The sequence below is a fragment of the Streptomyces sp. NPDC048462 genome, from assembly GCF_043200175.1.
Lineage (GTDB): Bacteria > Actinomycetota > Actinomycetes > Streptomycetales > Streptomycetaceae > Streptomyces.
Map to the genome: position 1 here is coordinate 577,929 of NZ_JBICXG010000002.1, position 57,179 is coordinate 635,107.

General features: G+C 71.8%; 48 protein-coding genes and 1 pseudogene (2 of these 49 cut by a window edge). 15 read left to right on the forward strand and 34 right to left on the reverse strand.

Features of this window, described 5'->3' with window-relative positions; translation table 11 throughout:
* Positions 1 to 1,368, forward strand: partial view of a peptidoglycan-binding protein gene (locus ACGFU6_RS05730; RefSeq protein WP_393608245.1) — the 3' portion only. 186 nt of this gene lie to the left of the window's left edge; only the last 1,368 of its 1,554 coding nucleotides appear in the window; its start codon lies off the left edge, out of view; it ends in the stop codon at positions 1,366 to 1,368.
* Between the two features lie 55 nt (positions 1,369 to 1,423).
* On the opposite strand, the gene ACGFU6_RS05735 is transcribed toward ACGFU6_RS05730, so the two are convergent.
* Positions 1,424 to 1,654: a hypothetical protein gene (locus ACGFU6_RS05735; protein ID WP_393608246.1), complete on the reverse strand. Its 231-nt coding sequence runs from the start codon at positions 1,652 to 1,654 to the stop codon at positions 1,424 to 1,426.
* Between the two features lie 85 nt (positions 1,655 to 1,739).
* Positions 1,740 to 2,318: a dihydrofolate reductase family protein gene (locus ACGFU6_RS05740; protein ID WP_393608247.1), complete on the reverse strand. Its 579-nt coding sequence runs from the start codon at positions 2,316 to 2,318 to the stop codon at positions 1,740 to 1,742.
* A gap of 191 nt (positions 2,319 to 2,509) precedes the next feature.
* On the opposite strand from ACGFU6_RS05740, the gene ACGFU6_RS05745 reads away from it, so the two are divergent.
* Together ACGFU6_RS05745 and ACGFU6_RS05750 are read left to right on the forward strand one after the other, a co-directional pair.
* The gene (locus tag ACGFU6_RS05745; protein WP_393608249.1) at positions 2,510 to 3,586 is read left to right on the forward strand and encodes a hypothetical protein; all 1,077 of its coding nucleotides are present in this window, start codon (positions 2,510 to 2,512) and stop codon (positions 3,584 to 3,586) included.
* A 135-nt stretch (positions 3,587 to 3,721) separates the two neighbouring features.
* On the forward strand, positions 3,722 to 4,954 hold the full coding sequence (locus ACGFU6_RS05750; RefSeq protein WP_393608251.1) for an MFS transporter: 1,233 nt from the start codon (positions 3,722 to 3,724) through the stop codon (positions 4,952 to 4,954).
* Between the two features lie 16 nt (positions 4,955 to 4,970).
* Here the strand turns inward: ACGFU6_RS05750 and ACGFU6_RS05755 are convergent.
* The 12 genes and pseudogenes from ACGFU6_RS05755 to ACGFU6_RS05810 form a co-directional block, all read right to left on the reverse strand.
* A pseudogene (locus ACGFU6_RS05755) lies at positions 4,971 to 5,675 on the reverse strand (urease accessory protein UreD); the annotation flags it as partial.
* Positions 5,676 to 5,683: 8 nt separating this feature from the next.
* A complete protein-coding gene (gene ureG / locus ACGFU6_RS05760; RefSeq protein ID WP_393608390.1) occupies positions 5,684 to 6,352 on the reverse strand; it encodes an urease accessory protein UreG in 669 nt (222 codons plus the stop codon).
* A 49-nt stretch (positions 6,353 to 6,401) separates the two neighbouring features.
* On the reverse strand, positions 6,402 to 7,067 hold the full coding sequence (locus tag ACGFU6_RS05765) for an urease accessory protein UreF (protein WP_393608252.1): 666 nt from the start codon (positions 7,065 to 7,067) through the stop codon (positions 6,402 to 6,404).
* Positions 7,067 to 8,770 carry an urease subunit alpha gene (locus ACGFU6_RS05770; protein ID WP_393608253.1) on the reverse strand — a complete coding sequence of 568 codons (1,704 nt, stop codon included), beginning with the start codon at positions 8,768 to 8,770 and terminating at the stop codon, positions 7,067 to 7,069. The genes ACGFU6_RS05765 and ACGFU6_RS05770 overlap by 1 nt, the downstream gene beginning before the upstream one ends.
* A gap of 1 nt (position 8,771) precedes the next feature.
* Complete coding sequence (gene ureB / locus ACGFU6_RS05775; protein ID WP_393608255.1) at positions 8,772 to 9,110, reverse strand: urease subunit beta; 339 nt, start codon at positions 9,108 to 9,110, stop codon at positions 8,772 to 8,774.
* Positions 9,107 to 9,409, reverse strand: coding sequence for an urease subunit gamma (locus tag ACGFU6_RS05780; RefSeq protein ID WP_393608257.1), 303 nt, complete (start codon positions 9,407 to 9,409; stop codon positions 9,107 to 9,109). Before ACGFU6_RS05780 ends, ureB begins: the two co-directional genes overlap by 4 nt.
* 240 nt (positions 9,410 to 9,649) lie before the next feature.
* Entirely contained in the window at positions 9,650 to 13,402 is a 3,753-nt protein-coding gene (locus ACGFU6_RS05785; RefSeq protein ID WP_393608258.1) for a S8 family serine peptidase, read from the reverse strand.
* Positions 13,403 to 13,509: 107 nt separating this feature from the next.
* Positions 13,510 to 14,661, reverse strand: coding sequence for an XdhC family protein (locus ACGFU6_RS05790; RefSeq protein ID WP_393608260.1), 1,152 nt, complete (start codon positions 14,659 to 14,661; stop codon positions 13,510 to 13,512).
* A gap of 35 nt (positions 14,662 to 14,696) precedes the next feature.
* A complete protein-coding gene (locus tag ACGFU6_RS05795) occupies positions 14,697 to 16,154 on the reverse strand; it encodes an NCS2 family permease (RefSeq protein ID WP_393608261.1) in 1,458 nt (485 codons plus the stop codon).
* A gap of 269 nt (positions 16,155 to 16,423) precedes the next feature.
* The gene (locus tag ACGFU6_RS05800) at positions 16,424 to 18,808 is read right to left on the reverse strand and encodes a xanthine dehydrogenase family protein molybdopterin-binding subunit (RefSeq protein WP_393608263.1); all 2,385 of its coding nucleotides are present in this window, start codon (positions 18,806 to 18,808) and stop codon (positions 16,424 to 16,426) included.
* A gap of 3 nt (positions 18,809 to 18,811) precedes the next feature.
* Positions 18,812 to 19,405: a (2Fe-2S)-binding protein gene (locus ACGFU6_RS05805; RefSeq protein WP_123527422.1), complete on the reverse strand. Its 594-nt coding sequence runs from the start codon at positions 19,403 to 19,405 to the stop codon at positions 18,812 to 18,814.
* Positions 19,406 to 19,407: 2 nt separating this feature from the next.
* Complete coding sequence (locus tag ACGFU6_RS05810) at positions 19,408 to 20,298, reverse strand: xanthine dehydrogenase family protein subunit M (RefSeq protein WP_123527421.1); 891 nt, start codon at positions 20,296 to 20,298, stop codon at positions 19,408 to 19,410.
* 256 nt (positions 20,299 to 20,554) lie between these two features.
* On the opposite strand from ACGFU6_RS05810, the gene ACGFU6_RS05815 reads away from it, so the two are divergent.
* Positions 20,555 to 22,288, forward strand: coding sequence for a PucR family transcriptional regulator (locus ACGFU6_RS05815; protein ID WP_393608265.1), 1,734 nt, complete (start codon positions 20,555 to 20,557; stop codon positions 22,286 to 22,288).
* 221 nt (positions 22,289 to 22,509) lie between these two features.
* The gene (locus ACGFU6_RS05820) at positions 22,510 to 23,295 is read left to right on the forward strand and encodes a hypothetical protein (RefSeq protein WP_393608266.1); all 786 of its coding nucleotides are present in this window, start codon (positions 22,510 to 22,512) and stop codon (positions 23,293 to 23,295) included.
* A 35-nt stretch (positions 23,296 to 23,330) separates the two neighbouring features.
* Here ACGFU6_RS05820 and ACGFU6_RS05825 read toward each other — a convergent pair whose 3' ends face one another.
* Positions 23,331 to 24,083: a GntR family transcriptional regulator gene (locus ACGFU6_RS05825; RefSeq protein ID WP_393608267.1), complete on the reverse strand. Its 753-nt coding sequence runs from the start codon at positions 24,081 to 24,083 to the stop codon at positions 23,331 to 23,333.
* 145 nt (positions 24,084 to 24,228) lie between these two features.
* Between ACGFU6_RS05825 and ACGFU6_RS05830 the strand changes: the two genes are divergently transcribed.
* Both ACGFU6_RS05830 and ACGFU6_RS05835 read left to right on the forward strand, forming a co-directional pair.
* Positions 24,229 to 25,089, forward strand: coding sequence for a (2Fe-2S)-binding protein (locus ACGFU6_RS05830; protein ID WP_393608269.1), 861 nt, complete (start codon positions 24,229 to 24,231; stop codon positions 25,087 to 25,089).
* 191 nt (positions 25,090 to 25,280) lie between these two features.
* Positions 25,281 to 26,366 (forward strand): DUF2637 domain-containing protein, encoded by a 1,086-nt coding sequence (locus ACGFU6_RS05835; RefSeq protein ID WP_393608271.1) that lies wholly within the window; start codon positions 25,281 to 25,283, stop codon positions 26,364 to 26,366.
* 121 nt (positions 26,367 to 26,487) lie between these two features.
* Here the strand turns inward: ACGFU6_RS05835 and ACGFU6_RS05840 are convergent, their stop codons facing one another.
* Positions 26,488 to 26,850 (reverse strand): ATP-binding protein, encoded by a 363-nt coding sequence (locus ACGFU6_RS05840; protein WP_393608391.1) that lies wholly within the window; start codon positions 26,848 to 26,850, stop codon positions 26,488 to 26,490.
* A 269-nt stretch (positions 26,851 to 27,119) separates the two neighbouring features.
* Here ACGFU6_RS05840 and ACGFU6_RS05845 point away from each other — a divergent pair, with 269 nt between their 5' ends.
* Positions 27,120 to 27,512, forward strand: a complete 393-nt coding sequence (locus ACGFU6_RS05845) for a ribonuclease domain-containing protein (protein WP_393608272.1) — start codon at positions 27,120 to 27,122, stop codon at positions 27,510 to 27,512.
* 80 nt (positions 27,513 to 27,592) lie between these two features.
* Complete coding sequence (locus tag ACGFU6_RS05850) at positions 27,593 to 27,982, forward strand: barstar family protein (RefSeq protein WP_393608274.1); 390 nt, start codon at positions 27,593 to 27,595, stop codon at positions 27,980 to 27,982.
* Positions 27,983 to 28,027: 45 nt separating this feature from the next.
* Here the strand turns inward: ACGFU6_RS05850 and ACGFU6_RS05855 are convergent, their stop codons facing one another.
* The 7 genes from ACGFU6_RS05855 to ACGFU6_RS05885 all read right to left on the reverse strand — a co-directional run bounded on the left by ACGFU6_RS05855 (position 28,028) and on the right by ACGFU6_RS05885 (position 36,737).
* Positions 28,028 to 30,415 carry a M9 family metallopeptidase gene (locus ACGFU6_RS05855; RefSeq protein ID WP_393608276.1) on the reverse strand — a complete coding sequence of 796 codons (2,388 nt, stop codon included), beginning with the start codon at positions 30,413 to 30,415 and terminating at the stop codon, positions 28,028 to 28,030.
* Positions 30,416 to 30,731: 316 nt separating this feature from the next.
* Entirely contained in the window at positions 30,732 to 31,403 is a 672-nt protein-coding gene (locus tag ACGFU6_RS05860) for a GntR family transcriptional regulator (protein WP_393608277.1), read from the reverse strand.
* 115 nt (positions 31,404 to 31,518) lie between these two features.
* The gene (locus ACGFU6_RS05865) at positions 31,519 to 32,520 is read right to left on the reverse strand and encodes a proline racemase family protein (protein ID WP_393608279.1); all 1,002 of its coding nucleotides are present in this window, start codon (positions 32,518 to 32,520) and stop codon (positions 31,519 to 31,521) included.
* Between the two features lie 213 nt (positions 32,521 to 32,733).
* Positions 32,734 to 33,636, reverse strand: coding sequence for a dihydrodipicolinate synthase family protein (locus tag ACGFU6_RS05870; protein WP_393608280.1), 903 nt, complete (start codon positions 33,634 to 33,636; stop codon positions 32,734 to 32,736).
* A gap of 107 nt (positions 33,637 to 33,743) precedes the next feature.
* Positions 33,744 to 35,222 carry an FAD-dependent oxidoreductase gene (locus tag ACGFU6_RS05875; RefSeq protein WP_393608282.1) on the reverse strand — a complete coding sequence of 493 codons (1,479 nt, stop codon included), beginning with the start codon at positions 35,220 to 35,222 and terminating at the stop codon, positions 33,744 to 33,746.
* Positions 35,203 to 35,541 (reverse strand): (2Fe-2S)-binding protein, encoded by a 339-nt coding sequence (locus ACGFU6_RS05880; protein WP_393608284.1) that lies wholly within the window; start codon positions 35,539 to 35,541, stop codon positions 35,203 to 35,205. Before ACGFU6_RS05880 ends, ACGFU6_RS05875 begins: the two co-directional genes overlap by 20 nt.
* On the reverse strand, positions 35,538 to 36,737 hold the full coding sequence (locus tag ACGFU6_RS05885; RefSeq protein ID WP_393608285.1) for an NAD(P)/FAD-dependent oxidoreductase: 1,200 nt from the start codon (positions 36,735 to 36,737) through the stop codon (positions 35,538 to 35,540). Before ACGFU6_RS05885 ends, ACGFU6_RS05880 begins: the two co-directional genes overlap by 4 nt.
* Before the next feature lie 318 nt (positions 36,738 to 37,055).
* Between ACGFU6_RS05885 and ACGFU6_RS05890 the strand changes: the two genes are divergently transcribed.
* On the forward strand, positions 37,056 to 37,811 hold the full coding sequence (locus ACGFU6_RS05890) for an ALF repeat-containing protein (protein WP_393608287.1): 756 nt from the start codon (positions 37,056 to 37,058) through the stop codon (positions 37,809 to 37,811).
* Between the two features lie 54 nt (positions 37,812 to 37,865).
* Here ACGFU6_RS05890 and ACGFU6_RS05895 read toward each other — a convergent pair whose 3' ends face one another.
* From ACGFU6_RS05895 to ACGFU6_RS05905, 3 genes are all read right to left on the reverse strand, one after another.
* Positions 37,866 to 39,608, reverse strand: coding sequence for a pyruvate dehydrogenase (locus ACGFU6_RS05895; protein WP_393608289.1), 1,743 nt, complete (start codon positions 39,606 to 39,608; stop codon positions 37,866 to 37,868).
* Between the two features lie 114 nt (positions 39,609 to 39,722).
* Positions 39,723 to 41,345, reverse strand: a complete 1,623-nt coding sequence (locus tag ACGFU6_RS05900; RefSeq protein ID WP_393608290.1) for a protein phosphatase 2C domain-containing protein — start codon at positions 41,343 to 41,345, stop codon at positions 39,723 to 39,725.
* A 140-nt stretch (positions 41,346 to 41,485) separates the two neighbouring features.
* Positions 41,486 to 45,256, reverse strand: a complete 3,771-nt coding sequence (locus ACGFU6_RS05905) for a S8 family serine peptidase (RefSeq protein ID WP_393608292.1) — start codon at positions 45,254 to 45,256, stop codon at positions 41,486 to 41,488.
* A gap of 211 nt (positions 45,257 to 45,467) precedes the next feature.
* Between ACGFU6_RS05905 and ACGFU6_RS05910 the strand changes: the two genes are divergently transcribed.
* The 3 genes from ACGFU6_RS05910 to ACGFU6_RS05920 all read left to right on the forward strand — a co-directional run bounded on the left by ACGFU6_RS05910 (position 45,468) and on the right by ACGFU6_RS05920 (position 49,615).
* Positions 45,468 to 46,457, forward strand: coding sequence for a helix-turn-helix domain-containing protein (locus ACGFU6_RS05910; RefSeq protein WP_393608293.1), 990 nt, complete (start codon positions 45,468 to 45,470; stop codon positions 46,455 to 46,457).
* Between the two features lie 111 nt (positions 46,458 to 46,568).
* Positions 46,569 to 47,051 (forward strand): DUF456 domain-containing protein, encoded by a 483-nt coding sequence (locus tag ACGFU6_RS05915; protein ID WP_393608294.1) that lies wholly within the window; start codon positions 46,569 to 46,571, stop codon positions 47,049 to 47,051.
* 182 nt (positions 47,052 to 47,233) lie between these two features.
* A complete protein-coding gene (locus ACGFU6_RS05920; RefSeq protein ID WP_393608296.1) occupies positions 47,234 to 49,615 on the forward strand; it encodes a glycoside hydrolase family 95-like protein in 2,382 nt (793 codons plus the stop codon).
* 3 nt (positions 49,616 to 49,618) lie between these two features.
* On the opposite strand, the gene ACGFU6_RS05925 is transcribed toward ACGFU6_RS05920, so the two are convergent.
* The gene (locus ACGFU6_RS05925; RefSeq protein ID WP_393608392.1) at positions 49,619 to 50,986 is read right to left on the reverse strand and encodes a DNA-3-methyladenine glycosylase 2 family protein; all 1,368 of its coding nucleotides are present in this window, start codon (positions 50,984 to 50,986) and stop codon (positions 49,619 to 49,621) included.
* 72 nt (positions 50,987 to 51,058) lie between these two features.
* Positions 51,059 to 52,246: a ribosome small subunit-dependent GTPase A gene (gene rsgA, locus ACGFU6_RS05930; protein WP_393608297.1), complete on the reverse strand. Its 1,188-nt coding sequence runs from the start codon at positions 52,244 to 52,246 to the stop codon at positions 51,059 to 51,061.
* Between the two features lie 391 nt (positions 52,247 to 52,637).
* Here rsgA and ACGFU6_RS05935 point away from each other — a divergent pair, with 391 nt between their 5' ends.
* Positions 52,638 to 53,138, forward strand: a complete 501-nt coding sequence (locus ACGFU6_RS05935) for a DUF5949 family protein (protein WP_393608298.1) — start codon at positions 52,638 to 52,640, stop codon at positions 53,136 to 53,138.
* 129 nt (positions 53,139 to 53,267) lie between these two features.
* Here the strand turns inward: ACGFU6_RS05935 and ACGFU6_RS05940 are convergent, their stop codons facing one another.
* From ACGFU6_RS05940 to ACGFU6_RS05965, 6 genes are all read right to left on the reverse strand, one after another.
* Positions 53,268 to 53,675, reverse strand: coding sequence for a rodlin (locus ACGFU6_RS05940; RefSeq protein ID WP_123527395.1), 408 nt, complete (start codon positions 53,673 to 53,675; stop codon positions 53,268 to 53,270).
* Between the two features lie 119 nt (positions 53,676 to 53,794).
* Entirely contained in the window at positions 53,795 to 53,986 is a 192-nt protein-coding gene (locus ACGFU6_RS05945; protein ID WP_123527394.1) for a hypothetical protein, read from the reverse strand.
* A gap of 189 nt (positions 53,987 to 54,175) precedes the next feature.
* Complete coding sequence (locus tag ACGFU6_RS05950) at positions 54,176 to 54,586, reverse strand: rodlin (RefSeq protein ID WP_123527393.1); 411 nt, start codon at positions 54,584 to 54,586, stop codon at positions 54,176 to 54,178.
* 181 nt (positions 54,587 to 54,767) lie between these two features.
* Positions 54,768 to 55,058, reverse strand: a complete 291-nt coding sequence (locus tag ACGFU6_RS05955; RefSeq protein ID WP_123527392.1) for a hypothetical protein — start codon at positions 55,056 to 55,058, stop codon at positions 54,768 to 54,770.
* 447 nt (positions 55,059 to 55,505) lie between these two features.
* Entirely contained in the window at positions 55,506 to 55,739 is a 234-nt protein-coding gene (locus ACGFU6_RS05960) for a chaplin (protein ID WP_123527391.1), read from the reverse strand.
* A 291-nt stretch (positions 55,740 to 56,030) separates the two neighbouring features.
* Positions 56,031 to 56,432 carry a rodlin gene (locus tag ACGFU6_RS05965; RefSeq protein ID WP_123527390.1) on the reverse strand — a complete coding sequence of 134 codons (402 nt, stop codon included), beginning with the start codon at positions 56,430 to 56,432 and terminating at the stop codon, positions 56,031 to 56,033.
* A gap of 437 nt (positions 56,433 to 56,869) precedes the next feature.
* On the opposite strand from ACGFU6_RS05965, the gene ACGFU6_RS05970 reads away from it, so the two are divergent.
* Positions 56,870 to 57,179, forward strand: the 5' portion of a protein-coding gene (locus ACGFU6_RS05970) for a chaplin family protein (RefSeq protein WP_393608301.1). The gene runs 539 nt beyond the window's last position; 310 of the gene's 849 nt are visible here — the first part of the coding sequence; it begins with the start codon at positions 56,870 to 56,872; its stop codon lies beyond the right edge, outside the window.

A 57,179-nucleotide genomic window follows, 5' to 3' on the forward strand; every position in this document is an offset into this window, starting at 1 on the left:
GGATACGGCGAGACCCGGCTCGACGGCCACGCCGGGCTCCCCAGCCAGGCGAACGGCTACGGCGTGATGCACCTCGTCAGCAACCCGGCGAACCGGAGCCTGGAGCGGGCCGCCGCCCTCACCGGCGAGCGCCCGGCCGACCTCCGCGCCGATACCGGGTCCAACATCCTGGGCGGCGCCGCGGTGCTGCGCGGTTACGCGGACAAGCTGGGCCTGGACGCCCGGGACCGGGCGGACATCGATGCCTGGTACCCGGCCGTCGCCCGGTACAGCGGGACCTCGGGCCCGGCCGCCGCCCTCTACGCCGACACGGTCTACACCTTCCTTGCGGACGGGCTCGACGCCGTGACCCCGGACGGCGAGCAGATCTCGGTGACCGGCCGGCCGGTCTCCCCGCACAAGGGCTCGCTCGCCGCCACGGAGCCGGACACCCGCAGCGCCGACTACCCGGCCGCGCTGTGGGTCCCGGCCGACCCGAACAACTTCGCGACGGGTCGCTCGGCCGCGATCGACAAGGTGATCATCCACGTCACGCAGGGCTCCTACGCGGGCTCGATCAGCTGGTTCCAGAACCCGACGGCCGAGGTGAGCTCGCACTACGTGGTGCGCTCGTCCGACGGCCAGATCACCCAGATGGTCCGCGACAGCGACACCGCGTACCACGCGCGCAGCGCCAACTCCTCGGCGCTGGGCATCGAGCACGAGGGGTTCATCGACGACCCGTCCTGGTTCACCGACCCGATGTACCGGTCGTCGGCGGCCCTGACCGCCTACCTGTGCGACCGGTACAAGATCCCGAAGGACCGGGCGCACATCATCGGCCACAGCGAGGCCCCGGGCAACGACCACACCGACCCCGGTCCGAACTGGGACTGGACGCGCTACATGCAGCTGGTGGGCGGGAGCGCCGGGGGCGGCACGACGCCCGACGGGCTGAGCTTCGCCTCGTACGCCGTCCAGCGGAGCGGTTCGACCGGCGCCCAGGTCAAGGCGGTCCAGCAGCTGCTGAACGAGCAGGGCCAGGCGGCGGGCACGGCCGACGGCAGCTTCGGCCCGGCCACCGAGGACGCCGTGTCCGCCTACCAGGCGGCACACGGGCTGGACCCGGACGGCATCGTGGGAGCCAGGACCTGGACCGCGCTGCTCTCGGCCGGCCCGGCGGCGACGCTCCGGGAGGGCGCGTCCGGCGAGGGTGTGAAGCGCCTCCAGCGCGCGCTGACCGCGACGCTCGGCTCGGCCGTCGATATCGACGGAAGCTTCGGCCCCGCGACGACGACGGCGGTGCGCGGCTACCAGACCAGCCGGGGCCTGACGGCGGACGGCGTCGTGGGTCCCGACACCTGGGCGGCGTTGCAGGCGGGCCGCTGACGGACCCGGGGTGGTGTCCGGCCCGTCCGCCGGGCACCAGCGGGCGGACGGCCCGTCAGGAGGCGCCCAGCGGTGCCCGTCGGGCGATGACCTTGCGGCGGGCGATGCGCCGGCCCCGCTCGCCGCGCACGGCCGTGTCCTCGTACGTCACGCTGCCGCAGGTGCCGTCGGCGTTGACGCCGATACCCTTGGGTTCTGTCTGGAGTTCCCGCGCGGCCTCACGGCGTCCGGCACCACCGCCTCCGGCGTTGTCGACCAGATGTCCGTGCAGTGCGACCAGTTCCATGACCGCGGGCGGTCCTCGATGCCCAGTGCCACGTGATTCCTTTCGCCGGTACCGGAGAGGGCCACGGCCGCACCCCACGCGGCGCTCAGCGCGCCGAGGGTTTTTCCGCACGCTCGTAGCGCAGTTCCACGACTCCGTTGCCGAAGGCCCCGGTGCCCGCGAGCCGCAGCGGGGTCCTGGTGTCCGACACCGGGAACATCGGCTTGCCCCGGCCGATGAGGACCGGGTGGACGTAGACCCAGTACTCGTCGATCAGGTCGAGCGCCGCGAAGGACGCGGCCAGTCCGGCGCCGCCCAGCGCCAGGTCGCCGCCGGGCTGCTCCTTCAGCGCCATGACCTCTTCCGCGACGACGTCGTGGAAGACGGTGGTGTTCCAGTCCGCCCGCTGGAGGGTCCGGGAGTAGACGTACTTCGGCATGTCCCGCCAGATGACGGCGAACTCGGCCGTCGGCCCCGCGTTGGCCGGGTCCTGGTCGGCGGTCGGCCAGAAGTCCGCCATCAGCTCGTGCACGACCCGGCCGTGCAGGAACCCGCCCATCGCGGCGAGCCGCTCGTTGAGGGCGTGGTGCAGCTCGTCGTCGACCTGATGCCAGCCGATGTCCTTGTCCGGACTCTCGATATAGCCGTCCAGGGACATCGACATGAAATAGATGATCTTGCGCATCGCGAACCTCACCGGGGAATCAGGGACGGGCCGGCGGAACGAATCCGACATTACCCGGCGGTGGTCCACGGGGACGGGAGGAGACGGCGACCGCTTGACGGGCCGCGCCCGTGCCGCGTAGGTCTTCGGGGAAGGGGCGGGCCGCGCGGTCCGACCCGCCACTGCCGCTGCCCGTCCCGAGGAGTCCTGTGGTGAGAATCGGAACGGCACGCGCCGCCGCGGTCCGCTGGGTGGCCGCGCACGCCCGCCCCGCCGCCGGCTACCGGGGCGCGTACTTCAGCGGGTCGACCGTGGGCCGGCCGGACGACGCCGAGCTGGCACCCTCGTCCGACATCGACGTCATGGTCGTCACGGAACAGGACGAACCGCCCGCCAAGCCCGGCAAACTCCGTTACGAGGGAGCCCTGCTGGAGATCAGCCACGTTCCGTCGGCCGAACTCCGCGACCCGGCGGAAGTGCTCTCGTCCTACCACCTGGCGGGCAGCTTCCGCACCGACACGGTCATCGACGATCCCACCGGCCTGCTGCGCGCCCTGTACGCGCAGGTCGCGCCCCGCTTCGCCGGGCGGAGCTGGGTACGCCGCCGGTGTCTGGACGCCCGGCACCGGGTCGAGAGCCGCCTCGCCGCGTTCGACGCCTCGGCACCCTTCCACGAGCAGGTGCCGGCCTGGATGTTCCCCACCGGGGTCACCACACACGTCCTGCTGGTCGCCGCCCTGCGCAACCCCACCGTCCGGCTGCGCTACCCGGCCGTGCGCGACGTACTGACCGCGTACGGGAAGCCGGAGCTCTATCCGGAGCTGCTGGGGCTGCTCGGCTGCGCGGACGTTCCGGAGCACCGGGTGCGGCACCATGTGGCCGAGCTGGCAGAGACGTTCGACGCCACGGTCCCGGTCGCACGCACGCCGTTCTTCTTCAGCGGCGACCTCACCGCGCAGGCGCGTCCCGTCGCCGTCGGCGGCAGCCTGGAGCTCCTGGACCGGGGCGACCACCGCGAGGCGGTCTTCTGGATCGTCGCCACCCTCGCCCGCTGCCACACGGTGCTGGCCGTGGACGCCCCCGCGCTGCACGCCGCACGGCTGCCGGCGTTCGAGGCGGCCGTCGCCGAGCTCACCGGGATCACCGGCACCGCAGACATCCTGGCCCGCCGTACGGAGGTCATTCGGTTCCTGCCCCGGCTGTGGGCGGCCGCCGAGGACGTGATGGCGGCCGGTCCGGACATCACCGGGGAGTCCGGAAATCCACCACCCGAGCGCCTCCCGGTCTGATAATTTGCCCGCATGATGCCTCCTCGTGCGTAGGACCCCGCACTGACCGCACCCGTCACCCCGGGTGCGGCACTCCGGTGTCCCCGCATGCCCGCACCGCCGTCGACCGGCGCTGCCCTCACGAGGAATGTCATCGTGCTCACCTCTTCTTCCGCGCCCACGGGCGCGCCCTCGTACGCCGCTGTCCTGCGCACCCCCCATGCCGCGCGCACCTTCGGTGCCGCGCTGCTCGGGCGGCTCTCCTACGGGATCGTCCCGCTCGCCCTGCTGCTGGCGATCAAGGACGCCACCGGTTCGTACTCGGCGGCCGGCGCCGCCATGGCCCTGTTCGGGGCCGCCGGCGTGTTCCTCTCCCCCGCCCGCGCCGCGCTGATCGACCGGTACGGGCCGCGCCGGGCCCTGCCGCCGATGGCCGGGCTCTACGCGGCGGTGCTCTGCGCACTCGCACTCGCCACCTGGCGACCGGGCGCCCCGCCCCTCGCCCTGGGGGCGCTCGCCGTGGCCGCGGGTGTCTGCACACCGCCCCTGGGTCCGGTCATGCGGAGCCTGTGGAGCGCGCTCGTCCCGGACCGGGAGCTGTTGCGGCGCGCCTACAGCCTGGACGGTGTCGCCGAGGAACTGCTGTACGTCACCGGCCCGTTGCTGGTCGGTCTGATCGTGCGCGCCGGCCGGCCGGCGGCCGGTGTACTGGCCGGTGCCGTGCTGGTGACCGTGGGTGCTGTGGCACTGGTGTCGTCACCGGCGGTGCCGCTCGCGCACGCGGGCCCCGGACCGGCACCGGCCGACGCGCCCGCCGCTTCCCGGCTGCGGCCGCACGCCATACCGGCGCTGCGTCACGCCGTGCTGGTGACCGCCGCCGTGGGGCTCTGCCTCGGAGCGCTCGACCTGCTGGTGGTGGCGTTCACCGAGGAGCTCGGCCGGGCGGCGTCGGTGTCCTGGGTGCTGGCCGCCCTCTCGGCCGGGAGCGCGGCCGGCGGTCTGGCGTACGGGGCGCTCCGGTGGAAGTCGGCGAACCGGACGCGGCTGGTGGCGGCGGCCGCGGGGATGGGCGCGGCGCTGACGGTGGCCGGACTCGCGCCCGGCCTGTACGCGCTGGTAGCCGCGGTCGCGGTCGCCGGGCTGTTCGTCGCCCCGGTCCTCACGACCGCCTACCTGATCGCGGACGAGTCGGTGGACCCCGCCGGGCGCACGCAGGCGGGTGCCTGGGTCAACACCGCGTTCAACGCCGGGGCCTCGGGCGGCACCGCGGCGGTCGGGCTGCTCGTCGGCCGGCTGCCCCTCACGCTGTGCTTCGCCCTCTCGGCGGCGCCCGCGCTGCTGTGCGCGGTGGCGTCGGTGCGCCCGCGCGGCCGGGCCGGCGGAGCCTGATCCCTTTCGCCGGCCGTCAGGGGGTGAGCCAGGACTCCCAGACCGCGCTCAGCTCCGCCTCGACGGCCGGCGCCACCGTGTCCAGCAGCCGCACCTGTGCCCCTGGTCCGGCCAGGTCCATCCGGTAGGGGTGCGGCGGTCCGGGCGGGGTCGCGCCGAGTGCGGCGACGGAGCCGATGACGCGGTTCGGGCCCAGGAGTCCGGGCAGCTCGCGCACTTCGGGGTCGGTGAGGTCGAGGTCCTCGACCAGCAGCTCCCGGTCCTCGTACGTCACCCGGGTGGTGGCCCGGATCCGCCCGCCGCGCTCTCCCGAGCGGCCGAGGACCAGGGTGTCGCGCCACAGCATCCGGGCCCCGGACGCCAGCCGGGCGTCCATGACGCGTTCGACGTCCGCGCCGCCGGCCACCACGAACGGCAGCCCGTGCCAGGTGAGTTCGCCGCCCTCCGCGATATCGACGCGGGCCCGCCAGCGGGCCGAGCCGCCCCGGTGGTCGTAGGCGACGAGGCCGGCCGGCTCGACCAGTTCCAGGTGCGCGCCCGGTCCGACCGAGATGCTCAGGGTCAGCTCGTCGCCGGCGAGCAGTCCGGCCCGGATGCCGACCAGGGCGATCCGGATCCGGCCGGGGCACGGCAGCAGCGGGCGGGGGGCGAGGAACTCGCCGCCCCGCAGTTCGCGGGCGAGGTGGCGGTCCTCGTCGTCGCGCTCCACGGCGACGACCGTCGCGTCGCTCACGAGTGGCTGTGCGGCGCCATCGGGCCGGGGTCGGTGGGGACGTGGGTGCCGGAACGGTGACGCACCAGCAGGGAACGTACCCAGTCGGCGAGTTCGGCGACGGAGACCGGGTCCTTCTTGGACAGGGCAAGGACGGGCAGTCCGCCGCGGGCGTCCTCGGCGTCGGCGACCATGGCGGGCACGTCGACCTCCACGTAGGAGGCCAGGTCGGTCTTGTTGACGATCAGGAGGTCGGCGCCGGTGATGCCGGGGCCGCCCTTGCGCGCGACGTCGCCGCCGCCCGCCACGTCGATGCAGAACAGCTGGGCGTCGGCCAGGGCCGGGCTGAACGTGGCGGTGAGGTTGTCGCCGCCGCTCTCGATGAGCACCAGATCCAGCGGGCCGTACGCCTCCTCCAGGTCCTCGACGGCGTCGAGGTTGGCGCTGACGTCGTCGCGGATCGCGGTGTGCGGGCAGGCGCCGGTCTCGACAGCGCGGATGCGTTCGGTGGGCAGCACGCCCGCCGAGCGCAGGAAGCGGGCGTCCTCGTCGGTGTAGATGTCGTTGGTGACCACCGCCATGGAGAGTTCGCCGGCGAGCTCCCGGCACAGGGTGGCCAGGATCGAGCTCTTCCCGGTGCCGACCGGTCCCGCGACACCCAGGCGCAGCGCCCGGGGCTGGTTCAGCGGCTCGTGGAAATGAGGGTTGGGCTGCTGCTCGGGGGTGGTGTCGTTCTCAGGCAAGGAACAGTCTCCGTTCGCGTCGTGCGTGTTCGAGCGCCCACTGTTCGGTGAGCGCGGCGGTACGGGCGGGCAGCCCGTCCGGGGTCCGGACGGCGAGGGCCGCGGCCACCGCCGATGCCGCTTCGGGTTCGGCGGCGAGGATCCAGGCGACCGAGTCGAGCGGGTCGCCGGGCAGGAGTTTCAGCGCGGCGGAGGCGACGGTCTGCAGCTCGTCGTAGACGACGGCGTGCGCCAGCTCCTCCTCGGAGACGTTCAGTACGGCTCCCAGGGCGCCGAGCGCGACCGGCCGCATGGGGCGCGGGCGCATGGCTCCCAGTGCGGTGACCGCCGGGTGGTCCGGGGCGAGGCGCCGGGCCAGCCGGTGCACGCCCCGGCCGAGGGTGACCGAGGTCTCGCGCTGGGGGGCGGCCGGGGTCCGTGCGGCGAGGGCCTGTTGCACGGGCGTGTAGTCGACCGGGTCGCGCAGTGCGGCCCGCAGGGCGAGGAGGGTCGCGGCCGCCTCGGTGCGGGCGGTGGTGTGCAGCCGGGCCCGCAGCAGTGCGGGGACGCGGTCGCGGGTGAGCCCCGCGACGACGGCCGGTTCGAGGCCGGCGCTGTAGGTGTACGCGCCGACCGGGAGCCGTCCGTCGCCCAGCAGGAGGGGTGCCAGTGCGCCCATCAGAACATGGAGTACCGCTGGGTCAGCGGCAGTTCGGTGGCGGGTGCGGGCTCGACGAGCTCTCCGTCGATGTGGATGGCGAAGGTCTCCGGGTCCACCTGGATGTCCGGGAGCGCGGTGTTGTTCGGCAGGTCCGCCTTGGTGAGGTGGCGGGTGGGGCGTACGGCGACCAGTTCGCGTTCGAGCCCGAGGCGCTGCGCGAGGCCGTCGGCCAGGGCGGCAGGGGCGACGAAGCTGACGGAGAGGTGCGGGGCGGCCCCGGCGGCGGCGGTGGGGCGCAGCAGGACGGGCTGGGTGGTGGGGATCGCGGCGTTGGCGTCGCCCAGGGGTGCGTACACGACCATGCCGCCCTTGATCACGGCGGCGGGGCGGATGCCGAAGAACGCGGGGTCCCAGAGCACCAGGTCGGCGAGCTTGCCGGGTTCGACGGAGCCGATGACGTGGTCGATGCCGTGGGCGACGGCGGGGCAGATCGTGTACTTGGCGACGTAGCGGCGGGCCCGTTCGTTGTCGGCGGGCAGTTCGCTGCCCCGGTCGCCGAAGCGCTGCTTCATCACGTGGGCGACCTGCCAGGTGCGGCAGATGACCTCACCGATGCGGCCCATGGCCTGGGCGTCGGAGGAGGTGATGGAGAGGGCGCCCATGTCGTGCAGGATGTCCTCGGCCGCGATGGTGCTCGCGCGGATGCGGGACTCCGCGAAGGCGAGGTCCTCGGGGACGCGGGGGTTGAGGTGGTGGCAGACCATCAGCATGTCGAGGTGTTCGTCGACGGTGTTGACGGTGTGCGGGAGCGTCGGGTTGGTGGACGCCGGGAGGATGTTGGGGTGCGAGGCGACGGTGATGATGTCGGGTGCGTGGCCGCCGCCCGCGCCCTCGGCGTGGAAGACGTGGATGCCGCGTCCGGCGATGGCGTCGAGTGTCCCCTCGACGAAGCCGGCCTCGTTGAGGCTGTCGCCGTGCAGGGCGACCTGGAGGCCGTAGGCGTCGGCGGCCTTCAGCGCGGCGTCGATGGCGGCGGGGGTCGCGCCCCAGTCCTCGTGGACCTTGTAGCCGCCCGCGCCGCCGAGCGCGGCCTCGCGCAGGGCATCGGCGCCGACGGTCGAGCCCTTCCCGAACAGCATGATGTTGAGCGGTACGCGGTCCAGGGACCGGTGCATCATCGCGAGGTTCCAGGCGCCCGGGGTGACCGTGGTGGCCTTGGATGCCTCGGTAGCTCCGGTGCCGCCGCCGATGACGGTGGTGGTGCCGGTGGCCAGGGCCTCGTGGAGGGTCTCCGGCATCAGGAAGTGGACGTGGGTGTCGACGGCTCCGGCGGTCAGGATGCGGCCCTCGCCCGATACGACGTCGGTGCCGGGGCCGATCACCAGCTCGGGGTGGACGCCGTCGGCGGTGTCGGGGTTGCCGGAGCGGCCGAGGGCGACGATGCGGCCGGCCCGGATGCCGATGTCGGTCTTGACGATGCCCCAGTGGTCCAGGACCACGACGTTGGTGATGACGAGGTCGAGGGCGCCGTCTGCGCGGGACGTGGTGGCCTGGCCCATCGATTCGCGGATGGACTTGCCGCCGCCGAAGACCGCTTCGTCGCCGCCGAAGCAGCGGTCCTCCTCGACCTCGATCCAGAGGTCGGTGTCGGCGAGCCGGATGCGGTCCCCGGTGGTGGGTCCGTAGAACGCCGCGTAGGCGGCGCGGGTCAGTTGTGCCATGTCACACGCCCTCCGTTGCGGTGTCTGTCGCGTCCCTGGACCAGGGAGCGGTGCGGACGACGATGCCGGGCACCCTCGCGCGTCCGCCGAGTTCGACGAGGGTGATCTCCGCCCCGACTCCGGGCTCGAAGCGCAGTGAAGTGCCGGACGGGATATCGAGGCGGAATCCCTCGGTCTGCGGCCGGTCGAAAGAAAGCGCAGGATTCACATCACGGAAATGGAAATGCGATCCGATCTGAATGGGCCGGTCCGCGTCGTTCACCACGGTGAGCTGAATTTTACGACGGTCGGAATTCACGTGGAGCACACCGGACCCGGTGCGGATCTCACCGGGGATCATGGGATCGGTGAGGTGATCGTGACGAGCTTGCGCCCGTCGGGGAACGTCGCTTCGACCTGGACGTCCCGCAGCATCTCGGGAACACCTTCGAGCACGTCAGAGCGGGTGAGAACGGACCGCCCCAGGGTCATGAGGTCGGCGACGCGGGCCCCTTCACGGGCGCGTTCCATCGCCCAGCAGGCGAGCAGGGCGACTGCCTCGGGGTAGTTCAGACGTACGCCGCGCTCCCGCCGGTCACGGGCAACCATTCCGGCAACACTCAGCAGCAATTTCTCCGTGTCGGACGGAGTGAGAAACATGGGAAACCTCCATGGCGGCAGTCCCCGGAATTCCCGGAATCGCCTTGGCCACATCCCTCTTATAAGCCTCCGGATGGCATCGTGGCAACTTACGTCGCACCGCAAAAAGTCCCTTTCTTGCATCATGACCCACTATATACGGGCAAAGGGGACAAACTTTGATGGTTCCGAGGCTGCGCGAAAGGCGGCCGCGCACCCCAGGCAGGGTGCGCGGCCGCCTCGAACGGGAACCTCAGCAGGTCACTTCAGGCCGAAGGCCCGGATGATCTCCTGGTCCACGGCGAAACCGCTGCCCGCCTCGGCGTGCGCCTTGAGCGAAACCGCGGTGGCCCCCTTCTTCGGGGTCTTGAACCGGGCGGTCCAGGAACCGGCCGAGTCCTTCTTCAGCTGCACCGCGCTCCAGCTCTCCCCGTCGTCGTAACTGACCGACAGCGAGGCCTTCGACGCCTTCACGGCGCCGTCCAGCCACTCCTGCGTGGTGGACGAGAGACCGATCTCGGTCGTCTTCCCCGCCTTCACGTCACCGGCCAGGTCGGTCTTGACGTCGTAGTCGAGCTGGAGGAGCGGGATGTCGGCCTGTCCCGGTCCGGACGGGTCGATCGCGCCCGAGACGAAGTTCCACTCGGTGTGCGTGCGCACCGAGGTCTTCCAGGCCGCCTCGTCGCGCGTGGCGTCGAGCACCAGCCGGTAGGGCAGCTTCTCCGGGGACAGGTCCCAGGCGTAACCGGCCCGGCCTGCCGCCTTCTTGATCAGTGTGTCGCCCTGGAAGAAGGCGATGGTGCCGCTGTCGTACTCCTTGTCGGGCATGGAGCCGGAGTGGCCGGCGCCGGAGTCCGTCCACGGCGTGATGTTGAACTGGATGTCGTTGTACGAGGAGCGGAAGGGCCCCCAGTAGCCGGTGCCCAGCCGCGGGTGGCTGACCGGTGCGAACCAGGAGTCCCGGTAGGTACGGCCGGCCCGGTAGTCCATGTTGCCGCTGCGCTCCTCCAGCGCGGTTCCGGTGCCGTCCTCGTTGAAGACCGAGTGGTTCTCGTACCAGAACGAGTCGCCGGGCAGCGGGGTGACCCACTCCGTGCGGGTGCCCGGGAACTTCTCGTACTCCTCGAAGCCGATGCCGGGACCGTAGTCCGGGATGTCGTAACGGTAGCCGCCGCCGACGACGTCGCGGTTGCCGTAGAAGGTGTTCTCCACCTTCGCGAGCTGTCCGGCGGACGGGGCGAGTGCCATGGAGCGGTTCGGGATCGTGCCGTCGTGCCGGTCGACCAGGTCGTACACGTAGCGCGCGAACTTCCGCTGGTCGACGGTCACCTTCTTGCCGCGCTGGGCGGCCTTGACCAGAGCGTCGCCGGCCAGGCGCTGGACGGTGGCGACCGGGATGGCCGCCGTGGTGCCGTAGTCGGCGTAGGACTCCATCAGCACGCCGTCGCCCTGGTTGACGACGAAGAGCGCGTCGGCCCCGGCCGCGACCGCCGCGGCGATCCGGTCGGCCGGGCTCACCGCGGCGCTGCTGCGGATCACGACGGCCTTGCCACGGGCGTTGACGCCCCGGTAGTCGGCGGCGGCGCCGTCGCCCGCGAAGACGGTGGCCGGCTTCTTCCTGCTGTCCTCGGCCACGGGCGAGCCGCCCTGCACGGTCACCGGCACGTCATGGCCGTCGGCCGTCAGGTCGATCAGCTTCTCGCCCTGCCGCCAGCGGGTCAGGAACGAGAAACTGCCCTTGGTGACCTTCTTGGTCGGGCTCGCCCACAGCTGGTCGTACGTCAGCGGGATCTGGTACGCGTCGCGCTGGACGGTGCCGTCCGGTGCGGTACGGGCCATGTCGTAGCGCAGCTGGCGGGTCTCGGTCTCCTTCGGGGTCCGCACGCTGACCTTGTGGGCCTTGGAGGCGTCGAGGGAGACGGTGGTCGACTTGTCGAGGACGATCTCGGGGGCCGCCAGGAAGGCGAGAGCCTGCGAGTCGGCGGTGTCGCCCTTGATGTCGGCGGCGGTCCAGGCCGTGTAGTTGCCCGGCGGCAGCCGCAGGGTGGTCTCGCCCGACACCGGGACGACGCCCAGGTTCTGGTCACCGAGTGCGGCGAAGACGACCTGCCCGTCCATCGGCTTGCCCGCGCGGTCGCGCAGCTGGATCTTCAGGTCGTACAGCTCCTGCTCCTTGTTGAGCGCGAAGCCGGTGTGCGCGACGGTGGCTCCCGAGGCGTCCTTCGCGATCACCTGCCCGGAGAAGGTCGTGTTGTTCGCGACCTTTGTCGGGTCGAGCGAGAGGACGGCCTCGGCGGTGGATCCCGCCGGGACGGTCAGCTGCTTGACCGAGAGCGTGTAGGCGTCGGCGTCCGTGTCGGTCGCCAGGTCCAGCGTGACGTCCGTCTTCCCGGTGTTGCGGTAGGTGATGGTCCGCTCGGCGACCGGATCGGAGTCGGAGTGCGGCCAGTCGTAGGAGGCCACCGCGACGGAGCCGGTGGCCTCGATCGTGGTGTCGATGGCCGCCTTCACGTCGAGCCGGCCCGTGCCCTGCTCGTACGGTGTGTAGTCCGGCAGTTCCTTCGACGAGGTCATCAGCGCGTCCTTGATGCGCTGACCGGACCAGTCGGGGTGACGCTGCTTCACGATGGCGGCCGCGCCCGCGACATGGGGCGTCGCCATCGACGTACCGGACATCGACTGGTACATGCCCTCGATGCCGGGGACGGACTGGGAGGCCGCGGCGTTGATGTCGACGCCCGGCGCGGAGAGGTCGGGCTTCAGCCCGTAGCTGCGGGTCAGCGGGCCCATGGAGGAGAAGTCCGCGCGCTGGTCCTGCTTGTCGACGGCGGCGATGGTGAGCGCCTTGTCCGCCGATCCGGGCGAGCCGATGGTGCCGGCCCCGTAGGCGTTGCCGGCCGCGATCACGAAGAGCGGGCCGCCGTCGGCCGAGAGGGAGTCGACGGCCTGGGACATCGGGTCCGAGCCGTCGTCCGGGATGCTGGAGCCCAGGCTCATGGAGACGACGTCGGCGCCCTCGGCCTTGGCCCACTCCATCGCCTCGATGATGCCGGAGTCCGCGCCGGAGCCCTCGTTGCTCAGGACCTTGCCGACGATCAGGTCCGCGCCGGGCGCGACGCCCTTGTTGAGGCCGTCGGAGGCGGCGCCGGAGCCCGCGATGGTGGAGGCGACGTGCGTGCCGTGGCCGTTCTTGTCGTCGACCTCCTCGCCGGGCACGAAGCTCCTGGACTCCAGCACGCGGTCCTTGACGTCCGGGTGGTCGGCGTCGATGCCGGTGTCCAGGACGGCGACCTTGGAGCCCTTGCCGTCGTAGCCGGCGGCCCACGCCTGCGGGGCGTTGACCTGCGGGACGGAGTCCTTCAGCGCGGCCTCGACCCGGCCGTCGAGCCAGAGCTTCGCGATGCCGTTGTCCAGCGAACGGGCCTCGGGCGTGGCAACGATGTCGTCCCAGAAGGCGCGGGTGGTGGCCTTGGCCGCCTTCAGCGCCGCGCCGTGGACGCTCTCCAGCCGGCGGACCGTCTTGGCGCCGCGGGGGGCCGCGGGCAGCGAACGGGCCCTGCTCGCCGGGTAGGTGGCGATCAGCGGGATGGAGCCGGAGCTCTCGTCGTCGTAGCCCATCTTCGCGAGGGCGGTGACGTCGAAGAGCCTGCGGTCCAGCTTGCCGGCGGCGATCAGTGCCGTCGCCTCGTCGGGCAGGACGTAGATCTCGTCGCCCGCCTGCTGGACGTGCACTCCGCCCGTCGCACCGTCGGGGCGGTCCACGGTGACGGTGTCCTGCTTGCCGGCCCCGTCCGCGTAGTGCACGACGTCACCGGTGAGCAGGGTGATGTCGTAACTCTTGACGGGGGCGGCCGGGTGGCCGGTGGACGGGAGCGGGCCGGTGGCCGCGGCGGCGCCCGTGGCGGGGAGCAGTGCGCCGCTCACCAGCGCGACGGAGGTCGCTATGAGGAGGGCTCTGCGCCCCGCACGAGCGGGTCTCGCCCGGCCGGAGACAGTGGAGGGGGTGAATGTCATGAAGCTGATCTACCGGTAAATCAGCGGTTGCGGTGAGGTTCACCCCTGGCGTGAATGTGCCGTGGCGGCAACCCGCCGGTCTGCGCGGATGTTCGCAGGGGCCTGTTTCAGGCCACGGAGGCCATCCGTCCGGCGGGCGGTGCGGTTGCGCTGTGGTGGATCGGGGTATGGGCGCCGGTCAGCGGTACGCCACTGCCGCCGCGCCGGTCGGCGATGATCTCGGCGGCGATCGACAGGGCGGTCTCCTCGGGTGTCCGGGCACCCAGGTCGAGGCCGATCGGCGAGCGCAGCCGGGCCAGTTCGAGTTCGGTGACCCCGGCCTCGCGCAGCCGGTCGTTGCGCTCCAGGTGGGTGCGGCGCGAGCCCATGGCGCCGACATAGGCGGCTGGCATCTTCAACGCGGCCTGGAGCAGCGGGATATCGAACTTGGCGTCATGGGTGAGCACGCACAGGACGGTGCGGGCGTCGACGGCGGTCCCGGCCAGGTAGCGGTGCGGCCATTCGATGACCAGCTCGTCCGCTTCCGGGAACCGGGCCTTCGTCGCGAAGACGGGGCGGGCGTCGCACACCGTGACGTGGTAGCCGAGGAACTTCCCGGCCCGTACCAGCGCGGCGGCGAAGTCGATGGCCCCGAACACGATCATCCGGGGCGGCGGGACGCTGGACTCGACGAGCAGGGTGAGGGGCTGTCCGCAGAGCGAGCCGTCGGCGCCGAGGGTGACGGAGCCGGTGCGGCCGCCGTCCAGCATCGCGCGGGCCTCGGCCGCGACGGTGCGGTCCAGCTCCGGGTGTCCCCCGAGCCCGCCCTCGTGACCGCCCTCCGGCCGGACCAGCAGGGGCCGGCCCAGGAGTTCGGCGGGCCCGTCGGTGACCCTGGCCACCGCGGCCGCCTCCCCCCGGGCGGCGGTGGCGAGCGCTGCGGCGTACACCGGGCGGGCGGGGTCGTCCGCCCGGACCGGTGTCACCAGGATGTCGATGATGCCGCCGCAGGTCAGACCGACCGCGAAGGCGTCCTCGTCGCTGTAGCCGAACCGCTCCCGGACGGTGATTCCGTCATCGAGGGCCTGCTGGCACAGTTCGTACACCGCGCCCTCCACACATCCGCCGGAGACCGATCCGATCACCGTGCCGTCGCGGTCGACGGCCAGTGCGGCGCCCGGTTGCCTCGGCGCGCTGCCCCCGACGGCCACCACGGTGGCCACCGCGAATTCGCGTCCCTGCCCGACCCATCGGTCGAGCTCCTCGGCGATGTCCAGCATCTCGGTCTCCTTGACGGATGTGTGAAGGCTGGGCGTCAGCTGACGCCCAGCCAGCTTTCGAGCGGATGGAGCGCGAAGTAGATGACGAAGATCACCGTCAGTCCCCACATGAAGGCCCCGACCTCGCGGGCCCGGCCCTGGGCGACCTTGATCGCGACCCAGGAGATGACACCCGCCGCCACACCGGTGGTGATGGTGTACGTGAACGGCATCAGGACCACGGTCAGGAAGACCGGGATGGCGACGGCGCGGTCGCTCCAGTCCACGTGGCGGGCGTTCTGCATCATCATGGCGCCGATGACGACCAGGGCGGCGGAGGCCACCTCGGCCGGCACGATCGCCGTGAGCGGGGTGAAGAAGAGACAGGCCGCGAAGAAGAGGCCGGTGACGACGGAGGCGAGCCCGGTACGGGCACCTTCCCCGACCCCGGTCGCGGACTCCACGAAGACCGTCTGCCCCGAGCCACCGGCGACACCGCCGATCGCACCGCCCGCGCCGTCGATGAACAGCGCCTTGGACAGTCCGGGCATCCGCCCCTTGTCGTCGGCCAGCTTGGCCTCCGTACCGACACCGATGATGGTGGCCATCGCGTCGAAGAAGCCCGCCAGCACGAGGGTGAAGACGATGAAGCCGACGGTCATCGCGCCGACGTCGCCCCAGCCGCCGAACTGCACGTCCCCGAAGAGCGAGAAGTCCGGATTGGAGACCGCCGAGCCCTTGAGCTCGGGCGGGCCGCTGCTCCAGATCTTCGGGTCGACATCGGCGAGCTTGTTGATCACGATGGCGACCACGGTGCCGACGACGATGCCGATGAGGATCGCGCCGGGGATGTTGCGGGCCTGGAGCATGAAGATGAGGAGCAGGGTCACCGCGAAGATGAGGACGGGCCAGCCGGCGAGTTCACCGGCCGGGCCGAGGGTCACCGGGGTGGCGGTGCCCTTGCCCACGAATCCGGCCTTGTAGAGGCCGATGAGCGCGATGAACAGACCGATTCCCATGGTGATGCCGTGCTTCAGCGCGAGCGGGATCGCGTTCATGATCAGCTCACGCAGACCGGTGACCACCAGGAGGCAGATCACCAGGCCGTACATCACGCACATGCCCATGGCCTGCGGCCAGGACATTTCGGGGGCGACCTGTGAGGACAGGACGCCGGAGACGCTGAGCCCCGCGGCGAGCGCGAGGGGGACCTTGCCGACGAACCCCATCAGCAGGGTGGTCGCCGCGGCCGCGAGTGCGGTGGCGGTGATCAGTCCGGGCTGGCTGAGGATGTTGCCGTCTACGTCCTTGCCGCCGAGGATCAGCGGGTTGAGCAGCAGGATGTATGCCATGGCCATGAAGGTCGTGACACCGCCGCGCACTTCGCGTGCGACGGTCGATCCGCGCTCGGATATGTGGAAGTACCGGTCGAGCCATGATCTGCCGGCGGGGACGCGCGAGCCGGGGCCCGCTTCCTCCGCGGTGGTCGTGGGCTCCACTGACTGCTGGGTCATGATGCCTGACTCCCAAGGTTCACAGGGGCACCCGCGATGGAGAATCAAGATGCGGGATTTGGGATGACTGCGCGGGCGGCACGACCCGGGGGACGGCCCGAGGCGAACTGTTCATGCAGAGTGGATGTACGGGTACTGCTGTCTTCGGTGGTTCCGGTCAAGAGCCGCGAGCGGTGCGGAGCTTGGGTTCTCCGGGCGGTGCGGGCGGAGGAAGTGTGACGTTCCCTGGAGGCGCACACCGCCCGGAGAGCTTGTGGAGGAGCTCCGGATCAGCTGCCGGTGAGGTGCTCGGGGCGTACCGGCGTCCGGTTGAGCTCCAGTCCCGTCGCGTTCCGGATCGCCGCGAGGACGGCCGGGGTGGACGAGAGGGTGGGGGCCTCGCCGATGCCACGGAGCCCGTACGGGGCGTGGTCGTCGGCGAGTTCGAGCACGTCGACCGGGATGGTCGGCGTGTCGAGGATGGTGGGGAGCAGGTAGTCCGTGAAGGACGGGTTGCGTACCTTCGCGGTCTTCGGGTCGACGATGATCTCCTCCATGACGGCGATGCCCATGCCCTGGAGGGTGCCGCCCTGGATCTGGCCGACGACGGAGAGCGGGTTGAGCGCCTTGCCGACGTCCTGGGCGCAGGCCAGTTCGATGACCTTGACCAGTCCGAGTTCGGTGTCGACCTCGACGACCGCGCGGTGGGCGGCGAAGGAGTACTGGACGTGGCCGTTGCCCTGTCCGGTGCGCAGGTCGAAGGCCACGGTGGGCCGGTGGCGCCACTCCAGCTCGATGTCGACCGCCTCGTCCTCCAGCACGTCGGCCAGATCGGCCAGCACCTCGCCGCCGTCGGTGACGACCTTGCCGCCCTCCAGGAGGAGTTCGGCGGTGGCCCAGGCGGGGTGGTACGTACCGAACTTGCGGCGGCCGATCTCCAGCACCTTCTCGCGGACGGCCTCGCAGGAGTTCTTCACGGCGCCGCCGGTGACGTAGGTCTGCCGGGAGGCGGAGGTCGAGCCCGCGGAGCCGACACGGGTGTCAGCCGGGTGGATGGTGACCTGGGCGACGCCGAGTTCGGTACGGGCGATCTGGGCGTGCACGGTGACGCCGCCCTGCCCGACCTCCGCCATGGCCGTGTGCACGGTCGCGACGGGCTCGCCGCCGACGACCTCCATGCGCACCCGGGCGGTGGAGTAGTCGTCGAAGCCCTCGGAGAAGCCGACGTTCTTCAGGCCGACCGCGTAGCCGACACCGCGTACGACGCCCTCGCCGTGCGTGGTGTTGGAGAGCCCGCCGGGCAGCGCCCGGACGTCGGCCTGCTCGCCGGCGCTCTCCCACTGGCGCTCCGGCGGCAGCGGCCTGGCCTTGACCCGGCGCAGCAGTTCGGCGACCGGGGCGGGCGAGTCGACCACCTGGCCGGTCGGCAGGAGGGTGCCCTGCTCCATGGCGTTGATCTGCCTGAACTCGACGGGGTCCATGCCGAGTTCGGCGGCGACCTTGTCCATCTGTGCCTCGTAGGCGAAGCAGGCCTGGACGGCGCCGAAGCCGCGCATCGCGCCGCACGGCGGGTTGTTGGTGTAGAGGGCCAGCGCCTCGATGTCGACGTCCTCGATGACGTACGGGCCGACGGCGAGCGAGGAGGCGTTGCCGACGACGGCCGGGGAGGCGGAGGCGTAGGCCCCGCCGTCCAGCACGATGCGGCACTTCATGTGGGTGAGCTTGCCGTCACGGGTCGCGCCGTGCTCGTACCAGAGCTTGGCGGGGTGGCGGTGGACGTGCCCGAAGAACGACTCGAAGCGGTTGTAGACGATCTTCACCGGCTTGCCGGTGCGCAGCGCCAGCAAGCAGGCGTGGATCTGCATCGACAGGTCCTCGCGGCCGCCGAAGGCCCCGCCGACGCCGGAGAGCGTCATGCGGACCTTGTCCTTGGGCAGGCCGAGGACGGGCGCGATCTGCTCCAGGTCGGAGTGCAGCCACTGGGTGGCGACGTACAGGTCGACGCCGCCGTCCTCGGAGGGCACGGCCAGACCGGACTCCGGGCCGAGGAAGGCCTGGTCCTGCATGCCGAAGACGTACTCACCGCTGACGATCACATCGGCGCGCGCCTTCGCCGCCTCCGCGTCGCCGCGGATGATCGGCTGGCGGTGGACGATGTTGGGGTGCGGTACGTGGCCGATGTGGTGGTCGTCGCGGCCCTCGTGGACGAGGATCGCGTCGGGGGCGGTCGCGGAGGCCTCGTCGGTGATGAGGGGCAGCTCGCGGTAGTCGATCTTGATCTTGGCGGCGGCGCGGCGGGCCGTCTCCGGGTGGTCGGCGGCGACGAGCGCCACCGGCTCGCCGTGGTGGCGGACCTTGCCGTGGGCCAGGACGGGGGTGTCCTGGAACTCCAGACCGTAGTTCTTCATCTCGGTCGGCAGGTCGTCGTAGGTGAGCACGGAGTACACGCCGGAGGTGGCGAGCGCCTCGGAGATGTCGATCGAGACGATCTCGGCGTGCGCGACGGTGGAGCGCAGGGTGTGGCCCCAGAGCATGTCCTCGTGCCACATGTCCGAGGAGTACGCGAACTCGCCGGTGACCTTCAGGATCCCGTCGGGGCGCAGCGTGGACTCGCCGATGCCGCCCTTGGTGCGGGTGCCCTGGTTGATGTTGGTGGGGGAACCGGTAACGCCCATCGTCTAGACCGTCTCTTCCGCTCGGGCGGCCGCCAGGCGGACCGCGTCGAGGATCTTCTCGTAGCCGGTGCAGCGGCAGAGGTTGCCGGAGAGCGCCTCACGGATGTCCGCGTCGGAGGGCTCCGGGGTGCGCTCCAGGAGCTCGTCGGCGGCGATCAGCAGACCGGGGGTGCAGAAGCCGCACTGGACGGCTCCGGCGTCGATGAACGCCTGCTGGATCGGGGAGAGCTCGCCGGTGTCGCGGGTCTCGTCGGCGGACGGCTTGGCCTTCCACCGCTGTGCCTTGTCGACGGTGGTGCCGCAGGCGCCCGAGGCGCAGCCGGTGCCGGGGTGGGCCTCGGAGCGGTGGGCGGCGAAGTCGGCGAGGCCTTCGACGGTGACGACCTCGCGGCCCTCGACCTGGCCGGCGGCGACCAGACAGGAGCAGACCGGGACGCCGTCGAGGCGGACGGTGCAGGAACCGCACTCGCCCTGCTCGCAGGCGTTCTTGGAGCCGGGCAGGCCCATCCGCTCACGCAGCACGTACAGGAGGGACTCGCCCTCCCAGACGTCGTCGGCCTCGTGCCTGCGGCCGTTGACCTTGAAATTGACGCGCATGATCAGGCAGCTCCTTCGGTGCTGCGGCCGTTGCCGCGGTACGACTCCCAGGTCCAGCCGAGGGTCCGGCGGGCCATGATCCCGACCGCGTGCCTGCGATAGCTCGCGGTGCCGCGCACGTCGTCGATCGGGTTGCAGGCGGCCGCGGCGAGCGTGGCGAACTGCTTGGCGACGGACGGCGTGATGATCGTGCGGCTCTCCCAGAACCCGCCCTCCTCGAGGGCGGCGTTCAGGAACTCCTCTGCCTCCTTGGCCCGTACGGGCGTCGGGGCGGCGGAGCCGATACCGGTGCGGACCGTGCGGGTCTCGGGGTGCAGGGCCAGACCGAAGGCGCAGACGGCGATGACCATCGCGTTGCGGGTGCCGACCTTGGAGTACTGCTGGGGCCCGTCGGCCTTCTTGATGTGCACGGCCCGGATCAGCTCGTCCGGTTCCAGTGCGTTGCGCTTGACGCCGGTGTAGAAGGCGTCGATGGGGATCAGCCGGGTGCCCCGGACGGACTCGGCCTCCACCTCGGCGCCCGCGGCGAGCAGCGCCGGGTGGGCGTCCCCGGCGGGCGAGGCGGTGCCCAGGTTGCCACCGACGCCGCCTCGGTTGCGGATCTGTGGCGAGGCCACGGTGTGCGAGGCGAGTGCCAGTCCCGGCAGCTCGGTCCGCAGGTGTTCCATGATGGCGCTGTACGGGACCGAGGCACCGAGCCGTACGCTCTCCTGGCCCACGTCCCACTCGGACAGCTCACCGATGCGGTTCAGGTCCAGGAGGTACTCGGGCCGCCGGTGGTCGAAGTTGATCTCGACCATCACATCGGTGCCGCCCGCGATGGGCACAGCCGTGGGGTGCTCGGCCTTGGCGGCGAGCGCCTCCTCCCAGCTGGCGGGGCGAAGGAAGTCCATGAGTGGCTCTCTTCTTCTCAATCGGTCGTGCGCTGGGGGCTGGGGACGGCCGGCCCTCGACTTGTTCATGTCTTGTTAACGCGGTGTGTGGCCCAGTACACAAGCCCTGCTCCACCTGGTGCAGTCACTGAAACCATGAAGGAGTTGGCTGGTCTTCGTCCTCGTCTTGTAGATTCGAACGAATGACGGGTCTCTGTGACCTCACCGCAACACCCAGTTTTCACCCGCACCAACAAATGAGATCGGCGGCGACGAGATGCGGCTGCGCGCACTGCTGGAGACCGACGCGCTGGGCCTGCGGCTGCTCGGCGGCGACGACGAGCTGGACCGCTCGGTCCGCGGCGTGATGACCACCGACCTGCGGGACCCCAGCCGCTACCTGACCGGCGGCGAGCTGGTGCTGACGGGCCTGGCCTGGCACCGGGACGCGGCGGACTCCGAACCCTTCGTACGGATCCTGGCGGGAGCCGGTGTCGCCGGGCTCGCGGCGGGCGAGGCGGAGCTCGGCGACATCCCGGACGACCTGGTCGAGGCGTGCCGGCGGCACCGGCTGCCGCTCTTCGCGGTCAACGAGACCGTCGCGTTCGCAATGATCACCGAGTACGTGGTCCGTCAGGTGTCCGGCGAGCGCGCCGGGGACCTGGCGGCGGTCGTCGACCGGCACCGCCGGCTGATGACCTCGGGGCCGGCGGGCGGCGGGCCGGAGGTGGTCCTGGACCTGCTCGGCTCCGACCTGGACCTCCAGGCCTGGGTGCTCTCGCCCACCGGCCGGCAGATCGCGGGCGCGGGCGCGCCGCTGCCCGGCCCGGCCGCCGCGGAGCTGGCCGGTCTGCACCTGGCCGCGGTCCGCACCGGCCGCCGCGCCCCGTACCGGGCGGCGATCGGCGGAGTGGCGTATTCGCTCTTCCCGATCCGGAACAACAGCCGGGGCGCCGTGCCGGCCTCCCGCGATGTACGCGAGTCGGTGCTCTCCGACTGGCTGCTCGCCGTCGAGGCCGACGCGAGCGACTGGCCGGCCGCCCGGCTCGACCTGCTCCAGGGCGTCACCCAGCTGATCGCGGTCGAGCGGGACCGGCGGGACGCGGCCCGCACCGTGCGCCGCAGGCTCGCCCAGGAGGTCCTCGAACTGGTCCAGGCCGGCGCCCCGCCCGCCGAGATCGCGGCCAGGCTGCGGGTGGCCGCCCCGGTCCTGCTGCCCGGCCTCGGCACCGCGCCGCACTGGCAGGTGGTGGTGGCCCGGGTCGACTGGGACGAGCAGGGCGCCCCCGGCTCGTCCGGGTCCGGTGTCGCGGGCGGCCCAGTCGCCCAGGCGCTGCTGGAGGAGATCCTCGTCGACCCGGCCGTGACGGGCCCCGACTCCGCGGACCGGATCGCGGTCGCGCACTCCGGCGACGAGGCCGTCGCGCTGGTGCCGCTGCCCGCCGTCGCCCTGCCGGACGGGGACCCGGACCGCGCCCAAGACCCGGAGGGCCCGGAGCCCTCCGGCGAGGATCCCGCGCTGCACGCCGACGTCCTGCTCGCCGCCGTGCGCGCGCCGCTGTCCGCGGGGCTCGCCGACGACGGCCGCCTGACACTGGGTGTCAGCGCGGCGGTGCACTCGCCCGAGGGGCTGCGCGGCGCTTTGGAGGAGGCCCGGCACGCCCGCCGGGTGGCGGCGGCCCGTCCCGGGCGGGTCTGCGCGGCCGGCCACCACGAGCTGGCCTCGCACGTGCTGCTGCTCCCGTTCGTCCCGGACGACGTGCGCCGTGCGTTCACCGCACGGCTGCTCGACCCGCTCCGGGACTACGACCGGCGGCACCGCGCGGAGCTGATCCCGACCCTGGAGTCGTTCCTGGACTGCGACGGTTCGTGGACCCGCTGCGCGGCCCGGCTGCACCTGCACGTCAACACGCTGCGCTACCGGATCGGGCGAATCGAGCAGTTGACGGGGCGTGATCTCGCGCGCCTCGAGGACAAGCTCGATTTCTTCCTCGCCCTGCGTATGAGCTGATTCCCGGGGCCTCCCGCCGTCCCGGGCGGCTTCCGGCGTCTTCCGTCGATTGTGAAAAGTTTCACCTGACATTGCCTCGACCTCTTGGCCCGGCGTGCCATTCCGTGCTGTGATGCGGCCAGACTCAGAGCGTCCGGCCATCGCGGGTGCACCGCCCCGTGGACGGACACTCTCCACAGCTCAATGGTGCGCTCGGGGAGGGCAATGTGGCGTATACCGCCATGTCTGGTTCCGGAACGACAGCAGATGACGATCCGCCGCTCCAGACAGCCGTATGGCGGTTGCGCTCACGCGCCTGCTGGACGGACGCCGCGGCACTGCTCGAACACGACGCCGCCACCGACCCGGCCGCGGCGCTCCAGCGGACGGCCCTGCTGACCGAGCGCTGTCTGTACGCGGGGCAGGGCTGGACCGAAGCCGAGGACGCGCTGCGCACCGCCGAGGCCCTGGCCCACGACGACGCCGAGCGCGGGGCCGCCGCGTGCGAGCGCGGACACCTCGCGTACGCCTCGACGCTGCTCGGTGTGCGGGACCGGGCCGACGAGGCCCGGGTCGCGCTGAGCCGGGCCGCGGCGCTGCTGTCCCCGGCCGGCGCGGGACGCCCGCTGCTGGACTTCCGGCGGGGCCTGATCGCGCAGAACATCGCGGATTCGCCGCAGGCCGCGCGCGCCGCCTACCGCAGGGCTCATGCCGGCGCCACCGCCCAGGGCGACGAGCTGCTGCTCTCCTCGACCTGGCGCCATCTCGCGCTGATCGCGCTGCGCGAGGGGGAGCTGGCGGAGGCCCGGCACGGCTTCGCGGAGTCCCTGCGGATAAGGGAGGAGCTGGGCTACCTCGTCGGTACCGCCCCGGCGCTCATCGCCATGGCGGACGCCGAGCCGGAGCCCGAGGTGGCGACCCGGCTGCGCGCCGAGGCGGGCAGGCTCTTCCGGCTGCTCGGCGGCGTACCGACCTGGCTGGCCCCGCACATCGACCCGCCGGGTCCGGGGACCGCCGAGGCGAACTGAGGCCGCGCCCGGGGGCCCGGCCCCGGCTGCCGGATTCAGGCCCCGGAACCGGCGAAGTGCTCCCGTACGAGTGACTGCACGACCACCACGTCCTGGGCGATCAGTGCGTCCAGGAGCGCGGTGTGCTCGGACGCGTCCGCCAGGAGGTCGGCGCGGCGGGTGACCGGGTTGGTCTCCAGCGGCCACTGGGAGCGGCGGTGCAGCTCGTCGGCCACCGCGACGAGCTGGGTGTTGCCGGACAGGGCGAGCACCGCTCCGTGGAAGGCCCGGTCCGCCTCGGCGTAACTGGCCCGGTCGCCGACGGCCGCCGCCGCGACGGTGGCGTCGGCCAGCGGGCGCAGGGCGCACCAGCCCGCCGGGGCCACGGTGCGGGCGAGCCGCAGCATGACGGGGACCTCGATCAGCGCCCGCACCTCCGCCAGCTCGGCCAGCTCGCGCGGGCCGCGCTCCGCGACCCGGAAGCCCCGGTTCGGCACGACCTCGACGGCCCCTTCGACGGCCAGCTGCTGCATGGCCTCGCGCACCGGGGTGGCGGAGACCCCGAAGCGGGCGCCGAGGGCCGGGGCGGAGTAGACCTGCCCGGGGATCAGCTCGCCGTCGACGAGGGCGGCGCGCAGGGCTGCCAGGATCTGGCCACGCACGGAGTGCCGCCGCACGGCGGGCCGGGGCGGGGGCTGCTCGCCGTGGGTGTGCTCGCCGCGGGCCTGTTCGGGCACCCGGACGGACGAGTGGGCGGTCGCGGACGCGTACGGCGGCCGCACCTCCTCACACCCTCTGCCCTGCTCCACGGCTGCCTCCTCGGACGTGCCGGGCGCGGCTCGCCCGTGCCGTGCCCCGTGTGCACGATAGGCGGAGGAGGCCGCAGTTCAAACATCGATCAGGTCGGGTAAGGTAAGGCTTACCTCTAAACGATCGCGATACGGTGGTCCGCGCATGCCCCTCCCCGCCCTGCTTCCCGCCCCGCTTCCCGCAGCGGCGTCCTCGGCCGTGACCGAGGCGTACGCGCGTCTGGCCGAGGTCTTCCCGGGACTGCGCGCCGAGGTACTCACGGACGGCGAGTCCGCCCCGGGCGGCGTCGGCTGGGTCGGCGCGCACGAGCTGGCGGCCGGCGGCAGCGCCCTGGACACCTTCCTCGCCTGGGACAACGCGCAGGTGCTGCGGGACTACGGACAGCAGGCCAGGCCCGACGTGGTCGCCAGCTTCGGACTGCACCGCTACGCCTGGCCGGCCTGTCTGCTGGTGACGGTGCCGTGGTTCCTGCACCGGCGGGTGCCCCGGATCCCGGTCGAGGACGTCTCCTTCCAGCGCGCGCTGGGCCATCTGACCTTGCGGGTAAGGGAGTTCGCCTGCCTGCCCGACGACCCGGCGGCGGCGCTGCCGGGTGCCCGGGTGGTGGCGGACGAGGCCGCGCTGCGCGCCGAGGTCCTCGCCTCCGTGGCCGAGCACCTCGGACCGGTGCTCGACGGCTTCGGACCGAGGATGCGGCGCGGGAAGCGGGCCCTGTGGGGCATGGCGACCGACGAGATCGTCGAGGGCCTCTGGTACATCGCCCACCTGCTGGGCGAGGAGCGGCGGGCGATGGCCGAGCTGGAGGCCCTCCTGCCGGGCACCACCAAGCCCTACGTCGGCACCGCGGGCTTCCGGGAACTCACCGGACCCGAGGGCGAGTCACTGCCCACCCGGGACCGGGCGAGCTGCTGTCTCTTCTACACGCTGCGGCCCGAGGACACCTGTGTCACCTGCCCGCGCACCTGTGACGCCGACCGGGTCCGGAAGCTGACGCCCGCTCCCTGATCCACACCGCCCGCAGGGGTGACATATATCGAACACAACTGCCCCGCCACTGAGGGGCGTTCGACCAGATCGAGGAAATCCACCGGCTCAGCCACCCCATTGGCGTTCACTTGCCCCGAAACCGCCAGGACTTGAGGGAATCTCCGCCACGATTGCGCCCGAAACGCCCTACGCGACGCAAGGGACCGCGCATGAGACTGACCGACATATCGCTCGACTGGCTGCTTCCGGGCGCCGTGCTGCTCGCGGGAGTCATGGCGGCGGTGGCGGTGGCGCTGGTCGCACGCGGCAAGCGCGCCGCCGACACGTCCGCGGCCGACGACACCTGGGAACGCAGCGAGGACCGCCGCAGGCGCAAGGAAGCGCTCTACGCCACCGCTTCGTACGTTCTGCTGTTCTGCTGCGCGGCGGTCGCCGCCGCGCTCTCCTTCCACGGGCTCGTCGGCTTCGGCCGGCAGAACCTCGGCCTCGCCGATGGCTGGGAATACCTGGTGCCCTTCGGGCTCGACGGGGCCGCGATGTTCTGCTCCGTGCTCGCCGTGCGGGAGGCGAGCCACGGCGACGCGGCACTCGGCTCCCGGCTGCTGGTGTGGACCTTCGCCGGCGCTGCCGCCTGGTTCAACTGGGTGCACGCACCGCGCGGCCTGGACCACGCGGGCGCCCCGCACTTCTTCGCGGGGATGTCGCTCTCGGCGGCCGTGCTCTTCGACCGGGCGCTGAAGCAGACCCGTGTCGCCGCGCTGCGCGAGCAGGGCCTGGTGCCCCGCCCGCTGCCGCAGATCCGGATCGTCCGGTGGCTGCGCGCGCCCCGGGAGACTTTCGGCGCCTGGTCGCTGATGCTCCTCGAAGGCGTACGCACGCTGGACGAGGCGGTCGACGAGGTACGCGAGGACCGCAGGGAGAAGGAGCAGAACCGTCTCCGCAGGAAGGACCAGGAGAAGCTGGACCGAGCACAGATCAAGGCCCTGAACCGGCAGAACCGGGCCTGGGGCCGGGTGGGCCGGGGCAGCGCCCAGGTGGATGTCCAGGCCATCACCGCCTCGACGGGCTCCGCACAGTCCGTCGCGGAGCCCGCCATATCCGAGCCGGGTCAGCTGCCACTGCGACCCCGGCCATCCCTGCAAGCCGTAACCGGCTCCAGCTCCAAGAACGCCCCGGACCTGAGCACGACTGATCCGAGAGCGGTCGACCTCACTTCCGAGGACGACACCCAGTCCCTGCCCCGGCTCGATTCGCTGGAGCAGAAACTGAAGGACCTGGAGCAGCAGTTCGGCTGACCCGCACGGGTCGGCCGAATGGTCAGAACGGTTTCGGCCGACAGGCTGACAAGGTCGGCCCGGCTCCGGCCGACCGGCCGGCAAGGCCGGCGATGAACGGCCCTGACGATCCACCGGATCGTCAGGGCCGTTCGCCTTCCAGCTCGAACCAGACCACCTTGCCCAGTGCCTTGGGGCTGATCCCCCAGGCGTCCGCGAGGCTCTCCACCAGGATCAGCCCTCTGCCGTGCGTACCGTCGTCGGCGTTCGGTACGCGCGACACGGGCATCCCGGGGACGAAGTCCCGCACCTCCACCCGCAGTTTGCGGGGCGCCACGCTGACGGCGACGACAGCGCCCTCGTCCGTGTGGACCAGTGCGTTGGTCACCAGCTCGCTGAGCAGCAGCTCGGCCACCTGCGCGGGCTCCTCCTTCCAGCGGTACCTCAGTAACTCCCTTACCGCACCTCGCACTTCGGACACGGCCGCCAGATCGGCGCTGCCCAGTCTGCGATGCAGCCGGCCCAGTTCCTGACGCTCCATCGTCTCCCCCGCCCGCACAGTGAACCGCCCCCTTCTCGTCGAATGCGCTTCACGCAATGCATGCCCCGCTCACGGGCCGTCACGCTTTCCCGGGCGTCAATGAGTGCGGAACCACGGAGTCCGGGCGGAACCGGCGTCTCGACGTGGAGCTTCCGCCGTTCAGGTTAACTTCCGAAAAATTCACATGAGTTGGCGTTGACGGGACCGCGTCTACGCGCGTCATCATGGTGGGTATGCGAATCCCCCCACGGATCACCACGCTCGGCGGCGTCGCCGCCCTACTGTCCGTCCTCTTCGTCGGCGGCCCCGTCGCGGCGACCGCGACAGCGGCCCCCGCCTCGGTCGGCAGCATCTGCTACGACGCCCTCCCCTCCCAGGCGCACGACACCCTCGATCTCATCGACGCGGGCGGCCCCTTCCCGTACGACCAGGACGGAGTCGTCTTCCAGAACCGCGAAGGCGTCCTGCCCGGCCAGAGCACCGGCTACTACCACGAGTACACCGTGATCACCCCTGGCGCTCCCACGCGTGGCGCACGCCGGATCGTCACCGGGGAGGAGACCCAGGAGGACTACTACACCTCCGACCACTACGAGACGTTCGACCTCGTCGACTTCACCTGCTGAACCCTCCCCGCCCGGATCCGCGCCGCAGTCCCCCACCTGCGGCGCGGATCACCGGCGGAAGGGACTTGTACGCTCACCGCATGACCGTGACCTATGTGATCAACGGCTCCGAGGTCACCGGCCTGGAGCGCTTCTGGCAGGTGATCGGCGAGGCGGTGAACGGGCCCGGCGGGTACTTCGGCCGCAATCCGGACTCCTTCGCCGACTGCCTGCGCGGCGGGATGGGCACGCCGGACGACGACGACTTCGTCATCGAGTGGCGCGACCACACCCGCTCCGCAGCCGCCCTGGGGCACCAGGAGACGGCACGGTACCTGCGCGGCCTGCAGGCCCGCGCCGATCCGGGCAACCTGCCGAGGCTGCGCCAGGAGCTGACCCGGGCGGACGCCGGGCTGGGGCCGACACTCTTCGACCGGCTCGTGGAGATCATCCGGGCCGAGACGGCGCCGGGCACCCTGCTGCTGCGCTGAGGGCCACGGGCGCCGGACCGGCCGCACCCGTGACCCTCCGGGGCCTCAGTACTGTGCGGAGACCTTCACGCCGCCGAAGTCCGCCACGGCGTACAGGCTGATGTAGTGCGCGCCCGCCGCCGGGTGATCGACGGTCAGGGTGTGGGCGTTCCCGCTGCCGGTCGCCCGGGAGGTATAGGCGCCCGTGGTGGCCCAGCCACCGGCGTTGTAGTAGAGATCGGCGTCGCCCGTTCCGCCGCTCGTGGTGATCTTCAGCCGGTCGGTGCCGGCGGGCACGTAGACGTAGAGGTAGGAGTAGTCGCCCTTGGTGGCACGCTGCCCGCTGCGGGCGCAGTTCTGGCCGAGTTCACGGCTGTCGGCCGAGGTGCACTCGGTGACCGGATCGGTGGGCGGGTTGGTGGTGGTGCCGCAGCTGCCGGCCGCGCAGGACGTCAGCCAGCTGTTCCAGTCGGCGTCGTAGCGGCTGCCGATGGTGGAGGTGAGGAGAGTGCGGGCGCCGTTCCAGTCGCCGGTCCGGTAGAGGCCCAGCAGCTTGTCCACGTCGGCGCGGTGCGACTGGAGCATGTAACGCACGGCCAGGTAGCCCCAGTTGTAGACGCGGGTCTGGTCGGCGTTCTCGTACGTCGTGTCGAACAGGGTGCGCAGGGTGTAGGTGTGCGCGGCGGCCTGGGTGATGGCGTCGTCGTAGGTGACGTCTCGGTAGCTGTAGGAGACGTACTCCGCGAAGCCCTCCACCCACCAGATGGTCGGTGTCGTGATGCCGGCTTCGAAGTCGCCGGCCATGTCGAACCGGCCGTCGAGGTAGTGCGTGTACTCGTGGTTGAGGTTCCAGATCTGGAAGTCGGGCCGGACCCACTCCGCCTCGTAGGCGATGAACCTCGGCTGGTTGCCGGCTGCGGCCGGGTCGCCTTCGAGGTACATCCCGCCGTTGTTGGTGTCGATGCCGTAGATGGCCCCGGCGTAGGTCTGGTAGTCGGTGCTCGAATCGAAGACGACCACCTCGATGGTGCTGTTGTGGTCGTCGGCGACGGGTCCGTTGTCGCGCACCACGCCGTGGAAGTAGGCGTCCTGGTCGCGCAGACTGGTGCAGGCGGCTCCCAGGTCGGCCGGGGACATCTGCTGGGCCAGGATGCGGATGCTGTCGCTGCAGGTGTAGTCGACCGGGAGCACGGCGCTCTTGAGCCGGGCCGACAGGTCGCAGGTGTCGTAGACGGAGCAGTTGGCCGCGTCGTAGTAGTCGGTCATCTCCGCCAGTCCGACCCAGAGGGGCGCGGTGGGCCCGGTCAGGGATGTGCGGCCGAGCAGGTCGGTGACGAGCGGGCGGGCCTTGGGCCGCAGCGACTCCTCCTGGAGGAAGCGCGCCAGCTCGCGCCCGGCGTTGGAGGTCAGGTAGGACCGGTCCGTGCCCAGCAGGCCCAGGTGGTCGCGGGCGAAGCCGGCGAGCGCGTCGAGCAGGCTCGGGTCGGCCTCGACGGCGCTGACGAACTCGGGCACCTGATGGCCCCGGAAGGTCACGGTGTAGACGTTGTTGACCGCGTTGAGCATGTACCAGGAGCTGTCGTAAGAGGAGTTGTAGCCGGCCAGCAGCCGCTTGACGACGTACAGGTAGCGGGCGTTCTGCTCCGCGCTGTCGATGAGCGTGACGGCCTCGGCCAGGGTCTCGCCGTTGGCGTCGGTGACGTCCCGGGAGTGCGCGGAGGCGAAGAAGGCGTCCAGGGCGCCCTGGATGGCGGTGCCCAGCGGGGCGCCGTAGCTGCCGACGGTGCCGGGGTCGTAGTACTGCACGTAGTAGCCGGCCCGCAGGAAGAGCACCAGTTGCGGCATGCCCGTGCTGCTGTCGCCCGGATAGGCGGCCGATCCGTCGCGCAGCGCGTTGGCGACGCTCACCATCTGGGCCTCACGGAAGGCGAGGTAGCCGTCGTTGCCCTTGACGCCGAACAGGGTGTTGACGCAGTCGGTGGTGGAGGACTTGACCTGCTGGACGAGGGCGCTGCCGGTGCGGCTGGTGAAGTCCGCGACGGAGCAGGCGGCGGCAGCCCCGGTTCCGGCCGATCGGGCGGCGGCGCGGGCCTTCGCCTTCATCGAGGGGGCGGGGTGGCTCGGCGCGGAGGAGCCCTGATCGTCGTAGTCGCGGCGGAGCGCGTCGGTGGAAGCGGTCGTGGGCGGCCGGTCGGCGGGCTTCAGTGCCTGGTCGGCTATGTGGCCGGCGTCCTGGGCGGGCGCGGTCAGGGCCTGTGCGGCGGGGCCTCCCGGCTCGGGTGCGGCCGGGTCGGCGGCCCGGTGTGCGGCGGCGTTCGCGCTCGTGGCCGCCGAGGCGGAGGGACGGACCTCGGCGGCCCGGCTCGGTGCCGCGAGCATGCCGACGCCCAGGCAGGCTGCCAGGGCCACGGTGGACAGGCCGGTGAATCTCTGACGAACCGTTCGGTTCTTCACGTGCCGCCTCCCAGCGGAGTGGTGGCCGCGCGACTGTGCGCGGCCGTGGGGGATGGTGCGCGACCGGGGCCGGGCCGGAAGGCCGGGCAGGGGATAGCCGCCTGGCATGAACACGACTTCGATGGCGACCGCCTGTACAATGGCACATGTCACATGTCCTTAGGAAGCAGTTGGGCGCGAATTGGCATGGCGGCCAACTCTGGCCGCCAGCAAGCGACTTGAGGAGGCTCACCGCACCCGGCGCCGGACATGACGGAGCACCCGGACAGCCTGCGTCATCCGGGTCCGGTGCTTGCCAGGGAGCGTTCGGGGAGTGTCAGGCCTTCATGCCGTCGGCCCACAGGGACCGGACATGGGACATGTGGGCGAGCATGCAGGCCTCGGCGCCCGGGGCGTCCCCGGCGACGACCAGATCGAGGAGCTGTACGTGCTCCTCGGCCGAGGCCGTCAACTGGCCTGATTCCGCAAGCCTGTTCAGGCCGTACAGGCGCGAACGCTTGCGCAGCTCACCGACCTCCTCGACCAGCCGGCGATTCCCGGCCAGCCCGAGCAGGGCGAGGTGGAAGCGCCGGTCGGCCTCCAGGTAGCCAAGGATGTCGTGCCGGCGTGCGGCCTCGACGATCTCCTTCGCGACGGGGCGCAGCGCCTCCAGCTCCAGCGTCAGGCCCATCCGTGCGATCCGGCCGACGGTGGGGACCTCGATCATGGCGCGGAGTTCGGTGAAGTCGTCGAGGTCCTGGTCGGTCAGTTCGGTGATCCGGAAGCCCTTGTTGCGGACGGCCTCGACCAGTCCCTCCCGGGCCAGATCGAGCATGGCCTCCCGCACGGGTGTCGCGGAGACGCCGAACTCGGAGGCGAGCGCGGGCGCCGAGTAGATCGTCCCCGGCCTCAGCTCACCGGCGATCAGCGCCGCCCGCAGCGCGTGCGCCACCTGGTCGCGCAGATGTTCCTGCGCCGAGATCGCGTTGAGCGACGTGAGGCGGGCCATGTCTGTCCTCCAGCACCGTGCGGAGAGCCAGAATACAATGTGACGTTGTCTTGCGTCCCGGCCCCGTGGGGTGTGAAGTACGGGGCCGGGCAGGAGCGTCCGCCGGATCACGGATTCACAGCAGGAACCCCTCGGGGAAGGGGTCGGACGGGTCGAGGAAGTACTGCGCGGTTCCGGTGATCCAGGCGCGTCCCGTGACGGTGGGGACGACCGCGGGCAGCGCGGCGACGGTGGTCTCCGCGACCAGCCGGCCGGTGAACGTGGTGCCGATGAACGACTCGTTCACGAAGTCGGTGTCCAGCGGAAGTTCGCCCCGCGCGTGGAGCTGGGCCATCCGCGCCGAGGTCCCGGTGCCGCACGGCGACCGGTCGAACCACCCGGGGTGGATGGCCATGGCGTTCCGGGAGCGCACCGCGTCGGAGCCGGGCGCGATCAACTGGACGTGCTTGAGCCCGCTGATCCCGGGATCGAGGGGGTGGACCGGGCGGTCCGTCTCGTTGACCGCGTCCATCAGGGCGAGCCCCGCCGCCAGCAGTTCGTCCTTGCGTGACCGGTCGAACGGCAGTCCCAGATCGGCCAGTTGCACCATCGCGTAGAAGTTTCCGCCGTAGGCGAGGTCGTAGGTGACGGTGCCGAGGCCGGGCACCTTCGCGGTGAGTCCCAGGCCGGCGGAGAAGGCGGGAACGTTGGTCAGGGTGACGGAGATCGCGGCGCCGTCCTCGACGTGGACGTCGACGGAGACCAGTCCGGCCGGGGTGTCGAGCCGTACGGTGGTGACCGGTTCGGTGACCTCGACCATGCCGGTCTCCACCAGTACGGTGGCCACTCCGATCGTGCCGTGTCCGCACATCGGCAGGCAGCCCGAGACCTCCATGAACAGCACCCCGAAGTCGGCGTCGGGCCGGGTCGGCGGCTGGAGAACGGCCCCGCTCATGGCGGCGTGGCCGCGTGGCTCGTACATCAGCAGGGTGCGTACCGCGTCGCGGTGCGCCATGAAGTGGTCGCGCCGCTCGGCCATGGTGGCGCCGGGGACGGCGCCGATCCCGCCGGTGATGACGCGGGTGGGCATGCCCTCGGTGTGCGAGTCGACGGCGTGGAATACGTGACGCGTGCGCAAGTCTCCCCCTCGGTCGTCCTGCCGGTCCGCGCGGCACGTGCGTGCGCCGCGCGGTGTGTCGTGCGGTGTGTCCTGCGCTGGGCGTTGTGCGGTGGGTCGTGCGCTGGGCATTGTGCGGTGGGTCGTACGCTGGGCGTTGTGCGGTGGGTCGTACGTTCCGCCGTGCCTGCTACCGGGCCGGGCCTGGCGGTTCCGGACTGAGCGGACCCGGAGTCAGCCCAGCCCTTCGGCCAGCGCCTTCTCCGTGGCGGCGCGCACGGCGGTGGCGGCCGCCGCCTCCAGGGGCAGGCGGGGCGGCCGGGTGGGACCGCCGTGCCGGCCGACGATGTCCATCGACGCCTTGATCGCCTGGACGAACTCCGGTTTGGAGTCCCACCGCAGCAGCGGGTGGAGCCGCCGGTAGAGCGGCAGGGCAGCCTCCAGATCGCCCGAGACAGCGGCGCGGTACAGCGCGACACAGCCGGCGGGCAGCATGTTGGGACAGCCCGCGATCCAGCCGACCGCACCGGCCAGGGCGAGTTCCAGCAGTACGTCGTCGGCCCCCACCAGCAGGTCGAGCCCGGGTGCCTCCTCGGCGATCTCGTAGGCCCTGCGGACGTCCCCGCTGAACTCCTTGACGGCCACGATCGACCCGTCCGCGTGGAGTTGCGCGAGGAGCCCCGGGGTCAGGTCGACCTTTGTGTCGTAGGGGTTGTTGTACGCGACGACCGGCAGGCCCGCCCCGGCGACCTCGGCGTAGTGCGCGCGCACGGCGGCGTCCTCGCACGGGTAGCCGTTGGGCGGGAGCAGCAGGACGGACGCGGCACCCGCCTCCGCCGCCCGGTCGGCCAGGCGGCGCGACTGGGCGCTGTCGTAGGCGGAGACCCCGGGCATGACCCTGGCCCCGTCCCCGGCGGCCTCGACCGCGACCCGCACCACCTGGTCGCGCTCCTGGTCCGTGAGGGTCTGGTACTCCCCCAGCGAGCCGTTCGGCACCACCCCGTCGCAGCCGGCGTCCACGAGGTCGCGGACGTGGGCCGCGTACGCGTCGAAGTCGATGGAGCGGTCGTCGCGCAGGGTGAGCGGAGTGGCGACCATGACGCCTCGCCAAGGACTGTTCCGGGCAGTGGGGTTCATCGACATCGGGGCTCCCTCAGAGGTGTGGCATGACATGGACCGGCGAAGGGGGAAGGAGAGGGGCCTCGCTCGCGGCGGTGCTCTGGGGACCCCCGTGCCCCGGGGGCTCACACGTCCTCGGGGCGGACGGCGCGCGCGAGCGTGGCGAGGGGGACCGGGCAGGCGAGCGGGCGGCGGTCCGGAGCTCCGGCCTCCGTCGGGCAGCCCGCCAGTTCCCGGACCGGGAAGCCGCACGTCCGGCCCTGGCACCAGCCCATCCCGGCCCGGGTGAGGAGCTTGACCGTACGGCTGTCCCCCGCGCCGAGGTCATCGACCGCCTCGCGTATCGCCCCGGCGGTGACCTCCTCGCATCGGCAGACCTCCGTGTCGGCGGCGAGCCACCCGGTCCACCCCGGGCCGGGCCGGTGCACGGCGCCCATCAGCTCGGCGAACGCGCGCATCCGCCGCCCGGCCCGGCGCAGCGCCGCCATGCGGTGGGCGTCCCTGGCCCGCGTCCCGTTCCGGGCGTCGCCGGTCACCGCGAGGGCCGCCAACTCCCCCTCGGCCAGAGCGAGGTGCACGCCGCCGATGCCGCCCGTCTCGCCCGCCGCCCAGACGCCGGGCACGGTGGTGCGCAGGTCCTCGTCGAGCACCAGGGCGGCCGATCCGTCCGCGCCGCACCGGGTCGCGCAGCCCAGGCCGACGGCCAGGTCGAGCTGGGGGACCAGGCCGTGGCCCACGGCCAGGGCGTCGCAGTCGATCCGGCGGCCGGTCCCGGGCAGCGGGCGCCACTCGCGGTCCAGCCGGCTGACGGTGACGCCCTCCACCCGGTCGGTCCCGTGTACCGCGGTGACCGCGCGGTGGGTCAGCAGCCGCACCCGGTGGCCGGCCAGCGCCGCCGCGTACCGGATCCCCTCCCGGAGCCGGCCGGGGTCGGCGGCCAGTACGCGGGGTGCGCGTGCGTACGCCCCGTATCCGGCGGCCTCCACCAGTGCGGGCACCCGGGCGCCGGCCCGCGCCAGGGAGAGGGCGACGGCCTGGAGCAGGGGTCCGCTGCCCGCGACGACGACGCGCCGTCCGGGCAGCACCAGCCCGGACTTCAGCATGGCCTGCGCCCCGGCCGCGCCCACCACCCCGGGCAGTGTCCAGCCTGGGAAGGGGAGTTGGCGCTCGAAGGAGCCGGTCGCGATGAGCAGACGGCGGGCCCGGAGTGTGGCCGAGCCCTCGCCGTCGGGGCCGGTGACCGCGTGCAGGGTCCAGTCCGCCCCGGTCCGCTCGACGGTCCAGACCTGATGCCCGGCGAGGTGGCGGATCCGTCCCGCGGCCCGGTGGCGGCCGAGCCGGTCCGTGAGCGCCGCGAACCGCGCCCAGCCGTGGTGCAGTGCCCCGGGCCGGGTGGCGCCGAGGCCGGGGGCCGGGGAGCGGTAGTACTGGCCGCCCGGTGTGTCCGCCGCGTCGAGCAGGACGACGTGGAGCCCGCCGTCTGCGGCGGTGACCGCGGCCGCCAGTCCGGCCGGCCCGGCTCCCACCACCGCGAGTTCGGTGAAGTCCGCTTCGGGGGTGGGGTGTTCGGCGTGTTCGGCGTGTTCAGTGGCCGAGTCCGGCATGACCGTCCCCCTCCTGGGTCGTGACCACGTCGCCGGGGCGGGCGGACAGCTGACAGGCCCGTCGGCCGGGGAGCCCGTTCACGGTGACCAGGCAGTCGAAGCAGGAGCCGATTCCGCAGAACGCCCCGCGCGGGCGTCCGTTCACCCTGGTGGTGCGCCAGGTGAGGACGGAGGCCGCCCAGAGGACCGCGGCCACACTCTGACCGGGCAGTGCGCGAAGCGGGCGGCCGTCGAAGGTGATCTCGAACTCCGGCCCCGGTTCGGCACCGGCCAGGGCGGCGGGGGTGCGGGCGGCGGTGCGCTTGCGGATGCGTATCACCAGGGCTCCTGTCTCGGTGACCGGGCGGTCGGGCCGTCGTCGAGGGCGGTGTCGAACCGGTCGGGCCGGAACGGTTCGGGGTCGATGGCGGGCTCCTCCTCGCGGATCGCCGCGACGATCAGCGCGGCCGTCGCGGGAGCCAGCCCGATCCCCGCGCCCTCGTGACCGCAGGCGTGGAAGAGGCCCGGTACCCGGCGGTCGGGGCCGATCGCCGGCAGGTGGTCCGGCAGGTAGGGGCGGAAGCCGTGGTAGGCGCGCAGCACGCGGGCCTGACCGAGTACGGGGAAGAGCGCGGCGGCCGCAGCCGCCAGCCGGCTGATCACCGGCACGGACAACGTACGGTCGAAGCCGACCCGTTCACGGCTGGCGCCGATCAGTACAGGCCCCGACGGGGTCCCTTCGACGACCGGTGAGGTCTGCAGCGCGGCCGACGCGCTGGACACGTCGGCCACGTACTCCGCCGCGTACACCTTGTGCCTGATCAGCCGGGGCAGCGGCTCGGTGACCAGGACGAAGCCGCGTCTGGGCAGTACGGGCAGTTCCACCCCCGCCAGTGCCGCCAGTTCGCCGCCCCGGACGCCGGTGGCGTTGACCACCGCAGGCGCCGGCAGATCACCCCGCCCGGTCCGTACGCCGCGCACCGCCCCCGCCGGCCCGGTCAACACCGCGGTGACCGCCTCGCCGAGGTGGACACCGGCCCCGGCCCGGCGGGCCGCGCGCAGCAGGTGGGCTGCCGCGAGTGCGGGTTGGACCTGGGCGTCCTGCGGGTACAGGACGCCGCCCGCGAGGCCGGGCGCGAGATGCGGTTCCAGTCCGGGCAGCTCGTCCGGAGCGACGGCGCAGGCCCGTACCCCCGCCTCGGCCTGTCCGGCCGCTGTCGCGGTCAGACCGGCCAGCGACGTCTCGTCCGCCGCGACCACCAGGCCTCCCTTCTGCTCGAACTCGATTTCGGAAGGCAGGACTTGTGCGAGTTCGCGCCAGAGGGAGGCGGAGTGCAGCGCGAGGGCCAGCTCGGGGCCGGGCGGCTTGTCGGAGACCAGGAGATTCCCCTCCCCCGCCCCGGTGGTGCCACCGGCGACCGGGCCGCTGTCCACCACCGCGACCGCGAGTCCGGACCGGGCGGCGTAATAGGCGCAGGCGGCGCCGACCACTCCGGCCCCGACAACGACGACATCCAAGGGCTGTCTCGTGAACACGTCAGTAATATGTCACATTGCTTTGGGGGTGCCAAGAGCCCTGCGCCCGACTGCACATGACGCTATGTCAGGTCACAGCCGCACTCGTGGAGCGGCGGCGGAGGCTCCGGGCTGCCGCTGCTGTGCAGGTAGAGGGCGGGGTGGCGCGAGGCATGCCAATGGAAGTGTGGGGAGTGCGACAACTGCCGGGATACGGCAGTGATCCCGGGCGGCATCGCGGGCCACAATCAAGTCACCGACGAACGCACACGCGTTCACCGGCGCCCGATCATCACTGTGTTCCTGTGTTCCTGTGTTCCGAGAAAGAGGCCCACCCGTATGAGACTCACCCGTGCCGCCCTGGCCGTCGCAGCAGGCGCCCTGACTCCGGCCCTCCTGCTGACCGCTCCGGCCTTCGCCGCCGGTGCCGCTTCAGCGCCCGCCACCGTGACGGCGCCGGCAGCCACGGACGACTCCGGCACGCCCGTGGACGACATGTCCGAGGAGGAACTCCGTATCGCGATCCTCCGCATCATGGCGGACGAGGACAGCGGCAGGGGGGTCACCCGGGAGGCGAACAAAGCCCTCGACGGCACGGTGGAGGACATGCGCGCCTTCCTGAGGACCGGTTACCGCCTGGCCCAGGCAGAGGACGACTCAGTCGCCATCGTCAGCCTCCTCGCCAACCCCGACAGCGGAAAGCGCGTCATCAGGGAAGTCAACGAACTCCTCGACAGCAACCCCACCCCGGAACAGCTCCGCGCCTGGCTCGAAACCGGCTACCGCCTCGCCCAGGCAGAAGACGACTCAGTCGCCATCGTCAGCCTCCTCGCCAACCCCGACAGCGGAAAGCGCGTCATCAGGGAAGTCAACGAACTCCTCGACAGCAACCCCACCCCGGAACAGCTCCGCGCCTGGCTCGAAACCGGCTACCGCCTCGCCCAGGCAGAAGACGACCGGGTCGCCGTCGCCCGCATCCTCGCCGACCCGGACATCAGCAGCGCGCTCCGGGCCGCGGCCGAGGACGCCATCGACGGTACGCCGGAGGAGCTGCGGTACTTCCTGGAGCACGGGCAGTACGAGGTGGACGCGTAGGTCGCGCCTGAGCGGCCGGCCTACACGGGGCCCGGCCGCTCGGGTCCGGCGGCCTCAGGGGCGGGGCACGTTGCGCAGGTTGGAACGGGCCATCTGGAGCATCCGGCCCACCCCGCCGTCCAGCACGATCTTGCTCGCGGAGAGCGCGAACCCGGTCACCATGTCCGCACTGATCTTCGGCGGGATGGAGAGCGCGTTGGGGTCGGTGACGATGTCGACGAGCGCCGGACCCTTGTGCTTGAACGCGTCCTTGAGGGCGCCTTCGAGCTGCTTGGGCTTCTCGACCCGTACGCCGTACGCCCCCGAGGCCCGCGCGATGGCCGCGAAGTCAGGGTTCTTGTTGGTCGTGCCGAACGACGGCAGCCCCGCCACCAGCATCTCCAGTTCGACCATGCCCAGCGCGGAGTTGTTGAACAGCACGACCTTGACCGGCAGGTCGTACTGGACCAGCGTCAGGAAGTCCCCCATCAGCATGGTGAATCCGCCGTCCCCGGACATCGAGACGACCTGCCGGTTCCGGTCCGTGAACTGCGCGCCGATGGCCTGCGGCAGCGCGTTGGCCATCGAGCCGTGGCTGAACGAACCGATCACCCGGCGCTTGCCGTTCGGCGTCAGATAGCGGGCCGCCCAGACGTTGCACATGCCGGTGTCGACGGTGAACACCGCATCGTCGTCCGCGATTTCGTCCAGGACCGAGGCCACGTACTCGGGATGGATGGGGACATGCTTGTCGACCTTGCGGGTGTAGGCGCTGACCACACCCTCCAGCGCGTCGGCGTGCTTCTTCAGCATCCGGTCGAGGAACTTGCGGTCGGACTTCGCCTTCACCCGGGGCGTCAGACAGCGCAGCGTCTCGCGGACGTCGCCCCAGACAGCCAGGTCGAGCTTCGAGCGGCGGCCGAGGTGCTCGGGGCGCACATCGACCTGGACGATCTTCACATCGGTGGGCAGGAAGGCGTTGTACGGGAAGTCCGTGCCGAGCAGGATCAGCAGATCGCACTCGTTGGTGGCCTCGTAGGCGGCGCCGTAGCCGAGCAGGCCGCTCATGCCGACGTCGTACGGGTTGTCGTACTGGATCCACTCCTTGCCGCGCAGCGCGTGCCCGACGGGGGCCTTCACCCGTTCGGCGAACTCCATCACCTCGGCGTGCGCGCCCGCCGTGCCGCTGCCGCAGAACAGCGTCACCCGTTTGGCCTCGTCGACCATCCGGCAGAGCTTCTCGATCTCCGCGTCGCCGGGCCGCACGCTGGGCCGCGAGGTCACCAGCGCGTGTTCGATCGTCTTCTCCGGCGCGGTCTGCGAGGCGATGTCGCCCGGCATGGAGACGACGCTGACGCCGCCCCGGCCGATCGCGTGCTGGATGGCCGTCTGGAGCAGCCGAGGCATCTGCCGGGGGTTGGAGATCATCTCGTTGTAGTGGCTGCACTCCTGGAAGAGCAGCTCCGGATGGGTCTCCTGGAAGTAGCCGAGGCCGATCTCGCTCGACGGGATGTGCGAGGCGAGCGCGAGCACCGGTGCCATGGAGCGGTGTGCGTCGTAAAGGCCGTTGATGAGGTGCAGGTTTCCCGGTCCGCACGAGCCGGCGCAGGCCGCCAGGGTGCCGGTGATCTGCGCCTCCGCACCGGCTGCGAACGCGGCCGTCTCCTCGTGTCTGACCTGGATCCAGTCCATGTCCGAGTGCCTGCGGATCGCGTCGACGACCGGGTTGAGGCTGTCGCCGACGACCCCGTACAGGCGCTTGACTCCCGCGCGGGCGAGGACGTCGACGAACTGCTCCGCCACGTTCTGCTTGGCCATGGGTGCGTGCTCCCTCTGCCTGTGCTCCGTGCACGTTCGGCTGTCCGGGACCCCGGGACGCGAGACCTCGCCCGGACGGGTTCTCCGGAGTCCATCAACCCATGGCCCGCGCGGTTACGCCTCCCAGACGCCGACGGCCGTGCGGTCGTCGGCGTATCCCTTGACCCTGAGCTGGGTGTCCGCGAGGAAGGCCGCGAGACCCGGCGCGGGGCCGGGTGCCCAGCGCTCGGCCAGTGCGTCGGCGAGCGCCGGCTCGTCGCGCAGGGGGTCCGCCAGGCCGTTGCTGCACAGCAGCAGGGTGTCGCCCGGCCGGGCGACCGAGGCCCGGAACCGGAACGGCTCGGCGGGCGGCGGGACCGGGCTCTCGATGTACGGGGACGGCCCGGTGGCGATCCCCAGGTCCATGGTGAGCCGCTCGCCGTCGGGCCCGCTCTCGGGTGACGCCGAGCCGAAGCCGACCACCCCCTCGCCGGTGAGTTCGCCGGAGTGCGGGACCATCGGTTCGAGGTCCTGCCAGCCGCCGTCGCGCAGCCGGAAGAGCCCGCCGCCGCCGACACCGAAGAAGACCCGGGTACGGCAGCCGGGGTCGGCGGAAAGCAGCAGGCAGCGCAGGCCCGCCGTGTACTCGTGCGGTTCGAGACCGAGTTCGGCGGCGCGGGCGCGGAGCCTGCCGTAGGTGCGGTCGGCCAGCCGGTGCAGGCCGGACTTCAGCTCGCCGCGACGGCCCGCCCTTATGTCCTCGGAGAGCCGGGCGTGGCTGCGTCCGACGGCCTCCCCGATCCAGCGGCAGGCATCGGCGGCGGCCGGATGCGCGCCCTCGGCGGTGCGGGCGCCGCCCGCGACGGCGACCAGGACGAGGGCGCTCTCGGCCGTACCGAAGCGCGCCGTGACCAGCGCGTCGCGCCGGGGCTCGCCCCGGAACCGTGCGGAGTCCCCGCGCACGGAGGCGGCCCGCAGGGTGTACGTCCCGTAGCTGGCGCCGTCGAGCACGGTGTCGGCGACGAGGGCGTGGATCTCGCGGGGGTCGGTGGCGGGCAGCGCGGTGGGTTCCGCGTCGTACGTGGGCGGCCTGGCCCCCACGTACGAGACGGGCCGGGGCGCTTCCGGCTCCTCATGCGCCTCCGCCTCGGCAGCGGGGACGGCTGGTGCCGGGTCCGCCGCGTCCGACGCCGGCCGCTCGTCCCCGTTCCGCTGGACGACCGGCCGCCTGGGCAGCGGCGGCATCACGTCGGCGGCGGGCGACGCCTGGCCGTCCTGGCCGTCCTGGCCGGGCAGTGGACTCCGGGCGACGCGGGGATCGGCGGCGGACGGAACGGGTACGGGCTCCGGCTCCGGCTCGGGCTCGGGCTCGGGCTCCGGCTCGGGAACCGGCTCGGGAACCGGCTCGGGAACCGGCGCCGCGAAGGTGCGGGGCCCGGAGGTGCCGGAAGGCGGCTCCCACGGAGCACGCGGCGGCTCCTCCGGAGGCAGGGGCGGCGGCGGTGGAACGGGCGCGGCCTGCGCCACCGGGCCCGGCTCCGGCGGTGCGACACGCGGCTCGGGCACCGCGGCCGCAACCCCGTACGCCTCACGGTCATCAAGGACGCCGGCGGCCCCCACAGCGTCCGACGCCGAGTCGAAGCGGTCGTCGAGACTGTCGGCCGCCTGGCTCGCCCCGGCGTCCGGGGCGGATTCGTCGTACAGCCTGCGCCACCAGTCGTCCTCCTGGGCGGCGGGCCTCTCCCCCTGCTGACTCATGCCCATATTGTCCACCGCTGGAGGCCCGGCAAAACGGGTCATCCCGAAAATGCCCCGAGGCTCTCCCCGAAAAGAGGTCCGCCGGGCGTCCCCACCCCCCACGGGAAGGACGCCCGGCGGACCGGTCGGGTGATCCGGCGTCAGCGCACGGCGTAGGCGTCGGTCACGGTCTGCACGACGGAGTTGCCCTTGGCGTCCGTCAGTTCGGTCCGCAGCGTGACCGGCTTGCCGGCCGCGCCCGCGTGGTTCACGGTCGCGGTCCAGCGGCCGCTGCGCTGGGTGGTGGTGGCCCCGGTCCAGGTCTCGCCGCCGTCGTACGAGTACGACACCTTGACGGCCGTCAGCTTGCCGGGCGTGTAGCCGGCGTGGCCCGTGACGCTCAGTCCGATCTTCTGACCGTCCTTGGCAGCGAGGGTCTTCATCCCGTCGGACGGCAGGTCATAGCCGGGGAAGAGCAGCGCGAGCCCCTGCGAGTAGGCGTTCTCGTCCCGGTGCGAACGGAATTTCCAGGTGGTCTCGGTGAAGGTGGAGCGCTTCCAGACCGCCGCGGGACCACCGGTCTTCGTCGTGAGCAGGGTGAGCTCGTAGGGCGCGTCCCCGGCGGGAACCGTGAAGGTGCCGAACGGGTAGGAGCTGGTGCCGATCTCCTTGCCGCCGCTGGTCAGTCGCATGCTGCCGAGATCGCCGAACGAGCCCTGCGCACCGGTGTGTTCGCTGTCGCCGACGAACGCGGTGGCGACCCCGAGCAGATTGTCCTGGCGCTCACCGGCCAGTTGGAGCGCCCCCGTCGCGTCGCGAGGGGCGACCGGGACCAGCACGCCCCCGTACCAGTGCTCGGCCCGTTCGGAGCCCGCCCGGTAGCTCTGTGCGATGTCGCTCATGGTCTCACCCCACGGGAAGCTGGAGGAGAGGAAGCGCTGCCAGCTCATGTCGTCGGCGGAGTAGTACTCGGTGCGCTTGCCGGGCACCGAGACCGTGTCGAACCCGCCGGTGAAGAACGAGCCGCCGTAGGGGCGGGAGACGGTGAGGCTGTCCACGTAGTCGGCCGCGACGCCCATCGACTCGTAGGTGGAGGTGGACTTCGCCAGCTTGCGGTCGCGGACGGTGTACGTACGGTCCGAGGTGACCGGTCCGGTCTCGGGGAAGCCGAGGTTGTAGACGAACGGACTGCTGGCGGTGGCCTCCCAGCGCAGGGTCACCGGGCCGCCCGCCAGGGCTGCGGTCAGTGCGGCGGCCTCCGAGGACTCGATACCCAGGACGGGAACCGGGGCCGGGGCGTAGCCGAACGTGGGCTGCCAGGGGCCTGCCGACGGGCGGTGCGCGATGACCGCGGTGGCACCGGCCGCCTTGGCGTTGCTGGCCAGGGTGTAGACGTTCGGGCTGCCGTCGGGGACCTCGACCAGGGCGATCCGGCCCTTGACCCCGGCGGCCGCCAGCTCCTCGGGGGTGCCGGTGCCCGCGTCGGTGAGCGCGGCCTGTCCCTTGCCGTCGAGTCCGGTGGAGCCTCCTCCGGCGCTGCGGGGGTGCAGATCCGCGCCGCCGGCGACGACAAGCTTCTTGACCTGCGGTGCGTACGCCCGCCAGAAGCTGTCGAACTCGAAGTCACCGTCGTGCGCGCGGCCCTGGATGTCGACGAGGTAGTCGTCGACGAGGCCGGTGCCGGTCAGCGAGCCCGAGTGCATCCAGACGTCGTCCCAGGTACGGCCGAAGGCGAGGGTCGTGGAGCGGGTCTCGCTCGTCCGGTCCTCGGTCCTGATCCGGAGCTTGTGCGCCTTGCGGGCGTCGAGCACCAGGGTGGTGTCCTTGGTGACCTTCAGTTCGGGGCGGGCGAGGTAGCCGACCGAGCCGACGAGCTGCCCGGTGGCGTCCTCCGGGTTCGGTGACGTGATGAAGCTGGAGACGAAGTAGGCGCCGGGGCGCACCCGGTACACCTGGTCGGCCGAGCCGTCGTTGAAGCGGCGCTCACCGCTCGCGTCATCGGTGCCGATGAGGTCGAGCGAGGAGGAGCCCGCGGCGGGCTTGCCGGTGCGGTCGATCAGCTTGACGCGCAGGGTGACGGTCTCGGCGCCGACGTACAGCGAGAACGGGGTGGAGACCTTGACCCCGCCGGTGGCGGTGGCCAGGACGCGGCCGGTGACATCGCCGTACTGGGCGGCCTTGAGGCGCGCGGCCGGATCGAGCTTCAGCGGGACCTGGACCGTCCCGCCGGCGGGCACGGTGACGTTCTTCGCGCCGAGTGCGGCGACGGAGGACCCGACGGTCGAACCGTCGTTGCCGGTGACACCGCTCACCTCGAGCGAGAGCTTCACCGGCTTGCTGCCCGTGTTGGTGTACGGCACCTGGACGGTGGTGCGGTCACTCTTGTCCTGGGGCCAGTTGAAGGTGCCGCCCTGGACGGCGGGCGCGCCGGTCACGGTCGTGTCGATGGCCGCCTTGACGTCGAGCCGGCCGCCGCCGGTCTCGCGTACGTCACCGGCGATGTCGCTCTTCGCGGACGACACGAGTGCCGCCTTGACCTGCTGTGCGCTCCAGCCGGGGTGGCGTTCCCTGACGATGGCGGCGGCGCCCGCGACATGCGGGGTTGCCATCGAGGTGCCGGACATCGACTGGTAGGCGTAGACCCCGCGGCCACCTGCCGCGGCCGCCGAGATCGCGACGCCCGGGGCTGCGATCTCGGGCTTGAGGGTGTGCGAGACCATCGTGGGTCCCCGGCTGGAGAACGAGGCGGTGGAATCGTCCCGGTCGACCGCGCCGACGGTCAGCACACTGGGCGCGCAGCCGGGCGAGGAGACGGTGTTGAGAGCGGGACCCATGTTGCCGGCCGCGATGACGAACAGGGTGTCCTTGTTCTTGCCGAACTCCTCGGCGGCCAGGCTCATCGGGTCCGTGCAGTCGGTCGCGGTGGGGCTGCCCAGGCTCATGGAGACGACGTCGGCCTTCTGGTCGACGGCCCACTGCATGCCCGCGATGATCCAGGAGGAGTCGCCCGATCCGCTGTCGTTGAGGACCTTGCCGACGAGCAGGTCGGCCCCGGGTGCGACCCCCTTCTGCTTGCCGCCGCTGGCCGCGCCGGAGCCGCCGACCGTGGAGAGGGTGTGGGTGCCGTGGCCCTGGCGGTCGTCGGTGGTGTCGGAGTCGGTGAAGTTCTCCGACGCGGTGATCCGGCCCTTGAGGTCCGGGTGTCCGGCGTCGGCGCCGGTGTCAAGGACGGCGACCTTGGTGCCCTTGCCGTCGTATCCGGCGGCCCAGGCGAGGTCGGCGCGGATCTGCTTGGTGGACCGGTCGAGACTGGCCTCGACCTTGCGGTCCAGCCAGAGCTTCTTCATCCCGGCGGCGGAACGGGAGCGGGCGCCGGTGACGTCCGCCCAGAACCCGGCCGCCTTCGTCTTGTCCGCCTTGAGCGCCACCCCGTCGATGACCGGGAGGGCGATGCCGCGCTTCGCGCCGCGCGGCGTCGCGGGCGCGCTGCGGGCGGTGTCCTTGGAGTAGGTGGCGATGAGCGGGACGGAGTCCGCGTGCGCGTCGTCGTAGCCCTGCCTGATCAGCCCGGTGACGTTGAAGAGTTCCTCGTCCACCGTGCCGGTCGCGAGCGCCTTGGCGGCGGTGTCCGGGTAGACGTAGAGGTCCTTGCCGGAGCGGCGGGTCTGTACGAGGGGGAGGGTGCCGTCCTCGCGGGCCAGGGCGGTGGCCGTGGCGTTCCCCGAACTGTCCTTGCTCACCAGCACCTTGTCGCCGGTGACCAGCGTGACGGTGACCGGCTTGTCCGCCCCGGCGGCCGGCGCCGCGCTGCCGGTGAGTGGTCTCTTCGTGGCCGTGTCGTCCTGTGGCGCTGCCACGGACGGCGCGATCACCGTGACGGCCAGGACGGCGGCGGTGGCCGCCCCCACTGCCGTACGCGATATCGGACGCATCGCTCTCCCCAAGTGATACCGGAACAGGCAGTACGAAGTGCCTCATTCCGGAGGTTGTTGGTGCTGCGGTGGCGCCACATTGGCAGAGCGGCGGGCGGTACGGGGATGATGTGTGCAGGCGGGTTTACGCCGTGGCCGTTATCCGCCACGGCCGGTCGGCCGCGTAACACGCCATGACACGGAAGTACTGCGTCCGGGGAGGGGTCCGGGGATGCTGGGAGCCATAGGACTCGACGAGATACAGGAGTCGGCCTACCGGGCACTCGTGGCACTGGGGGCGGCGGAGGTGCCCGATCTCGCACACCGGCTGGCCCTTCCGGAGCCGGAGACCGAACGGGCGCTGCGCCGGCTGGAGCAGCACGGTCTGGCCGCCCAGTCCTCGGCCCGTACGGGGCGTTGGGTGGCGGCGCCGCCGGGGGTCGCGCTGGGTGCGCTGCTGACGCAGCAGCGCCATGAGCTGGAGCAGGCGGAGCTGGCGGCGGTGCTGCTGGCCGAGGAGTACCGGGCGGACGCCGCCGAACCCGCCGTCCACGACCTGGTGGAGGTGGTCACCGGTGCGAGCGCGGTGGCGCACCGGTTCCACCAGCTCCAGCTGGGTGCGACGAGCGAGGTGTGCGCCCTGGTCACCGGGAAGCCGATCGCGGTCAGCGGTCTCGACAACGAGTCAGAGGAACAGGCCGCCACCCGGGGCGTGACGTTCCGGGTGGTGGTCGAGCGCGAGGTGCTCGCGCTGCCGTCGGGCATCCTGGAGCTGTCGGCGGCGCTGAGCCGGAACGAGCAGTGCCGGGTGGTGGACCGGGTGCCGACCAAGCTGGTGGTCGCCGACGGCGGTCTGGCGATGGTGCCGCTGACCGGTCGCGGCGCGGAGCCCGCGGCCCTGGTCGTGCACGCATCCGGGCTGCTGGAGTCGCTGATGGGGCTGTTCGAGGCGGTGTGGCGCGAGGCGATGCCGCTGCGGCTCGGTGAGAGCGGTCTGGTGCGGGAGGACACGACCGGGCCCGATCCGACGGATCTGGAGGTCCTGTCGCTGCTGCTGGCCGGGCTGACCGACGCCAGTGTCGCGAAGCAGCTGGATCTGGGGCTGCGGACCGTGCAGCGCCGGGTGAAGGGGCTGATGGAGCTGACCGGGGTGTCGACCCGGCTGCAGCTGGGCTGGCACGCCTACGAGCGGGGCTGGGTCTCCCGCGAGCCGCGCGCCTGACGGCCGCGCCACCCCCGCGTCCCGGGCGGTACGCCCGCCGAGCTGCACCGACGGAACCCGCTCCGGGGCCGACGACGGGCGGGAGCGGCCGGACTCCGGCAGGCTGGTCAGATGAGTGTGTGGCAGCTCGTCGCCGTCGGCCTGGTCATCCTGCTCGGCCTGATCGGCGTGCTGCTGCCCGGCGTGCCCGGCCAGGCGATCGTCTGGGCGGCCGTGCTGTGGTGGGCGCTGGCGGACAACACCCCGGCGGCCTGGGGCGTACTGATCGGCGCCACGGCGCTCCTGCTGCTCAACCAGGCGCTGAAACCGCTCCTGCCACCCCGACGCCCGCGTGAGTCGGGTGCGCCGCGCAGGACGCTGCTGCTGGGCGGGATCGGTGCGATCGCCGGCTTCTTCGTCGTCCCGGTGGTGGGCGCGGTCCTCGGGTACGTGGGCGTGATCTTCGGGGTGGAGCGGCTGCGTCTGGGCAGCCGGGGGGCGGGCTGGGCCTCGGTCCGCTCGGTGATGCGGGCCACCGGCTACTCCGTGCTGATCGAGCTGTTCGCCTGCCTGCTGGTGACCGGGGCGTGGCTCGGCGTACTGCTCCTGCACTGACCCGCGGGTGCGGCTTCGAGCGGGGACCTGATGTCACGTAGTCGGCGCCCGATCACATGGATAGAAATACATCGGATCTCTCTCACCCTATTGACGCTCTGATGGCTCAAGTCTACCTTCCGTGAGGACATAGCTCGGATGAATTGTTGCGCCCGCCTGCGTACGAGTCGCCAGGAGATTCCTTGCCCACAGCACCGGACCCCGCCGCATCCCGCCGAACCGACTCCCCGTCGCCCGCGCCCTCCCGCAGAACCGTTCTCGCCACCGGGACCGCGCTCGGCGGCGCCCTCGTGGTCGGCGGCGCGGCCGTCCCCGCCCAGGCCGCCGCCCCTTCCGCGCAAGGCGCCGCCCCGGTCGCGGTGCGCTCCCCCGCCGACAGCTGGAACACCGTCCTGGACGACGCCGACCTGCACTGGCAGAAGCTGCCGAAGACCTGGTACGAGGGCCCCTACCTGGGCAACGGACGGCTCGGCTCCGGCATCTACGCGGAGCCCGGCGCCGAGACCGAGGCGATCCGGTTCAACGTCCAGCACTCCGAGGTCCAGGACCACCGCCCCGAGTACGGCTCGCTGTTCGGCCTCGCCCGGCTCCCGATCGGCCACTTCACCCTGGAACCGGCCGGCACCATCACGGGCATCGACTGGCGGATGCGGCTGCGCACGGCCGAACTCCAGGGCACCGTCACCACCTCCGCGGGCACCCTCACGCTCCGCGCCTTCGTCCAGTCCACCGGTGACGTCCTGGCCGTCGAGGTGACCCCGAGCGCGGGCGAGAAGGACTTCCGCTGGGTCTTCCACCCGGCCGAGGCGATCAGCCCCCGGGCCGCGTTCAAGCCGCTGCCCGACGGCTACACGGGCAACCCCCCGGCCGTCGTCGAGGAGCACGGCGCCACCTCGGCGGCCGTCCAGTCGCTGCTGGGCGGCGGGCAGCACGTCACCGCCTGGTGCGAGCGGACCCGGGGCGCGGCCCGCACCCTGTACGCGACCGTCGCGCACTCCCACCCGAAGAACACCGCCCGCGACCGCGCGCTGCGCAACGTCACCCTCGCCTCGGCCCTCCCGTACACCTTGCTGGCCGCCCCGCACCGGCTCTGGTGGGACCGCTACTACCGCAAGAGCTTCCTGTCGCTGCCCGACGCCCGGCTCCAGCGGTTCTACTGGATCCAGCTCTACAAAACGGCCTCGGCCGCCCGCAAGGACGCCCCCGTGATGGCCACCTCGGGCCCCTGGCTGGAGCCCACGCCCTGGCCCAACACCTGGTGGAACCTCAACGTCCAGCTGGAGTACTGGCTGATCCACGGCTCCAACCACCTGGAGCTCGACGCCGTCACCCGGGCCCTGAGCGAGTTCCGCGACCAGCTCTCCCGCGAGGTCGCCGCCCCCTACCGGGCGGACTCGGCGGGCATCCCGCGCACCACCGACCCGCAGCTGGTCAACGGCGCGGCCGTGGCCGACGGCGGGTACGGGGTCGGCATCCCCGGCCAGGACCCGCCCACGCCCGAGGTGGGCAACCTGACCTGGGCCCTGCACAACGTCTGGCTCTCCTACCGGCACACCATGGACCGGTCGGTCCTGCGGGACACCCTGTTCCCGCTGCTGCGCAAGGCGGTCAACTACTACCTGCACTTCCTCGCCCCGGGCGCGGACGGCAAGCTGCACCTGCCGGCCACCTTCTCCCCCGAGTACGGCGTCAACGCCCCCGACTGCAACTACGACCTGATGCTGCTGCGCTGGGGCTGCCGTACCCTGCTCGACTCGGCCCGGGAGCTGGGTGTCCGCGACCCGCTGACCGCCCGCTGGGAAGAGGTCCTGGCCAGGCTCGCCCCGTACCCGGTGGACGAGAACGGCTTCATGATCGGCGCCGGGGTGCCGTTCGCCATGTCCCACCGGCACTACTCGCACATGCTCGCGGTCTACCCGCTGTACGAGATCAACGGCTCCACCGACGCCGAGCGCGCCCTGATCGAGAAGTCCCTCGCGCACTGGGTCGGCTTCGAGGGCGCGCTGCAGGGCTACACCTTCACCGGAGCGGCCTCCATGTCGGCGCTGCTCGGCAAGGGCGAGGACGCGCTGAAGTACCTGGGCCGGCTGATGAGCGGCTTCATCCAGGCCAACACCATGTACAAGGAGTCCGGCCCGGTCATCGAGACCCCGCTGTCGGCCGCCCAGTCGCTGCACGACATGGTCTGCCAGTCCTGGGGCGACACCATCAGGGTCTTCCCCGCCCTGCCCGCCGCCTGGCAGGAGCTGACCGTGCACGACTTCCGCACGCAGGGCGCCTTCCTGCTCAGCGCGGTACGGGAGAAGGGCCGCACCCGCTGGGTGCGCCTCACCAGCGAGGCGGGCGCGCCCTGCGTGGTGCGGCACGGCATCGAGGGCCCGGTCGAGGTCCGCGACGGACGAGGGCGCCGCCTCGACCACGAGCAGCTGCCCGACGGCTCGGTCCGCGTCCCCCTCCGCAAGGGCGACTCGGCGCTGATCACCGCGGCGGGCGACCGCCCGGACCTGACCGTCCGCCCGGTCGCCGCGAACGAACCGGCACCCAGCTGGGGCCTGCCGGCCTGACCCTTAGCGGGGCACCCGGCCCGCGGACCGTGCGTGGCGTACGCCGTAGGAGCGCCACGGCCGCCAGCGGTCGGCGCCGGGTGTCCCGTACGGGTCGACGTCCGGGTCGCCCAGCGCGCGCATCCGGATCAGGGCCGCCGTCGTCGGTTCGATGCCCGGCAGCCGCAGCAGCGCCTGCTCGGCCTCGTCCCGGTCGGCGCCCGCGTCGAGCCGTACGCCCCCGTCGTCGAGCGCGGCCGCCAGCGCGCGCACCCGCTCGTCGGGCGCCGCAGCGGCCAGCGCGCCCGGTTCGGGGAACACATGGGTGAGCCCGCCGCAGGGCACGTCCAGCCGCTTCCCGTACGTCTCGACCAGCTCCCCGGCGGCCGACGGGCCGGCCAGGGCCCGTACGGCGAACTCCTCGGGGTCCGCGGCGCCCGGCGAGCGCAGCCCGGGACGGGCGGCGACGTGCGGGGCGAGCAGCGGATCGGCGGCGAGCAGCTCGTCGACCGCGTACGGATCGGCGTCCAGGTCGAAGAGCCTGCGCAGCCGTTGCACCGCCGTGGTCAGGTCGCGCAGATCGGTGAGGTGGATCCGGGCCTCCAGCCAGCTCCCGGCGGACCGCTCGTCCACGGCGGCGATGCCGGTGCCGTACGGGAGGCGCAGGGTGCGGCGGTAGGTGCGGCCGCCGGGCTCGCCGCTGACCTCCTCGATCCGGCCGACCGTCTCGGCGGCGAGCTGGTCGAAGACCTCGCGGGCGGCGTACGGTCCCCGGTGCGCGAGCCGGAGCGGGATTCCGGTGGTGCGCGCCTCCTTGACCGCCGCGCCCAGTCCGGTACCCGCCTCGGCGCGCAGTTCGCTCGGGGTGCGGGCGTAGATCTGCCGGATCGTGTCGTTGAACTGGCGGACGCTCGCGAACCCGGCCGCGAAGACGATCTCGGTGACGGGCAGGGACGTGGTCTGCAGCAGTACCCGGGCCGTGTGCGCGCGCTGGGCGCGCGCCAGTGCAACGGGACCGGCGCCCAGCTCCGCGTTGAGCTGCCGCTGCACCTGCCGCGAGCTGTAGCCGAGCCGGCCCGCGAGGCCGGGGACGCCCTCCCGGTCCACCACACCGTCGCCGATCATCCGCATGGCACGGCCGACCACATCGGCCCGCACGTTCCAGTCCGCGGAGCCGGGAACGGCGTCCGGGCGGCAGCGCCTGCACGCCCGGAAGCCGTTGCCCTGCGCGGCGGCCGCGGTCGGGTAGAAGCGGACGTTCTTCCGCTTGGGGGTGACGGCGGGGCAGCTCGGCCGGCAGTAGATGCCGGTCGTCTCAACGGCGAAGAAGAACTCCCCGTCGAAACGCGCGTCGCGGCTGCTCACCGCCTCGTACCTGGTCTCTTCGTCCATCACACCGTCCAGTGTGCGGCACCGCACACCACCGCACTCGCGGTTTTCGGACGTCGACCAGGCGTGTCCCGGCTACCGGATCCGGCCGCGCTTGGCGTCCATGGCGGCCCGGCCCTCGGCGCCCTTGCGCTTCCAGTCGCGCCGGATCTCGGAGCGGACCCGGGCATCGGTCTTGGCGACGATGCGCTGGTTCTCGCGCAGCAGCTTGCGGTAGCTGTCCATGCGCCGCTCGGGCAGCGACCCGTCCGCGAGCGCCGCCCGCACCGCGCAGCCCGGTTCGGCCTCGTGGGAGCAGTCCTGGAACCGGCACTGCCGGGCCAGCGCCTCGATCTCCGAGAAGACCTGGCCGACGCCGGTCTCCGCGTCCCACAGACCGACCCCGCGCAGTCCCGGGGTGTCGATCAGCACACCGCCGGAGGGCAGCACCAGGAGGTTGCGGGTCGTGGTGGTGTGCCGGCCCTTGCCGTCCATGTCACGGGTGGCCTGCACCTCCATCTCGTCGTACCCGAGCAAGGTGTTGGCCAGGGTGGACTTGCCGGCGCCGGAGGCCCCGAGCAACACACTCGTACCGCCCGCCACGATCGCGGCGAACACGTCGACGCCCTCGCCGGTGGCGGAGCTGACGGGCAGCACCTGAACCCCCGGGGCGAGCCGCTCGACGTCCTGGACGAAGTAGGACAGCGTGGCGGCGTCCGGGACCAGGTCGGCCTTGGTCAGGACGACGACCGTCTCGGCGGTCCCGTCGCCGGCCGATGCCCCGTCACGCAGCAGGGCGTCACCGCCGCCACTGGACATGGCGAGGGCGAGGAACCGTTCGACCCGGCCCAGGTCGAGTTCCACCGCCAGTGAGACGCAGATGGCGATGTGGTCGACGTTGGTGGCGAGCACCTGGCCCTCGGAGCGCTTGGACGAGGTGGAGCGGACGAACGCCGTGCGCCGCGGCAGCAGCGTACGGACGAACTGCGGGTCGCCCCCGGGGTCGACGGCGGCCCAGTCGCCCGTGCAGACGATCCGCATCGGGTCCCTCGGGACGACGAACGCGGTGTCGGCGCGGACAGTGCCGCGGGTGGTGACGATGTCGCACTGACCCCGGTCCACCCGCACCACGCGGCCGGGCAGCAGCCCCTGTTCGGCGTACGGGGCGAACTCGGCCGCCCAGTCGTCGTCCCAGCCGTACGCGGCCAGCGGGTGCGACGAGGAGGACCCCTGCGGAGCGGAGGGGGAAAGGGAGGAGGAAGAGGAGGAAGACGGGAGAGACAAGGGAGACCCTTCACAGGGTGGCCCCGGCACTGCGCACGGCGGCGCAGAAGTGGAAGAAGGTCAGCCGGCGGCCACGGGGGTGGGACAGATGGACTTCGTCTCGTGGGCAGTGCCCACCGCAATGACGGTCATCAATGTCCTCACCTCCTGGTTCACGCACGGTCCTGGACCAGCGATCTCGCCCGCCGTCCCAACACCGCAAACGATAGCCCGGAGCGGGCGGGTGGCGTCAACCGATTTAACACGGCGCGTCGTCCCGGCACTCGGCGCCGGACGCTCCGCAGACGGCCGGTCCGGGGTACGGGGTACGGGGTACGGATACCGGCAACTATCCCTCGATCGGGTGATACGCGTGAGGATCGACCGGTCACAGCCGGTTAGGGTGCCGGACATGACCTCCCCCCAGACAGCCACCGGCACCTTCACCCAGGCCCAGTTGGGCACCCTCACCCTGATCGGCTGGAGCGGCGAACATCCCCACAACGGACGGGAAGTCGCCTTCCTGCTCGTGTACTCCCTCGGCGACGGATCGGACGGCCCGGCCGCAGGCGAGAGCGCCATGCACATCGCCCTGGAGCGCAGCGGCCTTCCGGTCAGCGGCGGCCCCGTGCGCGCCGACGAGACTCCCGGGCTCCCGGTGAAGCTCCTCATCCAGGCGGGTCAGGCCGTCCTGACGCTGCCCCACTTCACCGCCCAGTACCCGGCCCGGCCCGAGTGGCTCGCCGCAGCGCGTGAACAGGGCGAGGTGCACGCGATGTTCGCCACCCGCCCGTGGCCGCAGGGGGCGCCGGGCAACCCAGTGACGGAGGACTCGCTGCGGGCCTTCGCCGGTGACCCCGAGGTCATCGTGACGTCCGCCCACTGTGTGCTGCCGGTACGCAGCCTGGGCTGAGCGCCCCGGCCACGCACGATGCCCACCGCCCCCGTGGAGCGGTGGGCATCGTGCGCACTCAGGTGCCCCGCCGACGCGCGACGGGCGGCCCGGGACTTCCCGGACCGCCCGCGGCACGTGTGTCCGGCGTCAGTTGTTGGCGACGCCGTTCCCGGAGAGGACCGGGATGTCGTCCACCAGGTGCGACAGGGGCTCGTCGCCCTTGGCCTGCACGGAGTTGTCGGCGCACTGCTGGTTCTGCGGGTTGGACAGGACCTGGACGTCCTGGACGGCGATCGGGACGAGGCCGATCAGCGAACCGACGTTGGCCTTGACCGGCACGCCGAGGCAGAGGTCGTTCAGGGTGCCCTGGATGAGCTGGGCCTGCGGGCTGCCGTCGCCCCGGGTCACGCTGTTGCCGTAGGAGGACTGGGCACCGTTGCCGTTGACCGACGTCGTGCCCTGGTCGTTACCGATCGCCATGGCCGCAGGTGCCATCGCGGCGGACAGGCCGACCATGGACACGGCTACGGCCGCGCCGGCCATCATCTTCTTCATCACACTTCACCTTTCGGAACGCCCCGTTCTGGGACGTACTGATCAACCGCGTACAGCCCAGACAGTTGCGCAGTACCACTCAAATGGGTTCGATCCCGCGTAAGTTCGACACCCTCTCGTCAACCCGGGAAGGCCTCGCCCGAGGTCCGCGCCGCGGGCACCAGGCCGGCGGTACGGGGCGGATCGGGCTCCACGGGCTCCGGATCGCCCCGGGTCGCCTGCCATTCGGCGAGGAGGCGGTCGTAGATCGGTGTGACGCCTTCCGCGGGGCGGCGGCGGTCCTGGGGGCTCCTGCTGTCGAACTGGTCCATGAGGTGGCCATACCCGGTACGAGGGAAAGCGCCCGGTGCCACTACGGCAACCGGCCCAGTGGGCCCGCCCCTTCGACGCAGCCGCAGGGGCCGCGCCCCCGGGGAAACGACATGGGGCCGACGCGTCCGGGCGGCCGGAAATCGGCTGCCGGGCGGACGGGTCGGCCCCATGGGTACGACGGGTTGGGACTAGTCGTTGGCGGCACCGTTGCCGGACAGGATCGGGATGTCGTCCAGGATGTGCGACAGTGCCTCGTCACCCTTGGCCTGGGTGGAGTTCTCGGTGCACTGCTGGTTCTGCGGCGACGACAGGACGTTGAGGTCCTGGACCGAGATCGGCACGACGCCGAGCAGCGAACCGGCGTTGACCTTGGCGGGCAGCGCGATGCAGGGCTTGTTGAGCGAGCCCTGGATGAGCGCGAACTGCGGGCTCCAGTCGCCGTGGGTGGCGGAGTTGCCGTACGACTGCATGGCACCGTTGCCGTTGACCGAGGTGGTGCCCTGGTCGTTGCCGATCGCCATGGCCGAGGGGGCCACCGCGGCGGAGACGCCGACGATGGAGGCGGCGACGGCCGCCGAGGCCATAATCTTCTTGATCATTGACTAGCCCTTCTGGGTTCTTCTGTTGCCCGCTGACCTGAGCGCTTTGATCAACTCGCGGCAGCGGGAATGGTTGTGGCACTTCACTCGAACGGTGCTTACGCCCTCCGTCCGTTCACGGGAGGCGCCGCACCGGAGCGCGTGGAACGCTTCGGGTCGGCAACCGCCGCCCCGGGACGGGTCAGCCGCCGAGCGGGAGCCCGCCCACGAGCGGGGCGGCGCCCTTGGCCGCACCGGTGGCCTGGCCGGCGACCTTGGTCACGGTGCCGTCCTTCTGCAGCGTGCTGGTGGCACCGTCAACGGTGTCGACGATCGGCTCGACGGCCTGCGGAGCCGCGGCGACCACCTGGTTGATCCCGCCGTCGAGGCTGAAGTTCGGAGCCGTCGCGGTGGTAACGGCGAAGGCGGGAGCAGCCGTTCCGAGAGCGACCACGGAGCCGGCAACGAACGCGGCGGTCTTCGCGTACTTCACTTTCAGGTTCCCTTCTGCAGCGGCAGCTTTTTCGGTCGCATCCGCGCGCCGCACCAGCCCTCTTTAGCTGTGACTTCTGCCGCTTTCCTCATGGCTAACGACCCGATTGCGGCCGGGCAACTGGAGCTTTCGGATTTTCTCGGGACGGCCCGCCGGACCACTCGATCGATTGCATGACTAATCACTGATTCGGGTGTGACCACGGGACAACGGACACGAATCGGTGGTGCACTGTCGGTACTTCGTCCCGCGCGCCCGCCCGGATGTATGCCCCCAGCCGCCGGCGCACCGCGCCCCGGGCCGGTGGAAACGGCTCAGGCCTTTTCACCGCGTCCGGGCAGGGCCGCGAACTCCCGGGACGGAGAACGCAGGAAAGAGGAAGCCCCGGATCGCAGGAGATGCGATCCGGGGCAGACCGGTACCGGGACCGGCTGTGCGGTACAGCGATCAGGCGTTGACGCAGGTGTTGCCGAAGGCCGGGTTCAGCAGGCCGATGACGTTCACGGAGTTGCCGCACAGGTTGACCGGCACGTGGACCGGGACCTGGACGAGGTTGCCCGACAGAACGCCCGGGGAACCCACGGCCGCACCCTCGGCGCCCGAGTCGGCGAAGGCCGGGGTGGCCGCACCGATCGCCATGAGGGTTCCGGCGGCAACGGCGGCAATCTTGGTGTACTTCACTTTCAACCCTTTCTTCGACGGAGTCCGGAGCGGCGACGAATTTCGTGCCGCACGAGCGCGGGTTGTGATCACTCGTAACTCCGCCGCTGTAATTCGTAACGATTTAAGACGGTAAGCGAAACTCTTCGAGGCGCAGATTCCTCAAAGTCCGCCCGAATGACGCAGCTTCCGATCACGCGACGTCACCGTCACGGCCGGCGGGCCGCGCACGGACGAGCCCCTGGAGGGCAGCAGCAGGCCCGGGTCGCCCGGAGGAGGAAAGCCGACGACCCGGGCCTGCGCTCAGCCGGATCAGCTGTTGCCGGCACCGTTGCCGGAGAGGACCGGGATACCGTCCAGGATGTGCGACAGCGCCTCGTCACCCTTGGCCTGGGTGGAGTTCTCGGTGCACTGCTGGTTCTGCGGCGACGACAGGACGTTGACGTCCTGGACCGCGATCGGGACGAGGCCGACCAGCGAACCGACGTTGGCCTTGAGCGGCAGGCCGACGCAGGGCTTGTTCAGCGAGCCCTGGACCAGGCCGAACTGGGGGCTGCCGTCGCCGTGGGTCTCGGCGTTGCCGAACGACTGCGAGGCGCCGTTGCCGTTGACCGACGTGGTGCCGCCGTCGTCGCCGATGGCCATCGCCTGCGTGGCGCCGAGACCGAGGATGGAGGCGGCAACGGCTCCCGTAGCCAGGACCTTCTTGATCACGATGAACCCTTCTCGTACTGGATACCCCGTACCGGAGCGCACTGACCAACTCGCTTCCGGACGTTTGGTTATGTCCATTCACCCGAATGCCGGGAGTCGACGGACACCCGTACGAAAGAGGCCGGTAAATCCACAACGCATTCGGTGCGCACACCTCTTGATTCAAGACTCAACCGTCTTTCGACTTCCTGACGTCGGACACACCCCAATGACCCGGACCCGGGAAACGAACACTCACACGTAGCCCGTTCGGGTGGTCACATGATTTTCACCGATTTCACGTTTCTCTGTCACGTGCGCGTCGTTATGGGTGGAGTCAAGCCCGCCCGACGGGACGCTCACCCAGCAGTACTGGCATGCCCGACCGTTGCTGCGCCGGCTGATGAATGAACTGCGGGCAGTGCGCCCGCGCGAAAAGTCCTAAGGAAGGGCAACCAATGCGAAAAGCCTTGAGTAAAAGCGTGCTCGTCATGGCGGCGGCGTCAGGCATCCTGACCGCCTCCGGCGGCTACGCCTTCGCGGACGCCTCGGCGGACGGAGCCGCCATCGGTTCCCCCGGGGTCGGTTCGGGCAACGCCGTACAGGTGCCGGTCCACGTTCCCGTGAACGTCTGCGGCAACACGGTCAACGTGGTCGGCCTGCTGAACCCGGCGTTCGGCAACGAGTGCGAGAACGGCGACGGGGAATCGGGCGGCGACGACGCTCAGGGCGCGAGTGCCGAGGGCGTCGCGGCCAACTCCCCCGGCG

Coding starts and splice junctions, on each gene's coding strand:
- ACGFU6_RS05735 (WP_393608246.1), bottom strand. CDS start 1,654: ATGGAACTGGTCGCACTGCACGGACATCTGGTCGACAACGCCGGAGGC.
- ACGFU6_RS05740 (WP_393608247.1), bottom strand. CDS start 2,318: ATGCGCAAGATCATCTATTTCATGTCGATGTCCCTGGACGGCTATATC.
- ACGFU6_RS05765 (WP_393608252.1), bottom strand. CDS start 7,067: ATGGGCGCACTGGCACCCCTCCTGCTGGGCGACGGACGGCTCCCGGTC.
- ACGFU6_RS05770 (WP_393608253.1), bottom strand. CDS start 8,770: ATGGCACAACTGACCCGCGCCGCCTACGCGGCGTTCTACGGACCCACC.
- ureB (WP_393608255.1), bottom strand. CDS start 9,110: ATGATCCCCGGTGAGATCCGCACCGGGTCCGGTGTGCTCCACGTGAAT.
- ACGFU6_RS05780 (WP_393608257.1), bottom strand. CDS start 9,409: ATGTTTCTCACTCCGTCCGACACGGAGAAATTGCTGCTGAGTGTTGCC.
- ACGFU6_RS05785 (WP_393608258.1), bottom strand. CDS start 13,402: ATGACATTCACCCCCTCCACTGTCTCCGGCCGGGCGAGACCCGCTCGT.
- ACGFU6_RS05790 (WP_393608260.1), bottom strand. CDS start 14,661: ATGCTGGACATCGCCGAGGAGCTCGACCGATGGGTCGGGCAGGGACGC.
- ACGFU6_RS05795 (WP_393608261.1), bottom strand. CDS start 16,154: ATGACCCAGCAGTCAGTGGAGCCCACGACCACCGCGGAGGAAGCGGGC.
- ACGFU6_RS05800 (WP_393608263.1), bottom strand. CDS start 18,808: ATGGGCGTTACCGGTTCCCCCACCAACATCAACCAGGGCACCCGCACC.
- ACGFU6_RS05805 (WP_123527422.1), bottom strand. CDS start 19,405: ATGCGCGTCAATTTCAAGGTCAACGGCCGCAGGCACGAGGCCGACGAC.
- ACGFU6_RS05810 (WP_123527421.1), bottom strand. CDS start 20,298: ATGGACTTCCTTCGCCCCGCCAGCTGGGAGGAGGCGCTCGCCGCCAAG.
- ACGFU6_RS05815 (WP_393608265.1), top strand. CDS start 20,555: ATGCGGCTGCGCGCACTGCTGGAGACCGACGCGCTGGGCCTGCGGCTG.
- ACGFU6_RS05820 (WP_393608266.1), top strand. CDS start 22,510: ATGTCTGGTTCCGGAACGACAGCAGATGACGATCCGCCGCTCCAGACA.
- ACGFU6_RS05830 (WP_393608269.1), top strand. CDS start 24,229: ATGCCCCTCCCCGCCCTGCTTCCCGCCCCGCTTCCCGCAGCGGCGTCC.
- ACGFU6_RS05835 (WP_393608271.1), top strand. CDS start 25,281: ATGAGACTGACCGACATATCGCTCGACTGGCTGCTTCCGGGCGCCGTG.
- ACGFU6_RS05845 (WP_393608272.1), top strand. CDS start 27,120: ATGCGAATCCCCCCACGGATCACCACGCTCGGCGGCGTCGCCGCCCTA.
- ACGFU6_RS05850 (WP_393608274.1), top strand. CDS start 27,593: ATGACCGTGACCTATGTGATCAACGGCTCCGAGGTCACCGGCCTGGAG.
- ACGFU6_RS05860 (WP_393608277.1), bottom strand. CDS start 31,403: ATGGCCCGCCTCACGTCGCTCAACGCGATCTCGGCGCAGGAACATCTG.
- ACGFU6_RS05870 (WP_393608280.1), bottom strand. CDS start 33,636: ATGAACCCCACTGCCCGGAACAGTCCTTGGCGAGGCGTCATGGTCGCC.
- ACGFU6_RS05875 (WP_393608282.1), bottom strand. CDS start 35,222: ATGCCGGACTCGGCCACTGAACACGCCGAACACGCCGAACACCCCACC.
- ACGFU6_RS05890 (WP_393608287.1), top strand. CDS start 37,056: ATGAGACTCACCCGTGCCGCCCTGGCCGTCGCAGCAGGCGCCCTGACT.
- ACGFU6_RS05895 (WP_393608289.1), bottom strand. CDS start 39,608: ATGGCCAAGCAGAACGTGGCGGAGCAGTTCGTCGACGTCCTCGCCCGC.
- ACGFU6_RS05900 (WP_393608290.1), bottom strand. CDS start 41,345: ATGAGTCAGCAGGGGGAGAGGCCCGCCGCCCAGGAGGACGACTGGTGG.
- ACGFU6_RS05905 (WP_393608292.1), bottom strand. CDS start 45,256: ATGCGTCCGATATCGCGTACGGCAGTGGGGGCGGCCACCGCCGCCGTC.
- ACGFU6_RS05910 (WP_393608293.1), top strand. CDS start 45,468: ATGCTGGGAGCCATAGGACTCGACGAGATACAGGAGTCGGCCTACCGG.
- ACGFU6_RS05915 (WP_393608294.1), top strand. CDS start 46,569: ATGAGTGTGTGGCAGCTCGTCGCCGTCGGCCTGGTCATCCTGCTCGGC.
- ACGFU6_RS05925 (WP_393608392.1), bottom strand. CDS start 50,986: ATGGACGAAGAGACCAGGTACGAGGCGGTGAGCAGCCGCGACGCGCGT.
- ACGFU6_RS05935 (WP_393608298.1), top strand. CDS start 52,638: ATGACCTCCCCCCAGACAGCCACCGGCACCTTCACCCAGGCCCAGTTG.
- ACGFU6_RS05940 (WP_123527395.1), bottom strand. CDS start 53,675: ATGAAGAAGATGATGGCCGGCGCGGCCGTAGCCGTGTCCATGGTCGGC.
- ACGFU6_RS05945 (WP_123527394.1), bottom strand. CDS start 53,986: ATGGACCAGTTCGACAGCAGGAGCCCCCAGGACCGCCGCCGCCCCGCG.
- ACGFU6_RS05950 (WP_123527393.1), bottom strand. CDS start 54,586: ATGATCAAGAAGATTATGGCCTCGGCGGCCGTCGCCGCCTCCATCGTC.